This window comes from Alkalibacterium sp. 20, from assembly GCF_001885615.1.
GTDB lineage: Bacteria > Bacillota > Bacilli > Lactobacillales > Carnobacteriaceae_A > Alkalibacterium.
In genome coordinates this window covers 1-42,773 of sequence record NZ_LSRN01000024.1, presented here as the reverse complement: position 1 = coordinate 42,773, position 42,773 = coordinate 1, and the positions used below count along the sequence as shown (strand labels likewise).

Genomic DNA, 42,773 nt, shown 5'->3' with positions numbered 1-42,773 from the left:
GTTAACTTCTGATTCACTCGGATCAAATCGGAAGTTAGGTTGTTCTGTTCTCTAAGTTGAGATACCGTCATACTGAATTGTCTAGCAATGTGCCCTAATGTATCTCCCGCTTTCACAGTATAGACAGAGGCAACCGTTTCTGCTGGTTTAGCAGGTTCTACCGGTTTTGCAGGTTCAGGTTTTGTTTCCACTACTTGGCTGCTTGATACTGTTAACTTCTGATTCACTCGGATCAAATCGGAAGTTAGGTTGTTCTGTTCTCTAAGTTGAGATACCGTCATACTGAATTGTCTAGCAATGTGCCCTAATGTATCTCCCGCTTTCACAGTATAGACAGAGGCAACCGTTTCTGCTGGTTTAGCAGGTTCTACCGGTTTTGCAGGTTCAGGTTTTGTTTCCACTACTTGGCTGCTTGATACTGTTAACTTCTGATTCACTCGGATCAAATCGGAAGTTAGGTTGTTCTGTTCTCTAAGCTGAGATACCGTCATACTGAATTGTCTAGCAATGTGCCCTAATGTATCTCCCGCTTTCACGGTATAGGCAGAGGCAACCGTTTCTACTGGTTTAGCTTCTTCCTTAACTGGAGACATTACTACGTTAGAAAGATTTAATCGTTGTCCGACATAAATCGTGTTTGAAGTTAATTTGTTTATTTCCTTGATTGCTCTAACTGTCGTATTATACTTTTGAGCAAGTTGTGAAAGTGTATCTCCGAGAACAACAGTGATGGAAGAAGTATTCTTATCTTGTTCCGTCTGTTTATTGTCTTCGACTGGTTGAACATCTTTTTGAGCTTCCTCAGTAACCGGAACGCTCAATTTTTGATTGATGTAAATGGTATCACCATTTAGTTTGTTCAATGTTTTCAAGTTGGCTACACTCATGTTGAAGCGTTGCGCAATCTGAGTCAGTGTATCCCCACGGACAACCGTGTATTCATTTGTTGAATTTGTTTGATTCCCTTCAGGTGTTTCAGGTGTTTCAGGTGTTTCGGTTTTTTCTGGTGTCACGGGAGTTTCAGGCATTGGTTCAGGTTTTGGTTCGTTTGCTCTAGCAGGCACAATGATTTCCTGATTAACGAAAATCAAATCACCGGTTAATTTATTGGCAACTTTGAGATCCTGAACTGTTGTGTTATAGGTTTGAGCGATTTTACCTAAAGTATCTCCACTAACGATTCTATAAGTAGTTACTTTTTCGTAAGGATTTGCCGGTGGCGTAATCGATGTCTCGGGAACAATTGGATTAACAATTCCTGTACTGTTTCCTTTTGTCTGAACAATGTCAAATCGTGTCAGATTAAACTGTTCGATTATTCTATTTAATTTAGACGCATAAGTCGGGTCTGTTGCATATCTGCCTTGCAACCACAATGTTGCATCACGATAACTCGTTGTCTTTTCAGCCCAAGTCCCGGAGTAAAAAGCACTGTTACTTCTTAATCCATTACGCAACAGATTCGCATTGTCTTGCAGGGATTCCTCATAACTCGGGTATTTCCTAAAGTTATCTGTAATCGTTATCCAACCGGTACTTTTGTAATATTCCTGCGTTCTTTTAGCTACGGATTCGCCATTGTAAGATCCTTTTATACCAAACAGATTATAATTAGGTGAGGTTGATAAACTGCTTTTACCATAACCTGACTCCAGACTCGCTTGGGCGATCATAACTGACGCGTAAAGGTTATTTTTACCTGCTACATTTTGTGCATAACCTGCGAGGTTTTCAATAAATTCACTTGGTGAGGTTACTTTATTAAGGCCTTCCGGTTTAGTCGGTTGTGGTGCTTTAGCTTCCGCTTTTCCAGCTTCGTTGATAGCTAAAACTTGTCCGACAGACAATCTGTTAACATTGGTGATATTGTTTAGTGAAGCAAGTTTATTTACAGTCGTCTGATAACGCTGTGCGATCGAGCCTAGCGTATCTCCGGATTTCACAACATACACAAGCGCTTCAGCGTCTTTGACCGTTTCTGTTTCTTTGACTGTATCTTTTACTGTTTCTTTTACTGGTTGAACAGTCTCTACTACATTTGGCTCTTCCAAAGCTTCTTCGGTCACTACTGCTTCGGTCGATCCCTCTTCAACAGTTTTTTCTGCTGCTTCAGTTGTTCCTTCTTCAACAGTTTCGTCTGCTGCTTCAATTGTTCCTTCCTCAACAGTTTTTTCTGCTGCTTCAGTTGTTCCCTCTTCAACAGTTTTTTCTGCTGCTTCAGTTGTTCCTTCTTCAACAGTTTCGTCTGCTGCTTCAATTGTTCCTTCCTCAACAGTTTTCTCTGCTGCTTCAGTTGTTCCTTCCTCAACAGTTTTCTCTGCTGCTTCAGTTGTTCCTTCTTCAACAGTTTCGTCTGCTGCTTCAGTTGTTCCTTCTTCAACAGTTTCGTCTACAGATTCGGTTAGCTTGTTTTCAAGTAACGCAACAAAAATGGTATCAAGCTGTTCGTATGACAATGAATGATTATGTAGTTGATCCAACATACTTTGTCCTCCAGCTAATTCGATCATTCTTATTAGCTGTGTTCTGATAAAATCTAATTCTTCTTTCTGTTCTTCAGTTAATTCACTGACTTGTTCTATTGATAAATCTTCAAGATCTGTTGCTTTATGTTCAGTCGTTTCAATTTGATTATACAATTCGTATAACTCTTGTAATCCTTCTTGGTTTAAGTTTAATTCCTCGGCATTTACCGCTTCAGTAAATCCACCAATGGCAACAATCCCTGCCAAAATTCCGGTCGATAATAGTAATGATTTGGTGTTGTTTTTAAAATATTCCTTTGGTGCAAGGGGTATGTATTTTTTCTTGATCATCTAATAAATTGCTCCTCTCGAATATATATATATTGTTCTATTCACTTATTATAACCTTAGTTCTTAAAAATCGGAACGGCTAAAATAGTTTATTTCAATTTGTTACCTAAATGTAATATAATATATGTTATAACTACACTAGCATTTTCTCTCAGAATAGGATTGAAGAACCACCTTTTTATTTATTACTAAAATACTAATTAAAGATAAGTTAACATATTTACTGAGGGGAGCGTAATAATTGTTACATTCAGCATTGTCTTTCACCCATTCATTGATTAAAGAATTTGTCCAGGTCGGAGACACGGCAGTTGATGCCACTGTCGGTAACGGTCATGATACCCTGCTGCTTGCCGAGTGTGTCGGAGAAACTGGTCATGTCATCGGGTTTGATATTCAAAAAATAGCCATTGAGAACACGCAGGATAAACTCAATGAAGCAAACTTAGCGCATCGTGTGAGCCTTTATCACAAAGGACACGAAGAAATAGGCACTGTTCTTTCTTCTTCAACAGACCTATCTATGGTGGTTTATAATTTAGGCTATTTACCTAAAGGAGACAGAAACATTATAACCACACCAAAAACCACTTTAAAAAGTATTGACCAAGCACTGATTTACATAAAGAATAAAGGCTTGGTCCTTCTGATGATCTATTATGGTCACGAAGGCGGAGAAACAGAAAAAGATGCGGTACTTGAGTATGTTAAGCAACTTCCACAAAATGAATTTTCTGTTTTACAGTACCAGTTTATAAATCAAACTAATTCACCACCTTTCCTTATTGCAATCGAAAAACGGTGACCTTAAATGTTTGTAAGTGCTTTTATAATGATGTAGAATAATCATAATAAAAGCACTTACTAAAAATTGTGTAATTTCTTAAAAAAGGAGCCCCATATGGAAAACCTAACTGTATTAGTGACCTCAATAGATACCCCTATCGCTCTCGGTGTTTTAAAATGTTTAAAAGAAATAAAAAATATAACAGTAATAGGCACAGACTATCGTACCCTCACAACCGGAAATATCTTTTGCGACCGTGTCTACCGGATATCACGGTTCACTGAAAGCAAAGACGACTATTTCAAACAACTAAATGAAATCACTGATAAAGAACAAGTTCAGGCTCTTTTCCCATGTGACCCTCATGAAATTGCTTTATACGAGGATTATAAACAACGCCTGACAATCCCTTTTGCCTTGCCTGAAAGTTCTCATTTCGACCGACTTACAGATAAGGAAGCGACCTATGTTTGGCTTGTTGAACAAGGTTTCAGCGAGTATATCCCTACCTATTATGCGTTTACGTCTCATGACGAGTTAGCAAGTCTTATTCATAACGAATTTAAAGATGAAGAAGAACTTGTTGTCAAAAATACCTCAGGCCATGTAGCATCAGATTTTGCTGTATTGACTCATCGCGAAAAATTTATAGAAAAAATCGAAACACAGCAGTCCCATGTTTTTGCATTTGAAGATTATTTAAATACAAACAATTCTGATCGCCGTATGGTTATGAAAAAATTAGATCCACCTGAATTCAGTGTCGATTTATATGTTTATGATTCCAAGACTGTTGTATGCGTTCCTCGTCATCATATTGTTGTCTCGGATGGTTTACTCTTTGATGGTACAGTTATTGAACATACTGAACTCATAGCAATTTCTATAGAAATTGCTGAAGCGATCATTGATGAAGGGTTTATTAATCTGCAGTTCATGAAAGAAGACGGCAACTTTAAACTGACTGATGTCAATCCTCGTTTCTGCGACAGTCAAGTGATGTCTCTGGGTGCTGGTGTGAATTTCCCGGAATTATTCTTAACATACCGTTTAACAGATGAAAGACCTATACCAAAACCCCAATGGAATACACGAATGGTCCGTTATAAGGAAAGTGTTTTTTATCAAAATTATAATGCAGATGATGAACCGGCTGTCTGGACGGATTCAGATGAATAAAGACTTAAAAACAGAAAAAGAGTCATTCGATAACATTATCGAATGACTCTTTTTCTGTTTAACTCGATCTGATTATTTAGATTTAATAAATGTTTTTCCTATCTCTTTAGGTGCCACAGATCGGCCAACAACACTGACTAAAATAATAATCGTCAACAGATATGGCAGGATTTGTAACCAAATACCAGGTATGTCCTGAATAATTGGAATATAGTTCCCAATACGAGCTAAACTTTGAGCGAAGCCAAAGAAGATTGCTGCTCCCATTGCACCCAATGGATTCCATTTACCAAAGATCATAGCAGCCAGCGATATGAACCCTTGACCGGCTATGGTTAAAATACCAAATTCATTAGCGATAGCTTGAGCTTGAATTGCACCACCGATTCCGCCTAAGAATCCAGAGATCATTACGCCAGCATACTTCATTAAGTAAACATTGATTCCCAATGTTTCTGCAGCATGCGGATTTTCACCCACGGAACGTAGACGTAATCCGAATCTTGTTTTAAACATGATTACCCATGCAATAATTGCGACTAGTATACCTAGATAAGCAGGTCCTGAAGTGTTACGGAAAAATATCGGACCAATAACAGGTATTCTATGAAGCAGGAAAATATTGGAACGACCGAATGATCGGCCTAAAGGTCCCGTTTGTGCGGCACCGTAAATCGCTCTTGTTAAGAATACGGCTATAGCAGGAGCAGCTAAGTTGATAACCGTACCTGAAACAATATGATCGGCACGAAAATGAATGGTAGCTACCGCATGGATAAGTGAGAATAAAATCCCGATGAATCCTCCAGCCAGCAGTCCTAACCAAGGTGTCATGTTGCCAAACGTACTATAAAAAGTAAGGTTGAATATCGCTGCCGAAAAAGCACCCATGACCATGATGCCTTCTAGTCCAATGTTAACGACCCCACTACGTTCAGAGAATGTACCGCCTATAGCAGTAAAGATCAATGGAGCGGCATAGATCAAAGAACTTGAAACAATTAACTGTAATAACGATGTAATACTCATGCCTATTCGCCTCCTTCTTCTACAGTCTTATTGAGCTTTATTTTGTTCAATAGTAACCGAATAATATAATTCGCCCCTACGAAGAAAATAATAGCAGCGATAACTATATCGGCCATTTCATCTGGTACCCCAGCGCGGTTAGGCATAAAGCCAGCACCAACATCTAAAACACCAAATAAAATTGAGGAGAAGAAAATACCAATAGGATTACCTAAACCAAGCAAAGCAACAGCGATTCCGTTGAAACCTACACTTGGCAGACCACTTTGAGTAAAGATATTTCCAAACGTGCCCAATCCATGAATAGCACCACCCATACCAGCTAAACCACCACTGATCAACATAGACAAGATAATATTTCTTTTGGCACTCATGCCGGCATACGTTGAAGCATCTGGATTCAATCCAACAGCTCTAACTTCAAAACCAGCCGTCATTTGAGTCATGAAGACCCAATATAAAATAACAACAATGATAGCCATAAACAAGCCCATATTGACTCGTGAATTTTGTGTGAGTTGCGCTAGCCACTCTACACGAAGACTTGCATTCTCACCGACACGCTCAGTTGTATTTCCTGTCGCTAAAACATTTCGAATAATATAGTTAGTCAAATGAAGGGCAGTATAATTCAACATGATCGTGACGATAACTTCGCTGGTACCAAAGTAAGCACGTAAAGCACCGGCGATGCCCGCCCATATAGCACCTGCAATAACTGCAGCACCTATACTTAGAGTCAGTAATAAAACCCTTGGTAAGTCAGGTAGACTTAAAGCTACCCAAATTGCAGCAACCCACCCCGCAAGGAGCTGTCCAGCTACTCCAATATTAAAAAATCCAGCCTTAAATGCGATGGCAAATCCCAAACCTGCAAATGTTAATACTGTCGCTTGTCTTAATGCTTCGCCCATAAAGTAAGGACTATTAAATACACCCATAAGCATAGCTTGGTAAGCTAGTATTGGATTATATCCAAAGAACAACATGAGCACTGCTCCAAAAATAAATCCTAAAAGAATAGAAAATATAGGAATGAGTAACGCATTTACTCTATCTTGATTAGTCGTTAGCAACAGTCTCACGCTCCTTTCTATCTTCACCTGTTAATTCCTGTTTCGCTTTTTCTAATGGCACACCAGCCATTAAGAGACCCAATTCATTTTCAGTTGTTTCATTTGCATTAACGATGGCAATTATTTTGCCATCGTACATGACGGCTATGCGATCTGAGACATTCATAACTTCATCTAATTCGTAACTCATGAGTAAAACGGCTTTTCCATTATCTCGTTGTTCAATTAAACGCTTATGGATGTATTCAATTGCACCAACGTCTAGTCCACGTGTCGGCTGTGCCGCAATTAACATTGCCGGGTTTCTATGGATTTCACGAGCAATAATCGCTTTTTGCTGATTTCCTCCTGAAAGTGAGGCAGCTGTTGATTCTCCACTTTGCGTACGCACATCAAACTCTTCAATCAATTTCTTCGCGTGTTTTTTGATTTCCTTATGGTTCAAGAAGCCATTTTTACTGAACGGTTTTTTGTAATATTGTTGTAAACTTAAATTCTCTTCTAGTTTCATTGGTAAAACTAAACCGTGACGATGTCTGTCTTCCGGAATATGTCCCAAGCCTGTTTCGGTAATTTCACGTGGTTTTTTCCCGGTAACATCTTTACCGTTCAATTTAATTGTGCCAGATTCAACTTTTGTTAAGCCGGTAATCGCTTGAATCAATTCTGATTGACCATTACCATCAACGCCAGCTATACCTAGAATTTCTCCAGCTTTCACTTGCAAATCAATGCCTTTAACAGCATCTAGTCCGCGAGACTCTTTCACTGTAAGATTTTTAATTTCAAGTACTGGTTCTTTTGGTTGAGCTGGTTCTTTCTCTACTTTAAAGGTTACAGAACGTCCAACCATCATATCTGCCAGTTGTTGCTGAGACGTTGATTTAACATCAACTGTATCAATACTTTTACCTCGGCGTATTACTGTACAACGGTCAGCAACTTTTTTTATTTCATCTAATTTATGTGTAATCAAGATGATGGATTTGCCTTCATCCGTTAGTTTTTTCATGATATCCATTAATTCATTGATTTCTTGAGGTGTTAATACTCCTGTCGGTTCATCGAATATCAAAATATCTGCACCGCGGAATAATGTTTTTAAGATCTCAGCACGCTGTTGCATTCCCACACTGATATCTTCTATTCTTGCAGACGGGTCTACGGTTAGACCATAGCGTTCAGACAATTCTTTGACATCTTTTTCAGCGCCTTTTTCATCCATGAAACCGTAACGGTGTTTTTCTTTCCCAAGCATGATGTTTTCAGCAACGGTAAATTTATCAACAAGCATAAAGTGCTGATGCACCATACCAATACGTAGTTGGTTGGCTTTGTCAGGTGAATCGATATTTTCCTTCTTACCATTTACATAAATTTCTCCTGATGTCGGTTCTAACAATCCAGACAATATGTTCATCAAAGTAGATTTCCCTGCACCATTCTCACCTAAGAGAGCGTGGATCTCACCTTTTTTGACATTTAAACTAATATTATCATTTGCTTTAAATTCGCCAAATTTCTTTGTAATGCCTTTCATTTCAATGACTATTTCTGTTTGCACCACTATAGGTCCCTCCCTGTCATTCGTTATTTTAATAACAGTAAACATTATCACTTATCATACTTTATAGTGCAAGTACTTTAATCAAATTATTAGAAAAAGCGCCAGCCCATAGACCAGCGCTCAACTATTAATTTATATTGTTCAGTTTTTAATTATTACTCACTGTATGAGAATTCTGGAACTTCGATGTCTCCATCAACAATTCCCTGACGTGCATCCTGTACAGATGACCATGCTTCGTCAGCCATGTTTCCTTGTACTAAGTCGACGCCTTCTTCTTCTAAACCGTAAGCAATGTTTTCTCCACCAGGGAAGCCTTCATCCATTGTTAGGTTAGCTGATTGTGAGATAGAAGAACCTACAGCTTTAATAGTTGAAGTTAATGTGAGGTTTCCACCATCATATTCGCCTTCTTCTTCTTGGTCACGGTCAACACCGATTACCCAAAGTTGAGCATCTGCGTCTGATTCCATACGGTTACGAGCTTCAGTAAACACACCATTACCTACAGCACCGGCAGCGTGATAAACAACGTCTGCACCAGCTGCGTACATACCAGCTGCGACTTGTTGTCCGATACCAGCATCAGTAAATGATTCAGCATACTGAACGTCTACTTCGATACTTTCGTCAACATGAGCAACACCGGCTGTGAATCCTGTTTCAAAACGGTCGATAACTGGACCAGCAATCCCGCCGATAAATCCGACTCTGCCTGTTTCGGTTGTTTCAGCTGCTGCTACACCTGCCAAGAATGCTGCTTCGTGGTCACGGAATGTTAATGAAACGACGTTATCACGATCTGAAATATCATCAACAATACCGAAGTATTGTTCCGGATTTTGGTCAGCTACATCATTAATTGAATTTAAAAGCTGAAAACCGATTCCGTAAATGATATCATTGTCCTCTGCTAATGCCTGGTTCAAGTTTGGAACGAAGTCAGCAGAATCGTTTGATTGGTAGTATGCATAACCATCGCCTTCTGATAAGCCGTGTTCTTCTCCCCATGCTTGCATACCTTCCCAAGCAGATTGGTTGAATGAACGGTCATCTACACCACCTTCATCTGTGATCATAGCAATTGAAAAATCAACAGCTTCTGTATCTTCGCCAGCATCTTCACCAGCATCGGTTCCTGTTTCTTCATCAGTTGCTGGATCCTCAACTGCTGGATCTGATGCATCTTGTCCTTGACATGCTGCCAATACAAAAGCTGATGAACCAATTGCTAGTAAACTTCTTAATTTCATTTTTGACACGATAATTCCCCCTATTATTTTTTTATGTATCATAAGGATCGAAGAATCCCTGTTACAGTATAATATCAAAAACACTGTAACAAAAAAACTGTTAACCCTTTCATGGATATATAGTAACACTCCTGTAATAAAAAGGAAAGTTAAAAATTTTTAATAAATTAAAGTATATCCTATTCAAATTTTAATTTACTTTATTCTTCCGTATTTTCGTTCGAACTGTTTAGATAATCAGCGGTCACGAGTACTTCTCTTGGTTTTGATCCTTCATGCGGTCCGACAATGCCTTTCAGTTCCATTTCATCGACGATCCTGGCTGCACGGTTATAACCGATCCTGAAACGTCTCTGGAGCAATGAAATGCTTGCTGTCTGCATTTCAACGACTAGATCAACGGCATCACCGTATAATTCATCTTCCGATTCACCCGCTTGTGTTTTCGGTTCATCTTTAGGAATCATTTCTTCGACATAATTAGCTTCCTGCTGATTTTTAACAAAGTTCACCACTGCCTCAACTTCTTCGTCCGAAATGAAGGCACCTTGGACACGGGTCGCTTTATTGGCTCCCATCGGTTGGAAGAGCATGTCTCCCCGGCCAAGTAATTTTTCAGCCCCATTGCTGTCTAAAATGGTGCGAGAATCCGTTCCACTGGATACAGCGAACGCGATCCGTGAAGGTACGTTAGCTTTAATGATACCTGTGATAACGTCCACACTCGGTCTTTGTGTCGCCAAGATCATGTGGATACCTGCCGCACGTGCCATTTGAGCTAATCTAATAATGGCGTCTTCCACTTCGTTTGAAGCAACCATCATTAAGTCAGCCAACTCGTCAACAATAACTACAATATACGGAAATGGTAATAATCCTTCGTCATTTTTCTTTTTAACGAACTGGTTGTACCCCTCCATGTTACGTGTCCCGCTGGCTGCAAACAATTCATAACGACGTTCCATCTCCTGTACGACTTTATGTAGTGCCTGAGCCGCTTTCTTAGGATTCGTAACAACCGGCGTCAACAGATGTGGTATCCCGTTGTATACATTCAGCTCAACCATTTTAGGATCAATCATCATCATTTTCACTTCATTTGGTTTGGCCTTCATCAACAGACTCGTGATCATGCCGTTGATGGAAACGGACTTCCCAGATCCTGTTGCCCCTGCTACAAGCAAGTGCGGCATTTTAGATAAATCAGCCATTGCCACATTACCCGCAATGTCTCGTCCTAGGGGCACTTCCAATAAGCGCTCTTTATTATTAATTTGTCCTTCGATAGTATCTCTGAAAGATACCATACTGACTTCTGAATTCGGCACTTCTATACCGATAACTGATTTACCGGGAATAGGTGCTTCCATCCGAATGTCTTTTGCTGCCAAAGCTAATGCTAAATCATCAGTTAAGTTAACGATCTTGCTGACTTTTACACCCGTAGCTGGTTGGATCTCGTACTTCGTCACAGCTGGGCCAAGATTCGCTTTGGTTACTTTAGCTTTAACGCCAAAACTTTCAAACGTTTCTTCCAATTTTTTTACATTTTTCTGGATGATCGAATATTCATCCGACTGATCAATTGCTTCATGTTCGTCCAGTAAAGACACGGGCGGCAGTTTATATGACTGGTTCTCTTCTTCACCAATTTCAAAATCCACCGGTGCTTCTTCCTCAGAACCGTCACCATCTTGATCAGGTTTTTTCGCTTTTGAGGATTGTTTATTTTTGTTGGCTTTTTGTTCATATTTAGCCTGAAGTTCCTGATAACCTTCTATCTCTAAGGCTGTTTGTTCAGATTCCTGATTCTGTTCTGTCGACTCGCTTGCTTCATTAAGACGAGTGTTCTGTGGAACGACTTCTTGAGAGGTCGTGCTTATAGTTTTCTTTTTCGGTTTGGATTTCTTGGATTTAGACTTCTTAACCCATTTGGCTCTCAATTGTTTAAGCCCATTTTCTACCCAACTCATCACTGCTTTCAATGCATTTCTTATCCGGTCAAATAAATCCCGATAGGAAAATTGGAAAAATGTCATGATTCCAAAAAAGACTAGCGCAACAATCATCAAGTAAGTACCTACAACGCTGAAGAGGAAATAACTTGCACTAAAGAATATCGAGCCTATTATTCCCCCGCCCAGAGGAGTCCCAATGCTGTTTGATGTGAATTGTGGCCAGAAAAAACGCCAGGTCGCCACGACACTGTTGATCGAATCATTGATAATAGGCGCAAACCATCTTGAATGTAAAAAGACTAACCATGCTGTATAAAGCAGGGCGACTCCTTTTGTTTTGGTTCCTTTCAAACTTGGCCAGTCACCTTTAAGTATAAGATATATCCCTAGTCCCAGTAAAATAATAGCTGAAAATGCGTAAGTTTCACCCACGAAAAATCTTAGCACATTAGTAAAGAATCTACCAACAAAGCCGAATGATCCTAACGTTAAGATACTCATAAATGATAAAATAAATCCTATCCATTCGGGAGCCACTTTGTGCTGTTTTTTCTTTGGTCTTCCTCGTTTTTTTGTTCGTGTCATTTCTGCACTCCTTCCTACATATTCTGGTTTATTATAGCATGAAAAATAGAATCAAAATAGGTCAGCCCTCACTTTAACTAGACCCTGATGGCTTTCTTTTGACCTGGACGTCTCTGTACAAGTAAACTGATACTATATCAGGAAAGTAATCAGTAAATACTAAAAGGGGGATTCACAATGGGTTCTTTATATAAAGATTTTTTTGAAAAGGGAAAAAACAGAGAGTCAAATGGTGAAATCATTTATACAAATGAAGCGATGGAAAATAACGGCCAGCAAAAAATGCGCGCCACTATTTCGGGACGCGTCCAGGGTGTCGGCTTTCGTTTTTCTGCAAAACAAGCAGCGGATGAAGCAGGTGTCAAAGGGATCGTACGTAATGAATCTGACGGAACTGTTTATGTTGAAGCCGTTGGTGACGAAAAACAATTGAGTCAATTTATTGAAGCATTACGCAAGGGGCCTTCTCCCGCTGCTGATGTTGACAAAGTAGTCGTTACTTATGACGACAAGATTGAAGAAAAAACGAATTTTTCTCAAGTTAATTGAATTCTTTCTTCTATTAAGGTATAGTGGTGAATAGCGTGAAAGCAATAGAGTACCACTAATATAAACTTAAAGGATTGAATACAATTGAAAAACCGTACTAAAAGATGGCTTTTATCAGGTGGAATGCTTTCCATCGTTTTGTTCTTATCAGGTTGTATGAGAGTTGACGAAAGTGGAACGCCTACTGGTGGCTTTTCTCAATTTTTATTTGATTATCTCGTTTTACCTACACAACAGTTCATAGAAATACTAGCAGATATAACTGGAAGTTACGGACTGGCAATTATTGTCATTACCATTATCGTTCGTATCCTCATCTTACCCTTATCAATCAAACAGCAGCGTGCAACTTTAGAGCAGCAGGCTAAGATGGCAACAGTTAAACCTGTTACCGATGAAATACAGGCAGAAATGAAAGAAACAGACGATGCTAAGGAAAAACAGACATTACAAGCAGAAATGATGGAAATTTACAAAGAGAATAACGTTAATATGTTAGGCGGTTTGTCAGGATGTTTACCGCTGCTCATTCAACTGCCGGTCTTTACAGCAATGTTCCAGGCCATTCGAATGTCCGAATCTATTCAGAGCGCTTCATGGCTGGGGATTAATTTGGGTGAAAGCAGTATTCCACTCGCCGTAGTGACTGGTGTTGTTTATCTCGTTCAAACTAAAGTCATGCAGGCAGGCATGCCCGAAGAAACGCGCAAGCAATCAGGCGCAATGATGTACATGAGTCCAGTGATGATTCTGATGTTCTCAATCACTGGTCCAGCCGGACTAACATTATACTGGTTTGCTGGTGGTTTTGTAGCAATCGGTCAATCTCTTATCACTAATTTATACTACAAACCAAAATTAGAAAAAGAGATGGAGAAAAAACACGGTGGCAAACCTATTATTAAGCGTAAGTTACGTGAACGTAAAACAGTACAAGCTACTGAAACTGACACGAAGCTTAATCAAGTAAAACAGGCACCATCCGCTAGAAACAAACGTCGTAACCAGAGCCCGTTCGAACAGAAAGAGCTCCGCAATTCAGGTAAACAACAACGTGACTAATTATTATGACAAAAGGAGACTCAGCTGAGTCTCCTTTTTCTTTATCTTTTTTAATTGGATAACGACGTGTCCGATGACACGTTGTTTCATTTTAATTTTTTTAGATCTTTCATTGATAAGCAATCGCCTGAGCGATTGCTTTCCTTCTTAGGTATTGACTGTTTTATTTTTAACCCACGGTTTTATGTTCTCATGAGTTGGTCATTTCGCCGTCCGTATGACAGACTCAGATTTTTCCCGCTCGTGAGTTTGTCATTTCACCCTCCGTATGACAGGCTCAGATTTTTTCCGCTCGTGAGTTGGTCATTTCACCCTTCGTATGGCAGGCTCAGATTTTTTCCGCTCGTGAGTTTGTCATTTCACCCTCCATATGACAGACTCAAGTTTTTCCTGTTCGTGAGTTTGTCATTTCACCCTACGAATGACAGACTCAGGTTTTTCCTGTTCGTGAGTTTGTCATTTCACCCTACGAATGACAGACTCAGGTTTTTCCTGTTTGTGAGTTTGTCATTTCACCCTACGAATGACAGACTCAGGTTTTTTCCGCTCGTGAGTTTGTCATTTCACCCTACGAATGACAGACTCAGGTTTTTTCCGCTCGTGAGTTAGTCATCGTAGCTTTCATGTTTGAAATATGAATCAAATAATCGGATTTTCTTTTAAGTAAGACCTTATTCGTCTCACTGACACTCTATCGTCTACCCAATCATTAATCAGCAAGGTTGTAATTGGCACATCTGGAAACAACCGATCGATCTCCTTTATATGATTTAATATCACTTTATCTATGCTGTAGATGCCTCCGCATTCCTGACAGCTTGCTTGGCGCTGACTCAAATGTACATTAAATGACTGACAGTCACTGCAAATTATTCCCTTTCTAAAATCCTCATATCTAAATTCATGAGAAGTCTCTTTATACCTTTCATTACTTATCTGCTCTGACTTTAGTTTGTTTACGATATTAACCTGTGCTTTGGATAATTTCGTGTTCCTATTTTTAAGTTTTTTCAGGTGTCTATTTATTTGGGTCGGCAGTATAAACGGATCAGTTATATTAGCATCAAATAAAGTAAATGACGCATTAATAAAAAGGACGTAAGGTTTAATTTCGACCGTTTCATTCCATTGACTAGTCATTTGTTCCAGAACTTTTTTAGTTCGATTTAATTGAACACTTGGACAAATGAATTCCTGACCGTTTAGCTTCCGAAATTGACCCGGTAATTTCTGAAATTCTCCTTCGTAATTTTTGATTTCATACAAGTAAAACGTATCCCCTATAACCAGCAACGTATCTATTTGTGCGGTCGATCCGTTATACGAAACAAGTAAATCGTTTATAACTGTCACATCATCTTCAAAATATTCTTCGATCCTTTCATCAAATTGCTGTTCTCCCTCATATCCTTTTTTCAAATTCAACAGATACTGTTGCTGAGAATATGGTGATTTGGTTCTGGCATTCAAAGATTCCAGGTATTGCAACTGATATGATTTCTTTCTAGCTGATTTTTCCATTTTCAACCTCCTCATATTCTTTAAATTTCTTATTCATCTATAGTATTAACTATCCATCCAATTCATTTATCATTAAATTTCATGAAAAAAAAACCTCCGCAACATACCAAGATTAGTATGTTGCGGAGGTTTATTCATTTTCATTGCTTGGTTAAAGCTTTAGTAGCTCGTTCAGATTCTTCTATTTTTTTCAAATCTTTTTCATTTAGTTTAGGTAATTCAATTCTGAAAATAGAGCCATGATCCAGGACACTTTCAACCCAAACCTTACCATGATAGCCTTCTACCAGCTGTTTGGCAATTGACAACCCTAAACCGTTACCACCTTTGTGACGACTTCTCGCTTTGTCTACACGGTAAAAACGATGGAAGATTTTCTCAGTGTCTTCTTCAGTCATTCCTTCACCAAAATCTTGAATAGCGATTTGAATTTTCGGTCCATCATCGGACACGCTTAAATGAACAACATGGCGATTTGTAGAATATTTCACCGCATTATCAAGTAGGATGATGAGAATCTGTTCCAAGTGATTGCGATAAATATTGATGTACACCTCTTTTTCCAAATCATCATCCAGGATAAAGGTAAAGTCCGGATGAACCAGTTTAAAGTTATTATAGGTTTGATTGATAAGTTCTCTAACTGATGTCCGTTCGTTTTTGTAATGAATTTCGACTTGTTCAGCACGAGACAAGTCGAGCATTTCCTGAACCAAACTCTTCATTCGTTCGATTTCTTGAAGAGACGCACTCAGTGATTCATCTAAAACGACCGGATCATCTTTGCCCCAACGGTTCAAGAGCTTCATATGACCTTCAACCACTGCGACAGGTGTGCGTAACTCATGCGACACATCTTCAACAAACTGTTTTTGCTGTTCGATGTTGCGCTGCATACGGTCCAGCATCGAGTTATACGCATTGGCTAACTCAGTCAATTCATCGTTACCATCTCCCACATCAATACGATCACGGGATTCCGGATCTTTTTCAACGATGTGCATGGCTTCAGTCAATCGACGAATCGGCTGAAGGAATGAGATGGCAATAATATAACCGATGACTCCACTGAACAGTAACGCGATGACTCCAGTCAGCAATATTGCCCCTAAAACACTTCTGAAAAGCTGATGATAAGATGACAACGTGTTGATTACTTGGACGTAGCCAATTCTTTCATTATTTAAGAACGAGTAAACTGGTGTTGTTGCCGATAAGGCTTCACCACTCGGCCCCTTTTCTATAGTTTCGATTTGCAGGGTCTCTTTAGGTATAAACTCTATATCAACATCATTCGTTTCATATAAAAGTTGTTCACTAGTGTTATATACTCTTATAACAATGCTACCTTGGCTCGCACGCAACGGTGTACTTCTCTGATTTTGAGCTTCTTCCATAATCGGCATTTCAGGTGTTAAATACATTTCCTGCTGATTCAATGTTTCTGCAACATCTTCTTCTGTTAAATCATAAAAGTTTTGTCCAAATCGTTCCGTTAAATTCACCATCACATTTCTAACTGCTTGTTGTTCATTTTCTATCATGATTTGTTGAAAGGTAATGAACAAAATAGTTGAAAATATAGTGTATGTTAAAAATAGTGCGATGGCAGCCCCGATAGTCCATTTCCATCTTAAAGAAATACGCTTCTTCTCGTTAATTCCTTTTGTATCAACGGCTGCTTGAGATTTCACGTACGCATCACGTATCCTGTTCCTCTAACTGTTTGGATGTAGCTTTCTTTTCCGGAAACATCGATCTTGTTACGCAGGTATCTGATATACACGTCAACCACGTTAGTTTCCACTTCCGTTTCGTATCCCCAGACTTTGTTCAATAATACTTCACGTGACAAGACAATGTTCAAATTTTCCATCAATTCAACGAGTAATTCGTATTCTCTCTTTGTCAATTCAATCACTTCGTCTGCACGTTTGACGACACGGTTTTCTTTTTCAACCGTAATGTCTCTGTATGTGATGGTCGTTTGACGACTTACATTTTCTTCAGTTTCGATTTCAATACGACGAAGCAATGCACGCATACGTGCTAATAATTCCTCGATTGCAAAAGGTTTAACTACGTAATCGTCTGCTCCATGATCAAAACCTGAAACGCGGTCAATGACAGAATCTCTTGCCGTCATCATGATAATAGGCACATTACTTACTAGGCGAATACGACGCGCCACGTCGATCCCGTTTAATTCGGGTAACATTAAATCAAGTAATACAATATCCCACTCTTTAGTTTCATCTATTGCCGCTTCAAGACCTGAGCGACCGTCAAAACGGACCTCTGTCTCAAATCCTTCATGTGTTAATTCCAACTCGACAAAGCGAGCTAAATTCTTTTCATCTTCTATAATTAAAATCTTTGCCACGGTTCCCACTCCTACTTCTTTTTTGTGCGTTTATTATTATAAATTAATGTTATGATGCCTGCTATTACGCTCTATAAGTTTACCACATCTTGGTTTAATTAGAAATGTTAGAATACTCTAATTTAAGATTTTATAACAAGTTATAACGAGTTGTGACAAGAAATTAGTAGGTTTTCGAAATGAAAACCTACTAATCTTACTTATTCAGTATTATCTTGCTTGATCAATCCCAGTTTTCTTCGCCTTCGTTACCATACCAGTCAAAGTGGAATGTGCCTTCTTTATCTACACGTTCGTAGGTGTGTGCACCGAAGTAATCACGTTGAGCTTGGATAATGTTCGCTGGTAAACGTTCAGAACGATAAGAGTCATAATAAGCGATGGCAGATGAAAAAGCCGGTACAGGTACGCCTGCTTGAACGGCCAAACCAACCAAGTCTCTTACGGACTGCTGGTATCTACCGGCAATATCCAAGAAGTATTCATCCAGTACTAAGTTTTTAAGTTCCGGTTCACGTTCATAGGCTTCCGTTATTTTTTGCAGGAAACGTGCGCGAATGATACAGCCGGCACGGAATATTTTGGCAATTTCACCGTACTGAAGTTTCCAGTCATATTCATCAGAAGCTGTGCGCATTTGTGCAAAACCTTGTGCATAACTCATGATTTTACTGAAGTATAAGGCTTCACGCATTTTCTCGATCAGTTCTTTCTTGTCACCTGCGTATTCTTTGGTTGCAGGTTTAGGCAACACTTTACTTGCCTCAACACGTTCGTCTTTCAATGCTGAAATATAGCGCGCAAAAACAGATTCGGTTATAAGTGGTAACGGCACACCTAAATCCAAGGCACTTTGTGATGTCCATTTACCTGTTCCTTTATTCCCGGCGCGGTCTAAAATGACATCGACCATGAATTCTCCTGTTTCGGGATCTTTTTTAGTCAAAGCATCAGCTGTAAGTTCTATGAGGAAACTGTCAAGTTCGCCTTCGTTCCATTCATTGAAGACTTCTGCTGTTTCTTCGTTTGATAAACCAACCATATCTCTTAACAAGTTATACGACTCTGCTATCAACTGCATGTCGCCGTATTCGATACCATTATGAACCATTTTGACATAGTGGCCTGCACCGTTTGGTCCAATATAAGTCACACACGGTTCTCCGTCAGTTGGAGCTTTTGCTGCAATCTTCTCTAAAATAGGTGACACTAAGTCGTATGCTTCTTTTTGTCCACCCGGCATGATAGCAGGTCCTTTAAGCGCGCCTTCTTCACCACCAGAAACACCAGTCCCGATAAAGTTGATACCCGAATCAGCTAGTTCTTTACTGCGACGGATGGTATCTTGATAGAATGTGTTTCCGCCGTCAATTAAAATATCTCCTTTATTAAGGAAGGGGAGCAACTGCTGAATGACCGCATCTGTTCCTTTACCGGCCTGCACCATCAACAAAATTTTTCTTGGTTTTTCCAGTGAATTGACAAATTCTTCCAAGTCATACGTTGCGACTACATTTTTGTCTGGATTTTCTTCAATAACAGCAGTCGTTTTTGACGATGTACGGTTGTATAGAGAAACAGAATATCCTCTGCTTTCAATATTTAAAGCTAAGTTTTTGCCCATTACGGCCATACCTATGACGCCAAATTCTTGTTTACTCATTAATAAATCTCCTCCTGTTTAACTTACTTATTCATTTCCTTTATTGGTTATAATGTTCACCTATATATATTAACAAAATATGAACACTTTGGAAACTCTCAAGTTCTCGCTTGCATTTTCCTTCTACTTTCAGTACACTTATAGCGAAAACGATTTAAGAAAGTGGGTGCACAACCTATGCCTAAAAATAAAAATGACAAAAAAACTTCAAGTACAATGACACGTGTTATGATCGGTGTTCTTGTTCTTACAATGGTTATCCCAGTATTTGCTTCTTTATTCAGCATCATGATGTAATTTCTCAACGATTAAATATTTCTGAGAGTCTCTCGTCTAGTCCCTAGGCAAGAGACTCTTTTTTTATGCGTTTTTTCTTCGCATGAGCAAGTTTTAAAAGCTCATCTGCAGTTTCTTTCGTTAATTGAGTCAGTTCGTCTCCTGATAACATACGGGCGATTTCTTCAACCCTATCATTTTCAGCAAGTTTCTCAACACTTGTTTGTGTGCGTTCTGCTTCAATTGTTTTTTTGATGTAGAGATGCTGATCCGCCATAGCCGCCACTTGCGGAAGATGCGTGATACATAATACTTGGGAGTGCTCAGCGACAGAATGAATTTTATCTGCAATCGCTTGGGCAACGCGGCCACTCACACCTGTATCGACTTCATCGAATATGATACTTGTGATCCCTTGTGATTGAGAGAATATCGTCTTCATTGCGAGCATCATACGTGAAAGTTCTCCACCTGATGCAACTTTATTTAATGCTTTTAACGGTTCCCCCGGGTTCGTAGAAACAAAGAACTCGACTTTATCAAGGCCTTGTTCTGTTAACGCTAGGTTAGGCTCTGCTTCTTCTGAACCTTTAAACGTCACAGAAAATTTGACTTTTTCCATGTAAAGTTCTTTCAGCTGTTCCTGAATACGTTCTTCCAGCTCTAATGCTGTTTGTTTTCTTAACTTAGACAACTCTCTCGCTTGCTTTTGTGCTTGTGCTTGAGTTGCCGTTATTTTTTTGCTCAATCCATCCACTTGTTCTTCTCTGTTCTCAAGTTGTTTCAACTCATTATCAGATTTTTCAAAGTGCTCCAAAATAGCTTCGACAGAATTGCCGTACTTCCGCTTAAGTTGCTGAATAAAATTTAAGCGTTCTTCGATTTCATTCAATCGCTCTTCATCGTACTCTAAACCGTCTAGTTCGGCATAGATGTCACTCGCCGCTTCCTGCAACTGAAAGAACGCCGTCGATAAGCTTTCAGAAATGTGTTTAAATGACTCATCGATATTTTCAACAGCTGACATTTTTTCCATCGCTTTTCCAACGCTATCCAGCCCGCTGTACTCTTCTCCTTGTAAGGTAGCATAGCTTGAAGACAAAGCTTCTACGATGGCTTGATGATTCACCAGCTTTTTCTCTTCTTCAAGTAACCCTTCTTCCTCATTTGGCTGAAGGTGTGCGGCTTCTATCTCTTTGACCTGGTATCTTAATATATCCAGTCGTTGAGCAAGTTCCTGTTCGTTGAATAGCCATTGTTCACGTTCTTTCGTTAAATGCTTATATTCATGAAAAATCTTCCGATACTCTTTTTTTGTGGATGATAATTCTTTCGGCCCAAAAGAATCGAGTAAATGGCTGTGATTTTCAGTCACCATCAGTTCCTGATGTTCATTCTGTCCATGTATATCGATCAATTGGCTTCCGATTTCTTTTAATACTGCAATAGTGACGATGCTCCCGTTTATTCGACAAACAGTGCGCCCACTCGTAAAGATTTCCCGCTGAATGAGTAATGTATGGGCATCGTGTTCTATTTCGTGCTGACCGAGCAAGTTGATCAAGTCGGTCGATGGCTTGAAACTGAATTCTCCTTCGAGCACACATTTTTTAGCTCCAAAACGAACAAATTCTAACGAACCTCTGCCTCCAGCCAGCAAACCCACTGCATCGATGATGATGGATTTACCTGCTCCCGTTTCTCCTGTCAAAACAGTCATTCCAGTATTAAAATCTAAAAACAAGTCTTCAATAATCGCAAAATTCTTTATTCGTAACGATTCTAACAAAGACAAACCTCCTAAGCCTTTATTGTTTGAGTTAAATAAAGGCGATAATTCTTCTTTGGAAACGCTCAGCACTTTCTTCATCACGACAAATGATCAAAACCGTATCATCTCCCGATACACAGGCAAACATTTCACTGTATTTCGCTGTTTCAATCAATGAGCCTAATGCAAAAGCATTTCCGGGGAGCGTTTTGATCAAGACAAATTCTCTCTGTATATCAATGGAAACAAACGCATCTTTCATCAAACGCGACAATTTTTTAGATATATTATAATTCATTTCTGGAGGTAAATTATAACGATACCCGCCATCTTTAGCGGGTACTTTTACCAACTGAAGTTCTTTAATATCTCTTGAAATCGTCGCTTGAGTGACTTCAATACCTCTTTCGTTCAATCTATCGACAAAATCTTCTTGTTTACGAATAATATCCTGCTGCACAAGTTTTCTTAATAATTGATGTCTTTCTTTCTTTTTCAAGGTTTCCACTCCTATGCTATTTACCTTCGCACCTTCCCCGCAGCACATCAGTATATTTATACAGTTTATACACTCTCATTATACTGCTTTTAAGCCTAAGTGCCAATTACCACGTCTTGCTTTTCAGTGACATTTGCAAGACATTTTATGCATAGAACGTAAAAATATTAACATCTTGTTTTAGGATATACACGTGACTAATTTTTAAAAAGAGTCTCCTTTATCACTTTTTTCAAATGCTCTGTTTTGCGCTCACTTATACTTCGATTAAACTTGATATGAGCCAAAAACTCCTTGTTTCCTTTTCCACCTTTAATGGGTGAAGGAATGACCTCTTTCACTTCAAATCCTTCATCATATAAAAAATTAACGATGTCATTCAGCACGTACTGGTGAACGGTGGGATCTGTAATGATCCCTCTTTCCCCAACATCTTCTTTGATTGCTTCAAATTGCGGCTTGATCAGCGCGACCACTTCTCCACCTGTAGCTAAAACTGTTTTCAAAGTTGGAAAGATTTTTTTTAAAGATATGAATGAAACATCGATCGTTGCAAAACTAGGTATGCCTTTTTTGAAATTTTCAGCTGTGACGTGTCTGAAATTAGTCTGTTCCATGACTTCCACACGCTCATCGATCCGCAATTTCCATGCTAACTGATTGGTCCCGACATCAAGGGCATACACAAGCTTTGCTCCCTGCTGCAAGCACACATCAGTGAAACCTCCCGTTGAGGAGCCGATATCTAAAACGATCCGATCGTTTAATTCAATGTCAAACATATCCAGGGCTTTTTCCAATTTTATTCCGCCGCGACTGACATAAAGCTGATCCGCTCCTTTGATATACACAGTGGTATCATATGGTAACTTTTCACCGGCTGTAAAGATTTTTTCTTCCTTACTCGTGTAAGCTTTGCCTGACATGATCAATCTTTTAGCTTTTTCGCGGTCTATTGACCATCCTTGTTCTATAAGTAAATCATCTGCTCGTTCTTTTTTCACTTTTTCACCTCTGTAGGAACCATCAATTCAATTTTAACGATTCGATAAATGAGTCCAGCAACTCTTCATCATAGTTTTTTTCGCGTTCAAGAATGGTTCTGTTTAATAGCAAAGCTTCATTTAATTGTTCGTCAAAAAGTGTATGTGCTCGTTCCATGCCGAGTAATGACGGATACGTACTCTTACCCTGTTTTGCATCCGCTCCGACACGTTTGCCCAATTCTTCCTCAGAGCCACTGACATCTAAAATATCATCCCTTATTTGATAAGCGATGCCTATCTTCATGGAAATGGTATTCAAGTCATTTAAAGTTTCCGCATCGACTTTTGCAAGCAGACCTGCGGCTTTAAAGGCAAAGCGAATCAGCATCCCTGTTTTGCGGGAGTGAATAGACTCTAATTCTTTGAGATTTAACTGTTTGTGTTCTCCGTCCATATCGGCTTGCTGTCCCCCGACCATCCCTTCATACCCGGATGATCGAGCCAGTTCTTTGATCAGGGAGAGTTTGATTTCATTTGAACAAGTCCCATCTGTCATGACTTCAAAGGCTTTGGTCAGCAGTGCATCACCAGCTAAAATAGCCGTTGCTTCAGAATATCTGATGTGGTTTGTCGGCTTCCCTCTTCTTAAATCATCATCATCCATTGCCGGTAGATCATCGTGAATGAGGGAATAAGTGTGAATCATTTCCAGAGCAGCAGCGAAAGGATACGCTTGTGTTTCATCTTTTTTGAATGCCTTAACTAAAGCAATAAGAAGCAATGGACGTAATCTTTTCCCACCTGCTTCCAGAGAATAGCGCATCGCTTCTTCAATGACTGTCTGACTTTCGTCTGTGATCAACTCGACTAAATACGTTTCAAATGGTTCTTTGTATTCTTTTGTAAACGTCTGAAAATGCATAGTGGACTCCTTTATCGTCATTCAGCAAAGCCTGATTTAACTTGATTATTTAATCTTCTAAAATCTCTTCGCTGCCATTTTCCTTGATCATTTTAATCACCGTTTTTTCTGCATCTTCTACGATGCTCTTACAATAGCGACTCAATTTAATGCCTTCCTGAAATTGATCCAGCGCGGCTTCAAGCGGAACGTCCCCTTGTTCCAGTTTTTGAACAATGGTTTCCAGCTCTTTCATTGCATCGTCAAAGCTTAATTCTTTATCCATAATAGTCTCCTTTTTATTCGATTTCTTTTTTGATCGTCGCTTCTACAGTGGCTTGGATGAAACCATCCGCCACCGTTATATCGATACGGTCATTCTCTTTAACTTGGTCAACTGATTTCACAATGCCCTTTTCACTTTGCGTGATCGAATAACCACGACTCAAGATTTTCAAGGGCGATAAATGATCGAGTGATTGAATCAATGCATTCACGTCGTTCTGCTCATTTTTCACGTGCTGTTTTGTCGCTGTCATCAATTGCTTCGTCAGTTGATCCACGTTTAACGACGCCTGCTTGAATTGAGCGCTTGGATTAAATGATTTCAATTGCTGGTTCAACAAATGTACACGGTATTTATCTTCTTTAAGCTGATCATCCATCCGGCGCATCAGCTGATCTTTTAATTGATCAAGGTTCTGACTATAGCCGTCATATAACCGTCTTGGCTGTCTGAAAATATAGGACCGTTCCAAACGGCTGACTCTTTCTTTTTCCCGCCTGATCGTTGTGGTCATAGCCTGCATCACGCGTTGGCGGTTTAAATCGATTCTTCCTACCTCATCCGTCAAAACAGGCACAGCTAGTTCTGCCGCCGCGGTCGGAGTCGCTGCTCTGACATCAGCAGCTAAATCAGCTAAGGTTGTATCTGTTTCATGACCAACGGATGAAATGACCGGCGTTTGTGCTAGAGCGATAGCCAGTGCCACTTTTTCTTCGTTGAATGGAAAGAGGTCTTCAAACGAGCCGCCTCCACGTCCGACGATCAAGGTATCAAGGTCATAATCCTGGTCGGCTTTTTGAATGCTTTTAACGATCGAATCTGCTGCTTTGTCTCCTTGAACAACGGTAGGGAAAAGATACAATTCTACGATCGGAAAGCGACGTTCTATGGTCGTTTGAATATCACGGATAACAGCGCCACTTTGACTCGTGATGATCCCGATTTTTTTCGGGAATCGCTTGAGTTCTTTTTTGCGGTCACTATCAAACCAGCCTTCTTCAGCTAATTTCTTTTTGGTCTGTTCATATGCCGCATAGAGCTGCCCCAATCCTTCGGGTTCGATGTGATCGATATAAAGTTGATACGATCCTGTTTTTTCATATACTGACAAGCGGCCGACAGCTAAGACACTCATGCCTTCTTCCAGATCGACGGTCAGCTTTTTCTGCTCACTATAAAATAAAACAGCTGACAGTTTAGCTCCTTGATCTTTGATGCTGAAATACTGATGGCTGTTTCGTCTTTTTGGATTAAAGTTCGAGATTTCTCCTTTAACAAATACGTGTTCTAAATAAGGATCATAATCAAACTTGCGTTTCACGTAACGTGTCAGCTGCGTGACTGTTAGGTACTCCTGGTCCATTCGCTTCTTTCCTTCCTGAGCTTTATCTCTGTTGCCTATGTAAATAGAAAGAGAGCCAAAAAGTAGAACGTCTCACTCGTCTACTCCTTGCCCTCTCTTACTGCCCTCAATTTTTCTCGATTATAGAGCTTTTCCATGCAAAAGCAGATAATTTGGGAACGACAAAAAGTGTTATCTATTATCGGCAATACTCTGCAGTATCCCATTTACGAACTTACTTGATTGTTCATCATTAAATGTTTTAGTTAATTCTATAGCTTCATTCATAACGATGCGTTTATCAACATCAGGCTGATAAAGCAATTCATACGTTGCTAATCTAAGTAATAGCAAGTTTGTTCGTTCCAAACGATTTAACGTCCAATTTTTCAAATGATTTGTAATGGTCTGATCGATATCGTCACGATGTTCCTGAACACCACTAACTAATATTTTCAGATAGTCTAAGGCATCATTTACGATACCTTCGTTGCTTTTTTCTTCAGGTAAGATTGACGCCATAGCTTCTTCTAAAGTACGATCTTCCTTCAAAGATAACGTACTATCAAGTGCTAATTGAATAGCTTCGTCTACGGTCAATCCGTCATGGGTAGATAACTGGAAAAGAGACTGAAAGGCTTTTTCCCTAATTACACGCCTTACAGTTGTCACTATTCCTCATCCTCTTCCTTATCCAAGTCAAACAGATCCTGGAATGATGTTTTTTCGGGCACGATATCTGCGATATGAATGTTTACTTCTGCTAAAGTAATATCAGTCATATGAAAGATCTGTTCACGCACTTTTTTCTGTATAGCTTGAGCAACTTTGGGTACATTTACACCGAACTTAAAGTAGCAATAGATGTCTACTTTTAAACCCTCTTCGTCTGATGTTAAGTGCACACCTTTTTTATGATTAGGTTTGCCAAAGATGATTTTCATTTTTTCAGGAAATTTCCCTTGCATAGCATACACACCATCTACTTCATTAGCAGCCATACCGGCAATAATTTCAATCACTTCAGGTGCCACTTCTATTTCACCATAAGGATTGCTTCGATTCGTTCTCATCACTTTTTCTTCCACTGTCGTTCCTCCTCTAGAATGATTCAGTCAAGCTTTAATTAGGCACGCGAGACATAGGTTCCTTCATCCGTGTTGATAATAAGAACATCATCTTTATTAACAAATAAGGGAACCGTCACAACCGCACCTGTTTCAAGTGTTGCCGGTTTTGATCCACCACCGGATGTATCGCCACGAATACCAGGTTCAGTCTCTTCGACTTTAAGTTCCACTCTTTTAGGGACTTCGACGCCTATGACTTCACTGCCATACATCATTATGCTGAGCTGCATGTTTTCTTTCATGTATTTCAACACTTCTTCGATACGTTCACCAGGAATTTCAAGTTGTTCATATGTGTCTGTATCCATGAAAACGTGACTTCCATTATTATCATACAAGTATTGCATTGCTTTCGTTTCGATAAGGGCTGATTCAAATTTTTCCCCAGCTCTAAATGTTTTCTCCTGCAAAGCACCTGTACGCAGGTTTTTTAATTTTGAGCGCACAAAGGCAGCACCTTTGCCCGGTTTAACGTGTTGAAATTCCACTACACGCCAAATACCGCCATCATATTCAATCGTTAATCCTGTTTTTAGATCACTGGTAGATATCATTCAATTTCCTCCTAATTACCGCTCATGTAACACTGTGAAAGTTATTGAGTCTTGTTACAACCATTGTATCACGATTATTTATGAAAACCTATTTTCAAAGGAAGTTTTTTCCCTTTAATTTCCTCTGTTAAAGTTGGATCAATTCTTTGGTTACGGTCATGAGGTTCCGGCTGCCGTCTTTTGTAATAACGAGGTCATCTTCGATTCTTACACCACCTAAACCTGGTAAATAAATACCTGGTTCATTCGTGATGACATTACCTTCCACTAAAGATTTCTCATTACGATAGCTAATACCAGGGGTTTCGTGCACTTCCAAGCCAATGCCATGCCCAGTAGAGTGTCCAAAGGCTTCACCGTATCCTTTTTCAGTGATGTAATCTCTTGCTACTGCATCCAATTCTTTCCCTGTAACGCCGGCTTTTGCTCGTTCATTCACTTTCAGCTGCGCATCCAAGACGATTTGATGAATTTTTTTCAATTCTTCGCCTGGGTCACCTAAAGAGATGGTACGTGTCATATCAGAAACATAGCCTTTATAATAGCAGCCAAAGTCGATGGTGATCATGTCACCTTGTTCGATTTTTTTATCACTCGCTACACCATGTGGCATGGCTGAACGTTTTCCGCTGGCTACGATGGTATCAAACGAGACGCCTGTGGCTCCTTTTTCACGCATCATGAAATCGAGTTTGTTGGCTACTTCGATTTCAGTCACGCCCGGTTTGATGAACCCGAGTATTTCTTCAAATGCATACTCGGTAATTTTAATCGCCTGCTGAATCGTTGCCATTTCTTTTTCATCTTTGATTTCTCGGAGAGACTCCAGTAAGCCGCTGCTTGGTTCTAGTTCACAATCCAGCAAATCGTTTATTTTTTCAAAGGTAGAATAGGTCACGAAATCTTTTTCAAAACTCAATACCTTTATAGCTTCTTTTTCGACGATCGTTTCAACTTCATCGTATATGGGTCCTGTATTTTTAATGATCTCAAATCCGACGGCTTGTTCCGCTGCCTGTTCGCTATACCTGAAATCAGTAACGAAATAAGCTTTATCCTGAGTGACGACACTCAATCCGGTACTTCCAGTGAACCCAGATGCATATCTGAGATTATATGGACTAGTTATCAATAATGCTTCGACCTTCTGCTTTTTCATCTTTTGCTGAATAACTTCTACTCGTGACATCTAAACACCCTATTCTATGATTTGAATTCCATTCTGTTCATATCTAACGAACATTCCTTTCTCATTATAGCAAATTGGGGTAAAAAAATAAACGTACGCCGTTTCTTATGTATGACTATAAACTTCTGTACAAAAAGGAGCGCCGTTTTAAGGTTGAGAAAAGATCTACCTTGAGACGGTGCTCTTTATCTATCCAGCTCTTCTCATTCTATTTATTCCTCTTCCGAAAAATCGAATGCATCCAGACTGACTGGTTCAACATTAGAATCCTCGCTGCTAAGTTTTTCGTCTGACTCTTGAATTGCCAGTTCCTCCATATCTTCAACAGATGAAATCTCGATCGATCGTCTGCTCGTGTAATGGTTAGGCATGGTGGCAACAAGTGTATACAGTGTCTCGGTCTCTTTTGCTACATCCACCCTGCCCTCATTGAAATAGAGCGTTCCCGTTTCAATGTCCTCCCATTCCAGCCTCTCTCGAAGAAAGACTTCACTGACTTCAATCAGTGCTTTGGCCTCGTACGATTGATTTATTTGCTGAAGCTGCATCATTTGATGCTGCAATATCGCTGTGAGCGAGATGATCAAGAACGAAATGAAAAGGAGTAAGTGAAACGTGGAAAGCAGGAGGCTCCCCTCATCATTGTGACTGATTTTGTTGATCATCATCTACTCCTCTCTTCATTTACTCTAAATTTAGCACTGTATGTTTCACCATTGTTGAACACAACGTCTATTTCTAAAGTCTGTTCAACAAGCGAAAAATTGATTGAGGACACTTCCAGGAGTATCGGCTGATGCCCCTTGGAACCTACTTGCCGTCTGATGATTTTGTAATAGCGCTCATAACTTATGCTTTTTACTAGCTGTTCTTCAACATCAAACCTTTCAAATGTCAATTTATCTCTGCTCGTTCTCACATCTTCGCTTCCAGTCAATTCAAACTCTAATTGATTGATAAACAGATGCCATTCAATTTGACGATCATCCTTGACTGCAGCTCGCGTGGCTCCTATTTGGGATATGGCAAATGAAAACAGCAGGACACAGCTACTCACTATGCTCAAGGTAATGATCACTTCTAATAACGAAAACCCCTGCTCTTCCCTTTTGATTTTATTCACCATTCTGCTGACAAAAAGCCGATGCTTCTGACCTCTTTATCCTCAACATAGAGGTGAATGCTTTTATTGGTTGTAACGCTGTTAGCTGTTACTCTTCCGGACGAGAAATACTCGTTTTTCGGATCCATCCTGTCATAAAACAGAGCACTTTCATATAAAAACCGACTCAATTCGATCTCCACTTTTGCCTGTTCTCTTATGGTCAGCAACTCCAGGCTGAACGGAAAAACGCCCCCTATGAAAAGTGCCAGTATGCTGAGGCTCACTATACTTTCTATCATCACAAAACCCTGTTCCTTCTTTTTATTCAATGACAAATCGGCCACTTCCCATCTGAAAACTCACGCTCACTCTTCCGTGGATCGTATTGAAATATATCACGTTGATGTTTCCCAGGTTTCCTGATCCGCTTGAAAAAGAATAATCTTTCGTTGTCCCTACTAATGAGATAGATTCTGGTAAATACAGAATATGATTGGCAGGATGCTTTGTATTGTCCGCTCCCGTCACTCGAAAGCGGATCAGCCGGTTGGTCGGACGAACTTCCATTTTCGTCCAGTGGTGATTCACGATGGCTTCGCTTTGAATCAAGGTGATGCTGGAGCGTAATGACTCAAAAAACAATTGCGTTTCTGTTTCTTTTTTTATTTGGGTAAAATGCACAACTGGAAAGGTCGCAAGCAGTGAGACGAGCGACAAAACCAGCAGGACTTCAATCAGTGTAAAGCCTTTGTCTTGTTTTAGCTGTTTATAAGAAATCATCTTTTGCCACTCTAATCAGGAGCAGCTGTTTTTGGCGTTACTATACCAGCATTTAAATTAAAATCATTCTCAGCTTTTACAGTTTGTTTTGCCGTCAAGTATTTGTTCGTTTCCATTTCTTTGAACGTAGCTGGCGCACCCTTTTTATCCATCGTGTACATGTCGACTTGGGTCTGCAAAACGGTAACGATCGCTTCATCACTGGTTTTGTTTGCATCAGTCTGTCTATTGGCTATATTGGGTACGAAAAGCAGCAAAAGGGCCGAGATGATGAACAATACCAATGACATTTCGATCAAAGTGAACCCGTCTTCTCTCTTCATCCATGTGTTTAACTGTTTCATGTTTTTTCCTCTTTTCTTAAAAAGTTTGTAGTGCACTAAAGGTTGGCAGCAATAAGGCCGCATAGATCGCTACAATGATGATGGCCACAAAAATAAAAATCATGGGTTGAATCCAGTTCATCAGCTGCTCTATGTTTTTATCAAATTCCTCTTCACAGCTTCTGGCATACATCTCCAGCTCCTGTCCTAAATGTCCTGACTGCTCGCCTTGCTTGACCACAAGCATGACTTCCTGTTTAAGGAAATTCAATTTCTGCAAGCTGACGTGAAAAGACTTTCCCTGTTTCATTTCTTTTTCTATATATTCACCCACTTCTGTAATCAAAGGTGATAATGCATTTTGCTTCATAATCGTCACCACTTCGAACAAGCTGCTGTTTCCTTTGAGCAAAAACCCCCATTCGTTTGAAAAAAATTGACTCCAGTACAATTGGAACAATGATGACTTCGACCAGCGGGTGATCCATATCAGTCTCGCAAGCGGGGTCATCGTGTTTCCTTTGTAGATTAGAAGCCTCAAGCTTAATGCAAACAAAACCCCACTGACGATCAGGATCGTCGGCGCATGATAAACGCCTGCGACAATGAAACGGGTGCCGAAATCGAGCTGGTTGTCCTGCACAGCTGTCAACTCGCTGATATGCGGGATCAATATAAACCGCATCGCTAAAAGCATGAGAGTGACGAAAAAGAGCAGGATAACCGGATAGTGCAAGAGGGCCATTATTTTTTTCTTCTTTTCTGCTCGTTTCAGCAATTGACTCCCTGCATTCATGGCCGTTTCAGCTAAATGCCCGTGATAAAGCGAAAAATAAAGCTGGGCGCATACTTCGTCAGGAAATCCGGCTTTCTTCAACGCTTCCGAAAACAAAGTGCCTTGACTCACTTCTTTATGAATGATCTGAACCATCTGCTTGGATTTTGCATCCACAATCATTTCCAGGAAAAGCAGGGCTTCCTGAAGAGAAAAACCATCGAGGAGCAGCCGACCGCATCTCTTTAAAAATTGGCCTTGGTTGATGGTCTGCTTATGCGTTAGGAATGAAATAGCGCTGGTATGTTTTTTCGGTAATATAGCCATTAACAAACACCTTTTTCAATAAGTGATTAAATTCTCTGGTGATCGGCTCTACTGATAGGTGTGCATGAGTTTCTTTTTCAACCATCGAACTGAGTTCTTTGGCGGTCATGACTTCAAACAGAGCGACCCGTTTTTCACCCCTATTATAATGCGTGCAGTACGTCTGACAATTCGCATCACATAGCGGACAATACAGGGGTATTAAGGTTTGAAATGCTACACCGATCAGTGTCTGTTTCAATAAAGGCAACCCCACTCCCAGTTCCATCATGCGCGATAAGACACCTTCTGCATTTTTGGCATGGATGGAAGCGACGATCAAATGTCCCGTCAGTGCTCCTCTCATCACCATTTTGGCCGTTTCTTCATCGCGTATCTCGCCGACAATGATGACGTCAGGGTGATGCCGTAAACTTGATTTCAGTAGATGTTCGTACGTTACGCCGGCAGTTTCATTGACCTGCGTTTGCAGAAAGCTGCTTTCTTCTATTTCTACAGGATCCTCGACGGTAATGACCTGCTGTTTTTCTCCCTGCATGCGGTTCTTGATCAAGTGATACATCGTCGTCGTTTTCCCAGAATCGACCGGCCCGGAAAACAACAGCAATCCTGATTTCGCCTGAACGAGTTTTTCCAGTTTCTCCCACTCATGCGCAAAAAAAGTCCCCGGGATAAATGATTCTTCATCTTTTTGCTTGAGCAACCGAATGACGAGAGATTCCTGCGACTGGTAATTGCTGATGGTAGAAAAGCGGCAGTCGATTGCTTTCTCACTCAAGGCAAATGTCGTTGATCCACTTTGAGGTCGCCGTCTTTCTCCAACATCCATATTCGATAAAAATTTAAAATATGAAATGAGCCGTGTTCCCTCATCGCGGTCCAGATAATATTGTTTCTCCATCTGACCATTGAGACGGAAATAGACATCATAATGTTTCTGCTCGGGCAATATATGAATATCACTTGTTCGGTAAGAATCGGCCATGGTGAGTAAATGTGTCGCAAATGATTCTGTATCCATCACATCCTCCCTTTCTAAGCTAATTTTTTTCACTACTTATTATATTGTGCATTTATTTTTTTGCTCACGAAAAAACCTCTAGTAAATAGATATTTTTTATCTACTTATTAGAGGTTGCTTTCTCAAGTATTCAATTAATGACTCTGTACTCAACGTAATTTTTTAAAGTTCAGCGTTATGATAAACTTCACTGACATCGTCGTCATCTTCCAACGCATCGATCAGTTGCTCAAATATACCGGTTTTGTCTTCAGGGAGAGGTAACATGGTTTGGGGAACCATCATCAATTCCGCCTGATCCAAATCAAATCCAGCTTCTTTCATTGCATCTCTCACTGCTGTGAAATCTGTTGCTTCGGTGTAGATTTCAAATACTTCGTCTGACGTTTCCAGTTCTTCTCCGCCGGCTTCCAGCACATGCATCAACATCGTGTCTTCATCGACATCTAATCCTTCGCGGTCGATCGCGATGTAGCCTTTACGGTCAAACATGTAACTGACTGATCCTTTTTCGCCCAAAGAACCGCTATTGCGATCAAAAGCAATATAGATATTGGTGTTGGTACGGTTCAGGTTATCTGTAAGAGTGTGGACGAGTATCGCGATACCGTTTGGCCCATACCCTTCATAGACCACTTCATCGTAGTTGGCTCCCTGGCCAGAATCCGTTGCGCGTTTTATGGCCCGATCGATATTATCATTCGGCATGTTGCTGGCTTTTGCTTTATCAACAGCCATACGCAAGGATGCGTTCATTTCCACATCTGCTCCGCCATCTTTTGCTGCTTTATATATTTCTTTAGATAATTTCTGGAATACTCCACTACGCTTAGCATCTTGAGCGCCTTTACGCTGTTTTATGTTGTTCCACTTTGAATGTCCTGCCATCACAATTCCTCTTTCCTGAATTTGATTTACGTTTTCCCTTATTATTATACCAAAAATCTTGTTCATATCAAGACTACTGAAAAATAGTGGGTTCGCTTACAACTCACTCCAGTCAATCAACTTGTTTCTGCTAACTTTTTAAACTAAGATTTGAATTTCATTTTTTTCCTTCGTCTGCCTTTGGGTTTGGCGAAGAGAGCGGTGGCGATTCCGACTATCGCTCCAGCGGTATCCAGCATCACGTCTTCCATCAAAGCTGTTCGGTTAGGATGGAATGCCTGTCTCAGTTCATCAAACGACGCATACCCCGCTGACAACAGCAACGCGATCAGCACGGTCAGCCAAGGTTGGTCCACACGGTTTCTCAAGCCTAAGAACCAGAATAACCCCAGTAAAAAGTATGCAACAAAGTGTGCCCCTTTTCTGATGAAAAATTCCACAAAACCTATGTACCCGTTTGCGGCAACACTGATTTCGCTGCCGGCATACATGAATCCGACTCTTTCCAGGAGTCCCCTTAATGGTTCGCCTTCAAGCCATTGATGGAGTAAAGGCTGAACGTTTTGATCTTCATAACCCATGGACGTGCTGTAAAAAAGGAGCGCCATCATGCCAAAAGCTAGTAGTAAATAAATATTATCTATTGGTCTTACTTTTTTATTCATTCGATTACACCTCATTTAGTCAATACATCTATTCTAACTGATGTTCCTGGATTTGAAAAGGAAAAAACGATACAATAAAATCAGTCTATTTTTAAGGGGAGAGATAAAACAATGGCATCATCACTAAATTGGAACATGGACAGCGTTTTTGAAGGGGGCAGTCATTCAGAAACTTTACAAGCACATATCAAAGCACTGGATACCTTGATTGAAGAAACACTGACTCAAATCCAGGAATGGGATCCGAAAGAGGATTCTCCATCATTCAACGCTCTTGCTTCATTTTTAGAACATAGAGAAAAAATCGGCAATGGTTTGTCTGAAGCGGGCACCTTTGCACGCGGTTTGTTTTCAGCAAACACTAAAGACTCGCAAGCTGCCAAAGTCGTGAACCAACTCAGTACGGTAGGCAGCCAAATGAGCGCCGTTGAAACGCTCTTTATGAAAAAATTGAAAGACGTCTCTGAAAAAGAATGGGACATCCTCGTTTCCACGGAACCTTTTCAAACGAGTGCCTTTCCTTTAGAAGAAAAAAGAGAAAAAGGGCAAAAATTATTATCAGAAAAAGAAGAAAAAATCATTCAAAAATTATCACTCGACGGCTTGAACGGTTTTGGTAACATGTATCAAACCATCGTCAATAGTGTGAACGTTCCTTTTGAAGAGGACGGAAAAACCACTAATCTTTCAGCGGGACAGGCAGCCAATAAATTGATGGGTTCTGAAGATCCAGCGGTCAGACAGCAACTGCTGGGTGACTGGGAAAAAGCCTGGAAAGAAAAAGCACCTTTATTTGCTGATACACTTAACCATCTCGCTGGTTTCAGACTTCAAACGTATGATTTAAGAAATGAAAAAGACTTCTTAACTCCACCACTTGAATATAATCGTATGCAGGAAGAAACGTTGACTACCATGTGGGATACGATCACTGAAAACAAACCCAAAGTAGTCGACTTCCTGAATCGTAAAGCGGCTTTGATGGGCAAAGAAAAATTGAACTGGGCAGATGTCACTGCACCGGTCTCTATCGGTAATTACGAACCCAAAACCTATTCGTTTGACGAGGCTCAAACGTTTGTCACCAAACACTTCGGAAGCTTCAGTCAAGAAATGCAAATGATGGCTCAACGTGCGTTTGATGAAGGCTGGGTCGAAGCTGAGGATAAAGAAAGCAAACGTCCAGGCGCTTACTGTTCCAATCTTCCAGAAAGTAAGCAATCCCGTATTTTCATGACGTTCTCTGGAAGTGCCAACAACGTCTCTACCCTTGCTCACGAATTAGGACACGCCTACCATAGTCATGTCATGCGCGACTTACCGGTGCTGAACCGCAGTTATGCAATGAACGTCGCTGAAACAGCTTCAACTTTTGCGGAAATACTTATTTCAGACGCCACCGTCGAAGCTGCTGCCTCCGATGAAGAAAAGATTGCTTTACTGGACAGTAAAATTTCGCGAGCCGCCGTTATGTTTATGAACATACACAGCCGTTTCCTGTTCGAAAAACGTTTTTATGAAGCGCGCCAAAAGGGATTAGTTGACGAAGATCAATTGAGTACGATCATGGAAGAAGCACAAAAAGAAGCCTTTTTAGATTCCTTAGATACTTATCATCCAACCTTCTGGGCGAGCAAATTGCATTTTCACATTACGGGACTTTCCTTCTACAACTTCCCATATACATTCGGCTTCCTCTTTAGTTTAGGTATCTACTCTAAAGCTAAACAGGAAGGCAAGTCTTTTGAAACAGATTACCGTAATCTGCTTAGAGACACGGCCAGCATGACTACCGAAGAGCTGGCTGAAAAACATCTTGGTGTTGATTTGACGCAATCAACTTTCTGGCAGTCGGCGATCGACGAAATACTGACGGACATCGATGACTATTTGGCTCTGACAGCTGACAGAGTTTAAATAGAATAACTCTATCATTTACCGAAAAAGCGGTGAGCCTATTCTTTTTCAGGGATAGGCTCACCGCTTTTTTGTCTAGAAAATAATAGTTGAGTCGATTTCGTCTGCAATTGGTATCGCTCAAATGACTACCGCGCTTGAGTGATCCTAATGAGCTCTCCATTGGTACTGCTCAATCCTTTATCCCCTATGACTTAGCTCAATAAAGTAAAAACTCGTCACGAGACGAGTTTCCTCCCATTAAAATACGAAAGACCATTCCTGCCTCAAGATTAATTCTCTCAAGGTGGAATGGTCTTTCTCAAATTAATTATTTTTTCTTAATATCTTCCGTATCCAACTAAACGAGGTCCCCAGTAATTAGAATTTACACTCGTGTAAGCGACACCTGTACTCGTTTGAGCACCGATAAATTGTCCGTTTCCAACATAGATCCCTACGTGACTCACACGTGTTCCATTTTCAGAGAAGAACACTAAATCTCCTGCACGCGGATTCGACACTTTTTGTGAGGATGCATATTGTCCGGCAGCAGAACGTGCAAGACTAACCCCAGCTTGTCTGAAGACATAACTTGTAAAACCAGAACAGTCAAATGCAGCTGTAGTTGATCCGCCATAAAGATATGGTGTGCCTAAAACGCCATTTGCATAAGAGCTGATTTGTCCCCATGACACACCATTGCTTGCTGGTGCAGTCGCAGGTGCTGGTGTTGGTGTTGGTTTAGTTTTAGGTTTGCTGGTTTCTGGTGAAGATTGTACAGCTTCACTAGTCGATACTGTCGCTTGATTGCTGCTATTTGAAGCAGTAGAGCTCGATTCAGTTGGTTGTGTACTGTTAACCGTTACGTTCGAAACTGTTTGCGCGGTCTGATTTGATTCAGATGATGAAACGGAAACTTCTGCTTCCACTACTTCAGCTTCACGTTGTCTTAATTCCTCTGCCTGTGCTGCTTCAGCACGTCTTCTCTCTTGTGCTTCACGAGCTGCTTGTGCGGCTTCTTCTCTGGCAACAACCAGTTCAACAACAGCTTTTTCAGCTTCTGCTTTCTCAGTTAAGAAACGCTGGCGATCTCCTTCAGCTGTCGCTCTTTCTGAGGCAATTTGAGCAACCAGAACTTCTTTTTCTAAAGATTGCTGTTCCAGTTCTTCTGAAATACCTTCAAGTTCTGCAGCCAATGCATTTTGCTGAACGATGGTCTTTTCAGTCTGGTTTTCTTTTTCAATGACGACTTCTTTATCTCTCACTTGAGCTTCAACCAGTTTGCGGTTAGAGCCAACAAGATTAGAAACGACATCGATGCGACCCAAGATATCACCTAATGATTCTGCATCGATAATAAATTCAATGTAGTTGGCCGTTTGACCATCCACTTGAATTTTTCTTGCCTGTTTCTCAAGTTGTTCAGTACGTTTCTCAATGATAACTTCCAAATCGGCAATTTCTTCCTGCAAGTCTTTCATTTCATTATGAGCTTTTTCCAATCGCTCCACAACTTCTGCAACATGCTCTTCATTGGCTGTAATATCATTGGTGATGGCAGTTAATTCTTCTTCAGTATTTTGAACTTCAATTTCTAATGACTGAATGGTACTATCTATATTATGTACACTATTTTCAGTTTCTTCTATTATATTTAAGTTATCCTGAATGGCATCATCATACTCATTCGCTAGTACATCGGGTGAAAGAGCAAGTGTGCTTAATAATAAAGTGGTTGTCAATGTTGATATAATCATATTCTTTTTCAAAGGTTATTCCCTCCATTGAGTGGTTGATTGAAGTGTTTATAAGTATATATTCCGACTAAAAGTTAGCATGTTCTCTAACCTAACAGAATAAAGTATACCATTTGTATATAATAGTATGATTTCAATTAGTTTACACTTTCGTTTCACTTGTGCAACTTTCACAAGTCTGCGCATGCCGTTTACTTGTAATTTAGTCCGTCAACAACTATAATTTGTAGTAATTAGACTTGTTAATAAAGAGTTTTCAATTGTATCCAAGGAGGAAGAACGATGAGTGATTACCGTGTACTACTTTATTATAAATACGTAAAAATTGAAGATCCCGAAAGATTTAGAGATGAACATATGAAATTATGTGAAGACATCGGTTTAAAAGGACGTATTCTTGTTTCAGAAGAAGGAATAAATGGCACCTGTTCAGGAACGGTCAAACAAACTGATGATTATATGGAAGCTGTCCGCTTAGACGAACGTTTCAAAGATATGTTTTTCAAGATCGATGACGTTGACGAACATGCCTTTAAAAAAATGTATGTCCGTTACCGACCGGAAATTGTTTCATTGAAATTGGGAGAAGAAGATCACGATGCTAGTTTAGTCACTGGTAAATTCCTGGATCCTTTAGAATGGAAAGAAGCTATGGAAGGCGAAAACACAATCGTCCTGGATGCACGTAATGCTTATGAATACGACTTAGGTCATTTCAGGGGTGCTGTTCGACCAGATATTCAATCTTTTAGAGATTTACCTGACTGGATCAAAGAAAACAAAGAAAAATTCATGGATAAACGCGTCTTGACTTATTGTACGGGGGGGATCCGTTGTGAAAAACTTACAGGCTGGTTAATGAAAGAAGGCTTTGAAGACGTGGGTCAACTGCATGGTGGAATTCATCACTATGGTACTGATCCTGAGACAAAAGGTGAAAAATGGGACGGCAAGATGTATGTGTTCGATGAACGCATCAGCGTTGATATCAATAAAGTCGATAAAAACATTGTTGCAAAAGATTGGTATGACGGCAAACCATGTGAGCGTTACGTAAACTGTGCCAATCCGGAATGTAACCGTCAGTATATTACCTCTAAAGAAAATGAACACAAATATTTAAGAGGCTGTTCTTACGACTGCCGTATCCATCCTTGGAATCGTTATGTCCAAGAGCATAACTTAAGTAGAGAAGACGTTGGAAATCGTTTGGGAGCAATAGGAGAAAAACTTCCTGAAATGGTCTGATCACTTATATCTTCTGCGAACCGCTCATCGCATAGAGACATTCTATCGTGTATTGACTTAACAATTTGGTCACAATACCAAAATAGTTATAAGAATGCCTTGCCTTTCATTTTATTTTTATCTCGGTTTTGCTATAATATACCAAGTCATATCACTATATGCACTATTAAGGAGTCTATAATGAAACGATCTGAAAATGAAGAACTCAAACAGTCGGAAGAAACCCAAGAAACAGAACAATCATCTCTTTTTCAATCCGTTGTCTATTACTTCGACATCTTTTACCGTGTAGCTAAAGCTTTGATCATTCTGGTCGTAATTGTATTACTCATTGCCGGCTCGCTCGGTGCAGGTACAGCAGTCGGTTATTTTGCCTCGCTCGTTCATGGATCAGAAATTCCTGATCGTGAACAAATGATGGGTCAAATCAATGATTATACTCAAAAATCAAGTATGTACTATGCTGACGGCTCACTCATTAGTGATGTCCGTTCAGACCTACTTCGTACCCCTATACCAGTCGAAAACGTCTCAGAACTGCTGATCAATGCTGTGGTTTCTACAGAAGACGAACACTTCTTCGATCATGACGGTGTCGTACCCAAAGCTGTGGCTCGCGCTCTCGTTCAAGATCTCTCAGAAGCAAGTACCACTACAGGTGGATCAACACTCACGCAACAGTTGATCAAGCAGCAAATCTTGTCCCCCGAAGCCACACACGAGCGTAAGGCAAATGAAATTCTGCTTGCTTACCATTTGGAGAACGAGGTGGATAAAGACGAGATCTTGGAAGCCTATTTAAACGTCTCACCTTTTGGACGTAACAATAAAGGCCAGAACATTGCCGGAGTTGAAGAAGCCGCACAAGGTATTTTCGGTGTGCCGGCGAGTGACGTAACACTGCCACAAGCTGCCTTCATAGCGGGATTGCCACAACGTCCGATTATTTTTAGCCCTTATACACAATATGGTGAAATTAAAGAAAATCAAGGATTAGGTATCTCACGTCAGAAAGAAGTTATCTTCCGTATGTACCGTGCAGGTTATATTACAAAAGCTCAATTCGAAGAAGCACGCGCATATGATATTACCCAGGACTTCATCAACAGGAAAAACGTAGAAACCAATGATAACTCATATGTTTATGATCTAGCTCTCGAAGAATCAGAGGAATTGCTCAAAGAAGCATTCATGCGAGATGATGAAATCACTGACGAGATGCTGGAAGAAAATCCCGAGTTAACGAACGAATACAAACAGCGTGCAGATTACGCTATTAGAAATCAAGGGTATAGCGTACACACAACTATTGATAAAGAAATTCATGATACATTGGAACGTGTCACCGCGGAGTACAAAGATCAATTGGGCAATCCCCGTTCATTTACCTATGAAGACGATGACGGTGAAACGCAAACGGTCGAAGTGCCAATCAATACAGCCGGAGCTATGATCGAAAATCAGACCGGACGTGTCCTTGGATTTATAGGCGGTACTGATTACGACAGACAACAATATAACGTCGCATTCAAGAGTAACCGGAGTCCTGGATCAGTTATAAAACCTTTAGCTGTTTACGGTCCGGCAATTGAACACGGTTTGATTACACCCGCCACCATTATTCCAGATACAGAATATAGCGTCCCTACCTGGAGTTCAAGTGCGGGTGGCTATGTCGGTCATCCCGTCACCAATGCCGTTCGCATTACGAACGAATGGATGACCGCCAGACAAGCGTTAGCGGTCTCACAGAATATACCTGCTTCAAAAATTTACATGACCATGAGAGATGACAATATCTCAGAAAAATATATTCGACGCATGGGCTTAGACGAAGTACAGATTCCTAGTGAAGAGTTTACTAATCCCTCTTTCGCTCTCGGAGGATTGAGTAAAGGAATCCCTCCAGTCGACTTGATCAGTGCCTTTTCTACTATGGGCAATGACGGTGTTCACGTCGAGCCTTACGTCATTGAACGGATCGAAGACAACAATGGGGACATTGTATTTGAACACCAGATTGAAGAAACCCGTGTTTGGGGAGCAGATACCAATTATCTGTTAGTAGATATGTTGAGAGATGTTCACACTGAGGGTACAGCTCGTGGAACAATGGATCTGCTGCAATTCGATGCGGACTGGATATCTAAAACCGGTACGACCCAAGACCGTGCGGATATCTGGTATGCTGCCAGTACGCCACGTATCAGTTTCGGTACCTGGATCGGCTATGGTGATGACGAATATAGCTTAGGCGATGACTTCGGTATCCATCCAAGCCGTCGTAATCGTAACTTCTGGGCAGAATTAATGAGTGCTGTGTATGAAGTGAATCCTGACATCTTTGGAGTCAACGAAGAGTTTCCAGTTCCATCAGGGGTAACAACGGAGTCGGTCATTCAAAATACCGGCATGAAATCCGGAGCAGTCAAAACGCCAGGTGGTAGAACCATTAATTATTCCGGTTCAACGCATTCTGAACTCTTTAAAGTTGATAACGTCCCTGGATCAACCGTTTATGATTTTGCCATCGAAGCAACCGATAAAGAGTTGGCAAACTTCTGGTCTGGTCGAAGTTCTTCAAGCGAATCTGACGAACCTGAAGACGACGAAGAGTCTGACGATGGTGATGGAGACGATGACGACGAGTAAACGTTAAAAGAACAGAAAAATGGCCCTTATCAATGAACTGCCCCCTGTCAAGTAGACAGGTAAATAAACAAAATAGTTTGTGCCATGTATGATTACTTTCATGCATGGCTTTTTTCTTATGCTGGAATTTTTAATCCCATCTTGAGTGTGACGCGTTTCGTATTATAGAACGCCACATAGCGTTCTATATCCGTTTCTAATGCTTCAAACGTGTCATAGGTGGTTAACCGATACATTTCTTCTTTGATAATACCCCAAAAGTTCTCCATCGGACCGTTATCAATGCATTTTCCGACACAGGACATGTTCTATATAATTTTGTTTTTTTTGACAAAGCGTTTATATCCATGTGAGGTGTACTGGAAGCCGCGATCACTATGCAATAATGTTTTCGTTGGGATGAGACTGTCCTCGATTTGAGTGAGTGTATCATGAACTAACGCATTATTATTACGTTTAGATAATTTAAACGCGATGATATGATTCTCTCAGTAGTCGAGAATCGCACTGAGATAAGCTTTTGACTGCTGGCCATACTTGAATTCTGTGATATCCGTTAACAGGACTCCCATAGCTTTATAGTCCGCTTGAAATTCTCTATTGAGTATATTCTCAGCGACATGTGCGGGCTTATGCGGTTTATAGGTATACCGTTTCCGACGGATAACGGCTTTTAATCCGAGGAATCGCATCAAACGATACACACATTTATGATTCACCTGGGCGTTAAGAAAATGATTAAGGTAAATCGTCATGCGACGATAACCGTATATTATTCCCTTAAGTTCGTCATAAACGGTTTGAATGAGTGTGATCAGGTGTCTCAGACGCAATTCTGATTCGGATGGTTTGCGGTTTAGCCACTTATAATACCCTGCCCGACTGACATTTAACACATCACAGAGTACGGTTATTTTGAATCCTTCTTTGTCGAGTTTTTTAATTGTTTGAAATTCTGCTTCATACCGCGT

The 42,773-nt window shown here is 40.3% G+C and carries 39 protein-coding genes; 7 read left to right on the top strand and 32 right to left on the bottom strand.

The features are described 5' to 3' along the window. Nucleotides 1–2,816, bottom strand: a 2,816-nt coding sequence (locus AX762_RS04800) for a LysM peptidoglycan-binding domain-containing protein (protein ID WP_071848018.1), incomplete at its 3' end; no start/stop codon positions are given. A 241-nt stretch (nucleotides 2,817–3,057) separates the two neighbouring features. Here AX762_RS04800 and AX762_RS04795 point away from each other — a divergent pair. Next, on the top strand, nucleotides 3,058–3,621 hold the full coding sequence (locus tag AX762_RS04795; RefSeq protein WP_071848017.1) for a class I SAM-dependent methyltransferase: 564 nt from the start codon (nucleotides 3,058–3,060) through the stop codon (nucleotides 3,619–3,621). Nucleotides 3,622–3,717: 96 nt separating this feature from the next. Beyond that, the gene (locus tag AX762_RS04790) at nucleotides 3,718–4,782 is read left to right on the top strand and encodes an ATP-grasp domain-containing protein (RefSeq protein WP_071848016.1); all 1,065 of its coding nucleotides are present in this window, start codon (nucleotides 3,718–3,720) and stop codon (nucleotides 4,780–4,782) included. 72 nt (nucleotides 4,783–4,854) lie between these two features. On the opposite strand, the gene AX762_RS04785 is transcribed toward AX762_RS04790, so the two are convergent. The 5 genes from AX762_RS04785 to AX762_RS04765 form a co-directional block, all read right to left on the bottom strand. Continuing rightward, nucleotides 4,855–5,811, bottom strand: a complete 957-nt coding sequence (locus AX762_RS04785) for an ABC transporter permease (protein ID WP_071848015.1) — start codon at nucleotides 5,809–5,811, stop codon at nucleotides 4,855–4,857. Between the two features lie 2 nt (nucleotides 5,812–5,813). Continuing rightward, nucleotides 5,814–6,890, bottom strand: coding sequence for an ABC transporter permease (locus tag AX762_RS04780; protein ID WP_071848025.1), 1,077 nt, complete (start codon nucleotides 6,888–6,890; stop codon nucleotides 5,814–5,816). After that, on the bottom strand, nucleotides 6,874–8,454 hold the full coding sequence (locus AX762_RS04775; protein WP_143139295.1) for an ABC transporter ATP-binding protein: 1,581 nt from the start codon (nucleotides 8,452–8,454) through the stop codon (nucleotides 6,874–6,876). Before AX762_RS04775 ends, AX762_RS04780 begins: the two co-directional genes overlap by 17 nt. Nucleotides 8,455–8,609: 155 nt before the next feature. Then, entirely contained in the window at nucleotides 8,610–9,707 is a 1,098-nt protein-coding gene (locus AX762_RS04770) for a BMP family protein (RefSeq protein ID WP_071848023.1), read from the bottom strand. Between the two features lie 200 nt (nucleotides 9,708–9,907). Further along, a complete protein-coding gene (locus AX762_RS04765) occupies nucleotides 9,908–12,250 on the bottom strand; it encodes a DNA translocase FtsK (protein WP_071848014.1) in 2,343 nt (780 codons plus the stop codon). 177 nt (nucleotides 12,251–12,427) lie between these two features. Between AX762_RS04765 and AX762_RS04760 the strand changes: the two genes are divergently transcribed. Together AX762_RS04760 and yidC are read left to right on the top strand one after the other, a co-directional pair. Then, nucleotides 12,428–12,799 carry an acylphosphatase gene (locus AX762_RS04760; RefSeq protein ID WP_083432801.1) on the top strand — a complete coding sequence of 124 codons (372 nt, stop codon included), beginning with the start codon at nucleotides 12,428–12,430 and terminating at the stop codon, nucleotides 12,797–12,799. 84 nt (nucleotides 12,800–12,883) lie between these two features. Beyond that, nucleotides 12,884–13,861: a membrane protein insertase YidC gene (gene yidC / locus AX762_RS04755; RefSeq protein ID WP_143139294.1), complete on the top strand. Its 978-nt coding sequence runs from the start codon at nucleotides 12,884–12,886 to the stop codon at nucleotides 13,859–13,861. A 639-nt stretch (nucleotides 13,862–14,500) separates the two neighbouring features. Here the strand turns inward: yidC and AX762_RS04750 are convergent. From AX762_RS04750 to AX762_RS04640, 23 genes are all read right to left on the bottom strand, one after another. Beyond that, nucleotides 14,501–15,382 (bottom strand): nuclease-related domain-containing protein, encoded by an 882-nt coding sequence (locus AX762_RS04750; RefSeq protein ID WP_071848013.1) that lies wholly within the window; start codon nucleotides 15,380–15,382, stop codon nucleotides 14,501–14,503. Between the two features lie 140 nt (nucleotides 15,383–15,522). Further along, nucleotides 15,523–17,076, bottom strand: a complete 1,554-nt coding sequence (locus AX762_RS04745; RefSeq protein WP_071848012.1) for a HAMP domain-containing histidine kinase — start codon at nucleotides 17,074–17,076, stop codon at nucleotides 15,523–15,525. Continuing rightward, the gene (locus AX762_RS04740; RefSeq protein ID WP_071848011.1) at nucleotides 17,073–17,765 is read right to left on the bottom strand and encodes a response regulator transcription factor; all 693 of its coding nucleotides are present in this window, start codon (nucleotides 17,763–17,765) and stop codon (nucleotides 17,073–17,075) included. Before AX762_RS04740 ends, AX762_RS04745 begins: the two co-directional genes overlap by 4 nt. Nucleotides 17,766–17,988: 223 nt before the next feature. Continuing rightward, nucleotides 17,989–19,428, bottom strand: a complete 1,440-nt coding sequence (gene gndA / locus AX762_RS04735; RefSeq protein ID WP_071848010.1) for an NADP-dependent phosphogluconate dehydrogenase — start codon at nucleotides 19,426–19,428, stop codon at nucleotides 17,989–17,991. Between the two features lie 340 nt (nucleotides 19,429–19,768). Further along, the gene (recN, locus tag AX762_RS04730) at nucleotides 19,769–21,493 is read right to left on the bottom strand and encodes a DNA repair protein RecN (RefSeq protein ID WP_071848009.1); all 1,725 of its coding nucleotides are present in this window, start codon (nucleotides 21,491–21,493) and stop codon (nucleotides 19,769–19,771) included. A gap of 31 nt (nucleotides 21,494–21,524) precedes the next feature. Continuing rightward, on the bottom strand, nucleotides 21,525–21,974 hold the full coding sequence (gene argR / locus AX762_RS04725) for an arginine repressor (RefSeq protein WP_071848008.1): 450 nt from the start codon (nucleotides 21,972–21,974) through the stop codon (nucleotides 21,525–21,527). Nucleotides 21,975–22,171: 197 nt separating this feature from the next. Further along, a complete protein-coding gene (locus AX762_RS04720; protein WP_071848007.1) occupies nucleotides 22,172–22,978 on the bottom strand; it encodes a TlyA family RNA methyltransferase in 807 nt (268 codons plus the stop codon). A 22-nt stretch (nucleotides 22,979–23,000) separates the two neighbouring features. Continuing rightward, complete coding sequence (locus AX762_RS04715; RefSeq protein WP_071848006.1) at nucleotides 23,001–23,882, bottom strand: polyprenyl synthetase family protein; 882 nt, start codon at nucleotides 23,880–23,882, stop codon at nucleotides 23,001–23,003. Between the two features lie 49 nt (nucleotides 23,883–23,931). Continuing rightward, nucleotides 23,932–24,147 carry an exodeoxyribonuclease VII small subunit gene (locus tag AX762_RS04710; protein ID WP_071848005.1) on the bottom strand — a complete coding sequence of 72 codons (216 nt, stop codon included), beginning with the start codon at nucleotides 24,145–24,147 and terminating at the stop codon, nucleotides 23,932–23,934. 13 nt (nucleotides 24,148–24,160) lie between these two features. Beyond that, a complete protein-coding gene (gene xseA, locus AX762_RS04705) occupies nucleotides 24,161–25,510 on the bottom strand; it encodes an exodeoxyribonuclease VII large subunit (protein ID WP_071848004.1) in 1,350 nt (449 codons plus the stop codon). A 171-nt stretch (nucleotides 25,511–25,681) separates the two neighbouring features. Continuing rightward, nucleotides 25,682–26,161, bottom strand: a complete 480-nt coding sequence (gene nusB / locus AX762_RS04700) for a transcription antitermination factor NusB (protein ID WP_071848003.1) — start codon at nucleotides 26,159–26,161, stop codon at nucleotides 25,682–25,684. Further along, nucleotides 26,161–26,562, bottom strand: coding sequence for an Asp23/Gls24 family envelope stress response protein (locus tag AX762_RS04695; RefSeq protein ID WP_071848020.1), 402 nt, complete (start codon nucleotides 26,560–26,562; stop codon nucleotides 26,161–26,163). The genes nusB and AX762_RS04695 overlap by 1 nt, the downstream gene beginning before the upstream one ends. Nucleotides 26,563–26,615: 53 nt before the next feature. Beyond that, nucleotides 26,616–27,173, bottom strand: a complete 558-nt coding sequence (efp, locus tag AX762_RS04690) for an elongation factor P (protein WP_071848002.1) — start codon at nucleotides 27,171–27,173, stop codon at nucleotides 26,616–26,618. 127 nt (nucleotides 27,174–27,300) lie between these two features. Beyond that, nucleotides 27,301–28,362, bottom strand: a complete 1,062-nt coding sequence (locus tag AX762_RS04685) for a Xaa-Pro peptidase family protein (protein WP_071848001.1) — start codon at nucleotides 28,360–28,362, stop codon at nucleotides 27,301–27,303. A 212-nt stretch (nucleotides 28,363–28,574) separates the two neighbouring features. After that, the gene (locus AX762_RS04680) at nucleotides 28,575–29,030 is read right to left on the bottom strand and encodes a hypothetical protein (protein WP_143139292.1); all 456 of its coding nucleotides are present in this window, start codon (nucleotides 29,028–29,030) and stop codon (nucleotides 28,575–28,577) included. Continuing rightward, nucleotides 29,027–29,488 carry a competence type IV pilus minor pilin ComGF gene (comGF, locus tag AX762_RS04675; protein ID WP_071847999.1) on the bottom strand — a complete coding sequence of 154 codons (462 nt, stop codon included), beginning with the start codon at nucleotides 29,486–29,488 and terminating at the stop codon, nucleotides 29,027–29,029. Before comGF ends, AX762_RS04680 begins: the two co-directional genes overlap by 4 nt. Beyond that, complete coding sequence (locus AX762_RS04670) at nucleotides 29,482–29,802, bottom strand: type II secretion system protein (protein WP_071847998.1); 321 nt, start codon at nucleotides 29,800–29,802, stop codon at nucleotides 29,482–29,484. The genes comGF and AX762_RS04670 overlap by 7 nt, the downstream gene beginning before the upstream one ends. Next, on the bottom strand, nucleotides 29,789–30,247 hold the full coding sequence (comGD, locus tag AX762_RS04665) for a competence type IV pilus minor pilin ComGD (protein ID WP_071847997.1): 459 nt from the start codon (nucleotides 30,245–30,247) through the stop codon (nucleotides 29,789–29,791). The genes AX762_RS04670 and comGD overlap by 14 nt, the downstream gene beginning before the upstream one ends. An 11-nt stretch (nucleotides 30,248–30,258) precedes the next feature. Continuing rightward, the gene (gene comGC / locus AX762_RS04660; protein WP_071847996.1) at nucleotides 30,259–30,591 is read right to left on the bottom strand and encodes a competence type IV pilus major pilin ComGC; all 333 of its coding nucleotides are present in this window, start codon (nucleotides 30,589–30,591) and stop codon (nucleotides 30,259–30,261) included. 16 nt (nucleotides 30,592–30,607) lie between these two features. After that, nucleotides 30,608–31,672 carry a competence type IV pilus assembly protein ComGB gene (comGB, locus tag AX762_RS04655; protein ID WP_071847995.1) on the bottom strand — a complete coding sequence of 355 codons (1,065 nt, stop codon included), beginning with the start codon at nucleotides 31,670–31,672 and terminating at the stop codon, nucleotides 30,608–30,610. After that, the gene (gene comGA, locus AX762_RS04650) at nucleotides 31,620–32,693 is read right to left on the bottom strand and encodes a competence type IV pilus ATPase ComGA (protein ID WP_071847994.1); all 1,074 of its coding nucleotides are present in this window, start codon (nucleotides 32,691–32,693) and stop codon (nucleotides 31,620–31,622) included. Before comGA ends, comGB begins: the two co-directional genes overlap by 53 nt. A 162-nt stretch (nucleotides 32,694–32,855) precedes the next feature. After that, nucleotides 32,856–33,581 carry a YebC/PmpR family DNA-binding transcriptional regulator gene (locus tag AX762_RS04645; protein WP_071847993.1) on the bottom strand — a complete coding sequence of 242 codons (726 nt, stop codon included), beginning with the start codon at nucleotides 33,579–33,581 and terminating at the stop codon, nucleotides 32,856–32,858. A 143-nt stretch (nucleotides 33,582–33,724) separates the two neighbouring features. After that, a complete protein-coding gene (locus AX762_RS04640; RefSeq protein ID WP_071847992.1) occupies nucleotides 33,725–34,246 on the bottom strand; it encodes a VanZ family protein in 522 nt (173 codons plus the stop codon). A 111-nt stretch (nucleotides 34,247–34,357) separates the two neighbouring features. On the opposite strand from AX762_RS04640, the gene AX762_RS04635 reads away from it, so the two are divergent. Beyond that, on the top strand, nucleotides 34,358–36,163 hold the full coding sequence (locus tag AX762_RS04635) for a M3 family oligoendopeptidase (RefSeq protein ID WP_071847991.1): 1,806 nt from the start codon (nucleotides 34,358–34,360) through the stop codon (nucleotides 36,161–36,163). 320 nt (nucleotides 36,164–36,483) lie between these two features. Here AX762_RS04635 and AX762_RS04630 read toward each other — a convergent pair whose 3' ends face one another. Further along, nucleotides 36,484–37,914 carry an NlpC/P60 family protein gene (locus AX762_RS04630; RefSeq protein ID WP_083432798.1) on the bottom strand — a complete coding sequence of 477 codons (1,431 nt, stop codon included), beginning with the start codon at nucleotides 37,912–37,914 and terminating at the stop codon, nucleotides 36,484–36,486. 270 nt (nucleotides 37,915–38,184) lie between these two features. On the opposite strand from AX762_RS04630, the gene AX762_RS04625 reads away from it, so the two are divergent. Together AX762_RS04625 and AX762_RS04620 are read left to right on the top strand one after the other, a co-directional pair. Further along, nucleotides 38,185–39,150, top strand: a complete 966-nt coding sequence (locus AX762_RS04625) for a rhodanese-related sulfurtransferase (RefSeq protein ID WP_071847990.1) — start codon at nucleotides 38,185–38,187, stop codon at nucleotides 39,148–39,150. Nucleotides 39,151–39,330: 180 nt separating this feature from the next. Beyond that, nucleotides 39,331–41,802, top strand: a complete 2,472-nt coding sequence (locus AX762_RS04620) for a transglycosylase domain-containing protein (RefSeq protein WP_071847989.1) — start codon at nucleotides 39,331–39,333, stop codon at nucleotides 41,800–41,802. A 116-nt stretch (nucleotides 41,803–41,918) separates the two neighbouring features. Here the strand turns inward: AX762_RS04620 and AX762_RS12570 are convergent, their stop codons facing one another. Both AX762_RS12570 and AX762_RS12565 read right to left on the bottom strand, forming a co-directional pair. Next, nucleotides 41,919–42,107, bottom strand: coding sequence for an IS3 family transposase (locus AX762_RS12570; protein ID WP_143139290.1), 189 nt, complete (start codon nucleotides 42,105–42,107; stop codon nucleotides 41,919–41,921). Nucleotides 42,108–42,290: 183 nt separating this feature from the next. Continuing rightward, the coding region (locus tag AX762_RS12565) for an IS3 family transposase (RefSeq protein ID WP_143139289.1) at nucleotides 42,291–42,773 on the bottom strand (483 nt) is incomplete at its 5' end.

Coding starts and splice junctions, on each gene's coding strand:
- AX762_RS04790 (WP_071848016.1), top strand. CDS start 3,718: ATGGAAAACCTAACTGTATTAGTGACCTCAATAGATACCCCTATCGCT.
- AX762_RS04785 (WP_071848015.1), bottom strand. CDS start 5,811: ATGAGTATTACATCGTTATTACAGTTAATTGTTTCAAGTTCTTTGATC.
- AX762_RS04770 (WP_071848023.1), bottom strand. CDS start 9,707: ATGAAATTAAGAAGTTTACTAGCAATTGGTTCATCAGCTTTTGTATTG.
- AX762_RS04765 (WP_071848014.1), bottom strand. CDS start 12,250: ATGACACGAACAAAAAAACGAGGAAGACCAAAGAAAAAACAGCACAAA.
- AX762_RS04760 (WP_083432801.1), top strand. CDS start 12,428: ATGGGTTCTTTATATAAAGATTTTTTTGAAAAGGGAAAAAACAGAGAG.
- AX762_RS04750 (WP_071848013.1), bottom strand. CDS start 15,382: ATGGAAAAATCAGCTAGAAAGAAATCATATCAGTTGCAATACCTGGAA.
- gndA (WP_071848010.1), bottom strand. CDS start 19,428: ATGAGTAAACAAGAATTTGGCGTCATAGGTATGGCCGTAATGGGCAAA.
- AX762_RS04715 (WP_071848006.1), bottom strand. CDS start 23,882: ATGCATTTTCAGACGTTTACAAAAGAATACAAAGAACCATTTGAAACG.
- AX762_RS04710 (WP_071848005.1), bottom strand. CDS start 24,147: ATGGATAAAGAATTAAGCTTTGACGATGCAATGAAAGAGCTGGAAACC.
- xseA (WP_071848004.1), bottom strand. CDS start 25,510: ATGGACCAGGAGTACCTAACAGTCACGCAGCTGACACGTTACGTGAAA.
- AX762_RS04695 (WP_071848020.1), bottom strand. CDS start 26,562: ATGAGAACGAATCGAAGCAATCCTTATGGTGAAATAGAAGTGGCACCT.
- efp (WP_071848002.1), bottom strand. CDS start 27,173: ATGATATCTACCAGTGATCTAAAAACAGGATTAACGATTGAATATGAT.
- AX762_RS04685 (WP_071848001.1), bottom strand. CDS start 28,362: ATGTCACGAGTAGAAGTTATTCAGCAAAAGATGAAAAAGCAGAAGGTC.
- AX762_RS04680 (WP_143139292.1), bottom strand. CDS start 29,030: ATGATGATCAACAAAATCAGTCACAATGATGAGGGGAGCCTCCTGCTT.
- comGF (WP_071847999.1), bottom strand. CDS start 29,488: ATGGTGAATAAAATCAAAAGGGAAGAGCAGGGGTTTTCGTTATTAGAA.
- comGD (WP_071847997.1), bottom strand. CDS start 30,247: ATGATTTCTTATAAACAGCTAAAACAAGACAAAGGCTTTACACTGATT.
- comGC (WP_071847996.1), bottom strand. CDS start 30,591: ATGAAACAGTTAAACACATGGATGAAGAGAGAAGACGGGTTCACTTTG.
- comGB (WP_071847995.1), bottom strand. CDS start 31,672: ATGGCTATATTACCGAAAAAACATACCAGCGCTATTTCATTCCTAACG.
- comGA (WP_071847994.1), bottom strand. CDS start 32,693: ATGGATACAGAATCATTTGCGACACATTTACTCACCATGGCCGATTCT.
- AX762_RS04645 (WP_071847993.1), bottom strand. CDS start 33,581: ATGGCAGGACATTCAAAGTGGAACAACATAAAACAGCGTAAAGGCGCT.
- AX762_RS04640 (WP_071847992.1), bottom strand. CDS start 34,246: ATGAATAAAAAAGTAAGACCAATAGATAATATTTATTTACTACTAGCT.
- AX762_RS04635 (WP_071847991.1), top strand. CDS start 34,358: ATGGCATCATCACTAAATTGGAACATGGACAGCGTTTTTGAAGGGGGC.
- AX762_RS04625 (WP_071847990.1), top strand. CDS start 38,185: ATGAGTGATTACCGTGTACTACTTTATTATAAATACGTAAAAATTGAA.
- AX762_RS04620 (WP_071847989.1), top strand. CDS start 39,331: ATGAAACGATCTGAAAATGAAGAACTCAAACAGTCGGAAGAAACCCAA.
- AX762_RS12570 (WP_143139290.1), bottom strand. CDS start 42,107: ATGTCCTGTGTCGGAAAATGCATTGATAACGGTCCGATGGAGAACTTT.